The organism is Candidatus Omnitrophota bacterium (assembly GCA_041648975.1).
Taxonomy (GTDB): Bacteria; Omnitrophota; Gorgyraeia; order 2-01-FULL-45-10; family 2-01-FULL-45-10; genus JAQUSE01.
The window spans coordinates 1-57,671 of record JBAZNZ010000018.1 but is presented as its reverse complement, the minus strand read 5'-3'; the positions used below and the strand labels follow the sequence as shown (position 1 = coordinate 57,671).

45 protein-coding genes and 1 tRNA gene are annotated in these 57,671 nt (G+C 49.5%); 45 read left to right on the top strand and 1 reads right to left on the bottom strand.

Annotated features, from left to right (window positions below; translation table 11 throughout):
- The first annotated feature begins 62 nt into the window (after window positions 1-62).
- The 30 genes from WC592_06635 to WC592_06490 all read left to right on the top strand — a co-directional run bounded on the left by WC592_06635 (window position 63) and on the right by WC592_06490 (window position 40,018).
- Window positions 63-140, top strand: a tRNA-Glu gene (locus WC592_06635).
- A gap of 436 nt (window positions 141-576) precedes the next feature.
- On the top strand, window positions 577-840 hold the full coding sequence (locus tag WC592_06630) for an AbrB/MazE/SpoVT family DNA-binding domain-containing protein (GenBank protein ID MFA4982126.1): 264 nt from the start codon (window positions 577-579) through the stop codon (window positions 838-840).
- A complete protein-coding gene (locus WC592_06625) occupies window positions 837-1,121 on the top strand; it encodes a hypothetical protein (GenBank protein ID MFA4982125.1) in 285 nt (94 codons plus the stop codon). The genes WC592_06630 and WC592_06625 overlap by 4 nt, the downstream gene beginning before the upstream one ends.
- Window positions 1,122-1,462: 341 nt before the next feature.
- Entirely contained in the window at window positions 1,463-12,583 is an 11,121-nt protein-coding gene (locus tag WC592_06620; protein MFA4982124.1) for a HEAT repeat domain-containing protein, read from the top strand.
- Between the two features lie 125 nt (window positions 12,584-12,708).
- Window positions 12,709-12,978 carry a hypothetical protein gene (locus WC592_06615; protein MFA4982123.1) on the top strand — a complete coding sequence of 90 codons (270 nt, stop codon included), beginning with the start codon at window positions 12,709-12,711 and terminating at the stop codon, window positions 12,976-12,978.
- Window positions 12,971-13,387 (top strand): hypothetical protein, encoded by a 417-nt coding sequence (locus WC592_06610; protein MFA4982122.1) that lies wholly within the window; start codon window positions 12,971-12,973, stop codon window positions 13,385-13,387. The genes WC592_06615 and WC592_06610 overlap by 8 nt, the downstream gene beginning before the upstream one ends.
- A 195-nt stretch (window positions 13,388-13,582) precedes the next feature.
- A complete protein-coding gene (gene nagA, locus WC592_06605) occupies window positions 13,583-14,752 on the top strand; it encodes an N-acetylglucosamine-6-phosphate deacetylase (protein MFA4982121.1) in 1,170 nt (389 codons plus the stop codon).
- Window positions 14,740-16,599 (top strand): glutamine--fructose-6-phosphate transaminase (isomerizing), encoded by a 1,860-nt coding sequence (gene glmS, locus WC592_06600; GenBank protein ID MFA4982120.1) that lies wholly within the window; start codon window positions 14,740-14,742, stop codon window positions 16,597-16,599. The genes nagA and glmS overlap by 13 nt, the downstream gene beginning before the upstream one ends.
- A gap of 179 nt (window positions 16,600-16,778) precedes the next feature.
- Window positions 16,779-17,441 carry a 16S rRNA (cytidine(1402)-2'-O)-methyltransferase gene (rsmI, locus tag WC592_06595; GenBank protein ID MFA4982119.1) on the top strand — a complete coding sequence of 221 codons (663 nt, stop codon included), beginning with the start codon at window positions 16,779-16,781 and terminating at the stop codon, window positions 17,439-17,441.
- A 15-nt stretch (window positions 17,442-17,456) separates the two neighbouring features.
- Entirely contained in the window at window positions 17,457-18,491 is a 1,035-nt protein-coding gene (gene gmd, locus WC592_06590) for a GDP-mannose 4,6-dehydratase (GenBank protein MFA4982118.1), read from the top strand.
- The gene (locus WC592_06585) at window positions 18,491-19,393 is read left to right on the top strand and encodes an MraY family glycosyltransferase (GenBank protein MFA4982117.1); all 903 of its coding nucleotides are present in this window, start codon (window positions 18,491-18,493) and stop codon (window positions 19,391-19,393) included. The genes gmd and WC592_06585 overlap by 1 nt, the downstream gene beginning before the upstream one ends.
- A gap of 29 nt (window positions 19,394-19,422) precedes the next feature.
- Window positions 19,423-20,709 (top strand): hypothetical protein, encoded by a 1,287-nt coding sequence (locus WC592_06580; protein ID MFA4982116.1) that lies wholly within the window; start codon window positions 19,423-19,425, stop codon window positions 20,707-20,709.
- A gap of 4 nt (window positions 20,710-20,713) precedes the next feature.
- Window positions 20,714-21,478 carry a glucose-1-phosphate cytidylyltransferase gene (rfbF, locus tag WC592_06575; GenBank protein MFA4982115.1) on the top strand — a complete coding sequence of 255 codons (765 nt, stop codon included), beginning with the start codon at window positions 20,714-20,716 and terminating at the stop codon, window positions 21,476-21,478.
- Window position 21,479: 1 nt separating this feature from the next.
- Window positions 21,480-22,550, top strand: coding sequence for a CDP-glucose 4,6-dehydratase (gene rfbG / locus WC592_06570; GenBank protein ID MFA4982114.1), 1,071 nt, complete (start codon window positions 21,480-21,482; stop codon window positions 22,548-22,550).
- The gene (locus WC592_06565) at window positions 22,547-23,005 is read left to right on the top strand and encodes a dTDP-4-dehydrorhamnose 3,5-epimerase family protein (GenBank protein MFA4982113.1); all 459 of its coding nucleotides are present in this window, start codon (window positions 22,547-22,549) and stop codon (window positions 23,003-23,005) included. The genes rfbG and WC592_06565 overlap by 4 nt, the downstream gene beginning before the upstream one ends.
- Window positions 23,002-23,982: an NAD(P)-dependent oxidoreductase gene (locus WC592_06560; protein ID MFA4982112.1), complete on the top strand. Its 981-nt coding sequence runs from the start codon at window positions 23,002-23,004 to the stop codon at window positions 23,980-23,982. The genes WC592_06565 and WC592_06560 overlap by 4 nt, the downstream gene beginning before the upstream one ends.
- Window positions 23,979-24,932, top strand: a complete 954-nt coding sequence (locus WC592_06555; protein MFA4982111.1) for a glycosyltransferase — start codon at window positions 23,979-23,981, stop codon at window positions 24,930-24,932. Before WC592_06560 ends, WC592_06555 begins: the two co-directional genes overlap by 4 nt.
- Window positions 24,923-26,281 (top strand): hypothetical protein, encoded by a 1,359-nt coding sequence (locus tag WC592_06550; GenBank protein MFA4982110.1) that lies wholly within the window; start codon window positions 24,923-24,925, stop codon window positions 26,279-26,281. Before WC592_06555 ends, WC592_06550 begins: the two co-directional genes overlap by 10 nt.
- Window positions 26,271-27,455: a phosphotransferase gene (locus WC592_06545; protein MFA4982109.1), complete on the top strand. Its 1,185-nt coding sequence runs from the start codon at window positions 26,271-26,273 to the stop codon at window positions 27,453-27,455. The genes WC592_06550 and WC592_06545 overlap by 11 nt, the downstream gene beginning before the upstream one ends.
- Window positions 27,439-28,659, top strand: coding sequence for a glycosyltransferase family 4 protein (locus tag WC592_06540; protein MFA4982108.1), 1,221 nt, complete (start codon window positions 27,439-27,441; stop codon window positions 28,657-28,659). Before WC592_06545 ends, WC592_06540 begins: the two co-directional genes overlap by 17 nt.
- Window positions 28,652-29,443 (top strand): class I SAM-dependent methyltransferase, encoded by a 792-nt coding sequence (locus tag WC592_06535; GenBank protein ID MFA4982107.1) that lies wholly within the window; start codon window positions 28,652-28,654, stop codon window positions 29,441-29,443. Before WC592_06540 ends, WC592_06535 begins: the two co-directional genes overlap by 8 nt.
- The gene (locus WC592_06530) at window positions 29,440-30,828 is read left to right on the top strand and encodes an O-antigen ligase family protein (protein ID MFA4982106.1); all 1,389 of its coding nucleotides are present in this window, start codon (window positions 29,440-29,442) and stop codon (window positions 30,826-30,828) included. The genes WC592_06535 and WC592_06530 overlap by 4 nt, the downstream gene beginning before the upstream one ends.
- On the top strand, window positions 30,770-31,546 hold the full coding sequence (locus WC592_06525) for a polysaccharide deacetylase family protein (GenBank protein ID MFA4982105.1): 777 nt from the start codon (window positions 30,770-30,772) through the stop codon (window positions 31,544-31,546). Before WC592_06530 ends, WC592_06525 begins: the two co-directional genes overlap by 59 nt.
- Window positions 31,524-32,399: a methyltransferase domain-containing protein gene (locus WC592_06520; GenBank protein ID MFA4982104.1), complete on the top strand. Its 876-nt coding sequence runs from the start codon at window positions 31,524-31,526 to the stop codon at window positions 32,397-32,399. The genes WC592_06525 and WC592_06520 overlap by 23 nt, the downstream gene beginning before the upstream one ends.
- Window positions 32,396-33,595, top strand: a complete 1,200-nt coding sequence (locus WC592_06515; GenBank protein MFA4982103.1) for a glycosyltransferase family 4 protein — start codon at window positions 32,396-32,398, stop codon at window positions 33,593-33,595. The genes WC592_06520 and WC592_06515 overlap by 4 nt, the downstream gene beginning before the upstream one ends.
- A complete protein-coding gene (locus WC592_06510) occupies window positions 33,588-34,331 on the top strand; it encodes a WecB/TagA/CpsF family glycosyltransferase (GenBank protein ID MFA4982102.1) in 744 nt (247 codons plus the stop codon). Before WC592_06515 ends, WC592_06510 begins: the two co-directional genes overlap by 8 nt.
- Before the next feature lie 143 nt (window positions 34,332-34,474).
- Window positions 34,475-35,662 (top strand): outer membrane beta-barrel protein, encoded by a 1,188-nt coding sequence (locus tag WC592_06505; protein MFA4982101.1) that lies wholly within the window; start codon window positions 34,475-34,477, stop codon window positions 35,660-35,662.
- A 1-nt stretch (window position 35,663) separates the two neighbouring features.
- Window positions 35,664-36,269: a polysaccharide biosynthesis/export family protein gene (locus tag WC592_06500; protein ID MFA4982100.1), complete on the top strand. Its 606-nt coding sequence runs from the start codon at window positions 35,664-35,666 to the stop codon at window positions 36,267-36,269.
- 1 nt (window position 36,270) lies between these two features.
- Window positions 36,271-38,091, top strand: coding sequence for a polysaccharide biosynthesis tyrosine autokinase (locus WC592_06495; GenBank protein MFA4982099.1), 1,821 nt, complete (start codon window positions 36,271-36,273; stop codon window positions 38,089-38,091).
- Window positions 38,081-40,018 carry an O-antigen ligase family protein gene (locus WC592_06490; protein ID MFA4982098.1) on the top strand — a complete coding sequence of 646 codons (1,938 nt, stop codon included), beginning with the start codon at window positions 38,081-38,083 and terminating at the stop codon, window positions 40,016-40,018. Before WC592_06495 ends, WC592_06490 begins: the two co-directional genes overlap by 11 nt.
- Here WC592_06490 and WC592_06485 read toward each other — a convergent pair whose 3' ends face one another.
- A complete protein-coding gene (locus tag WC592_06485) occupies window positions 40,019-40,612 on the bottom strand; it encodes a hypothetical protein (protein MFA4982097.1) in 594 nt (197 codons plus the stop codon).
- A 202-nt stretch (window positions 40,613-40,814) separates the two neighbouring features.
- Between WC592_06485 and WC592_06480 the strand changes: the two genes are divergently transcribed.
- From WC592_06480 to WC592_06410, 15 genes are all read left to right on the top strand, one after another.
- Window positions 40,815-40,937, top strand: coding sequence for a hypothetical protein (locus tag WC592_06480; GenBank protein ID MFA4982096.1), 123 nt, complete (start codon window positions 40,815-40,817; stop codon window positions 40,935-40,937).
- Window positions 40,938-41,059: 122 nt separating this feature from the next.
- Entirely contained in the window at window positions 41,060-43,531 is a 2,472-nt protein-coding gene (locus tag WC592_06475; protein MFA4982095.1) for a glycogen/starch/alpha-glucan phosphorylase, read from the top strand.
- Entirely contained in the window at window positions 43,467-44,615 is a 1,149-nt protein-coding gene (locus tag WC592_06470; protein MFA4982094.1) for an ATP-dependent 6-phosphofructokinase, read from the top strand. The genes WC592_06475 and WC592_06470 overlap by 65 nt, the downstream gene beginning before the upstream one ends.
- The gene (gene glgX, locus WC592_06465; GenBank protein MFA4982093.1) at window positions 44,608-46,734 is read left to right on the top strand and encodes a glycogen debranching protein GlgX; all 2,127 of its coding nucleotides are present in this window, start codon (window positions 44,608-44,610) and stop codon (window positions 46,732-46,734) included. Before WC592_06470 ends, glgX begins: the two co-directional genes overlap by 8 nt.
- A 69-nt stretch (window positions 46,735-46,803) precedes the next feature.
- The gene (locus WC592_06460) at window positions 46,804-47,169 is read left to right on the top strand and encodes a hypothetical protein (GenBank protein ID MFA4982092.1); all 366 of its coding nucleotides are present in this window, start codon (window positions 46,804-46,806) and stop codon (window positions 47,167-47,169) included.
- On the top strand, window positions 47,166-47,468 hold the full coding sequence (locus WC592_06455) for a hypothetical protein (protein ID MFA4982091.1): 303 nt from the start codon (window positions 47,166-47,168) through the stop codon (window positions 47,466-47,468). Before WC592_06460 ends, WC592_06455 begins: the two co-directional genes overlap by 4 nt.
- Before the next feature lie 14 nt (window positions 47,469-47,482).
- Entirely contained in the window at window positions 47,483-47,902 is a 420-nt protein-coding gene (locus WC592_06450; protein MFA4982090.1) for a CBS domain-containing protein, read from the top strand.
- A 69-nt stretch (window positions 47,903-47,971) separates the two neighbouring features.
- Window positions 47,972-48,289, top strand: coding sequence for a hypothetical protein (locus tag WC592_06445; GenBank protein ID MFA4982089.1), 318 nt, complete (start codon window positions 47,972-47,974; stop codon window positions 48,287-48,289).
- A 196-nt stretch (window positions 48,290-48,485) separates the two neighbouring features.
- Window positions 48,486-49,358 (top strand): AAA family ATPase, encoded by an 873-nt coding sequence (locus tag WC592_06440; protein ID MFA4982088.1) that lies wholly within the window; start codon window positions 48,486-48,488, stop codon window positions 49,356-49,358.
- Window positions 49,319-49,966, top strand: coding sequence for a hypothetical protein (locus WC592_06435; protein ID MFA4982087.1), 648 nt, complete (start codon window positions 49,319-49,321; stop codon window positions 49,964-49,966). The genes WC592_06440 and WC592_06435 overlap by 40 nt, the downstream gene beginning before the upstream one ends.
- Window positions 49,967-49,998: 32 nt before the next feature.
- Window positions 49,999-51,525 (top strand): secretin N-terminal domain-containing protein, encoded by a 1,527-nt coding sequence (locus WC592_06430; GenBank protein ID MFA4982086.1) that lies wholly within the window; start codon window positions 49,999-50,001, stop codon window positions 51,523-51,525.
- Between the two features lie 18 nt (window positions 51,526-51,543).
- Window positions 51,544-52,428, top strand: a complete 885-nt coding sequence (locus tag WC592_06425; protein MFA4982085.1) for a hypothetical protein — start codon at window positions 51,544-51,546, stop codon at window positions 52,426-52,428.
- Window positions 52,429-52,439: 11 nt separating this feature from the next.
- Window positions 52,440-53,978, top strand: coding sequence for an SUMF1/EgtB/PvdO family nonheme iron enzyme (locus WC592_06420; protein MFA4982084.1), 1,539 nt, complete (start codon window positions 52,440-52,442; stop codon window positions 53,976-53,978).
- Between the two features lie 22 nt (window positions 53,979-54,000).
- Complete coding sequence (locus WC592_06415; GenBank protein ID MFA4982083.1) at window positions 54,001-55,632, top strand: SUMF1/EgtB/PvdO family nonheme iron enzyme; 1,632 nt, start codon at window positions 54,001-54,003, stop codon at window positions 55,630-55,632.
- 42 nt (window positions 55,633-55,674) lie between these two features.
- Window positions 55,675-57,671: hypothetical protein (locus WC592_06410; GenBank protein MFA4982082.1), on the top strand; the 1,997-nt coding region annotated here is incomplete at its 3' end.

The window sequence follows — 57,671 nt, the reverse complement described above, 5'->3', positions numbered from 1 at the left end:
AAAGACTGCCTTAGGATTCTGGTTCATGGCAGATTTATATTAAACAAAAAGTTAATGGTGTCGTCCCCATCGTCTAGTCTGGTCTAGGACATCAGATTTTCATTCTGACGACTCCGGTTCAAATCCGGATGGGGACGCCATTTTCAGTCTGTATCGTCACGCCGGATTTGAAAGGGTCGGTTCCCCCGCCGGGAGAAAGACCCGGGGCGGGGTCCCGCCCAGAGCAGGACAAATGGCGGGAAAATCCGGATGGGGACGCCACTCTGTTTCGCTACGGACTTAGACTGCAATGAAACTTCATAGCAATCGGCTGGGTAATCAGTATCCGCAGACGCTGCAAACACGCATATAGTTTACATCCTAAAAAATTATAAAGATTCTACGCAGGAATAGCAGATAACCTGGGAAGGCGCTTAAAGGAACGCGATTACTTTAACGGCTCTACAGGCTATGAGATTGCCTGCCCGTCTGAGTCAACTGCAGAATGACACTTTATATGTTAGGCAAATAAAAGTTAGAAATTCTAACTTGACATACTTTCCTACTTATGGTATACTTCTTATGGAGGTGAGAAAGATGACTATCACAAAGTTAAAGGCCAAAAATCAGCTGACTATTCCGAGCGCGGTAGTGAAACGGCTGCATTTAAAGATGGATGAGTTGTTCGCCGTGGATATCGAAGATAATTATATAAGACTCACTCCCGTGAAGGTCGAGCCGCGTTATGCCGCAGAAGAGCTTAAGGCTGTCGATCATATCGTAGAAAATGAGAAGGGTAAGGCGAAGGTCGTAAAGCCGGGGAAGGAGTTCTCTCGCTATATTAAAAAGGTAACCAAGTGAAGAGAATTTTAATCCTTTCATCTTTTGAACGCTCAGTTAAAAAACTAACCCGTCAAGATAAAGATAATCTTGCCGAAAGCTTAGAAGGCTTTAATTCATTTCTGCTCTCAGGAGAAGCTCCTGCCGGACTCGGTTTTAAGAAAATCAACCACTATAAATATGAGTTTCGCATTGATATAAGGTTACGTGTGGTCGTCAAGGTAGAAGGCGGGGATTATTATTTGGTGTTAGCCGGAAACCATGATGAAGTAAAGAGGTATTTGCGTCATTACAGAGTATAGTGACGCAAAGGTAAGCATTTTAAGTTTTGAATGGAATATCGAGGGACTGCCGCTAAAAAGACGCCAACCCGGGCAAAAATTTCAAGCGGGGCGAAGGACCTATATCAGCTCACCTCGTGGCCTCCTGCCACCCCAAACCATAAAAAATATTGTTTTTATATATTATCGCCATCCTGTTAGTAATTCAAAAAGTAGCTTTCTTTTTCTTGACTTAACGGAATATTATGATATAGTTAATTATTCATATTAGATTAAGATTATAGATAGTAAGGTATAGTGTATTATCTTCGGGCAAGATCAAGAATCTAAATTTGCGGCCGAGGCAATAAGAAGAAAACCCCATGATAGCATGTAAAACTACACGTAAATTCCGGATTAAGATAACAGCCATAGCCGTAGTGTGCGTATTTTTCGTTAATACCCTATCCTTAGCCGCCGACAGCCCCGATACATTAGCGGTTACCGCGGGTGATGCCGAACTATACAACGAGATATCTGAATTTATGCAGCGAAGATACGATCTGCATAATGACGCGTCAATAGACCCGCTTATCAAATCTCACATCGATAGCATATACTCACTTACGGGAAGGATCGATCCTATCCACGAATTCGCGGCTGAACGAGAAACTATTAGAAGGGCCCTGGAAGAGGCCCTGGTAAATAGCGGCGCAGAAGGCCTGTTACACAGGTTAGAAAATGAGACAAGCGTATTCAATAAAGCTACAGGCAAGATAGAAATAGGGGCCCAGATACAGCTACTAATCCTGAAAAACAACGAGAAATTCTCCGTATTCGAAGGGAAAGAAGTCCGGGGTCACGCCTCGAATAAATATCTTACGATATTTGTCAGGGAAAACGAGTTATCCGACATTAATGCAATAGTCGGTAAGATATTCCATGAGATAAGGGCGAGATCCCACAGGCCCGACCAGGAACTGAAAGAATTCGAGAAAGTTAACCGAAGAATAGAGCTGGAAGTAAAAAAGAACGGACGGATTTTAGATCCCGCGCTTAGAAACGAGTTTGTCCGCCTTGCCTTTCCCGTAGACCTGGATATAATGCACAGAGATTATACGACAACGGATGAGCGGAGTTTTGATGGTTCGTTGAAAGGGAAAAAGAAGACCGGTGTAAGTAAGTGGGATTTATTGGAACGATTTAGAGATGGGCTCACCACTTTGTCCGAACCGGCTATTGCCAGGCTAAGAGAAGAGAGATCGTTGGGCGCGCGAAGAAGTATACTTGTAGCATCGGGGTTAGGAGTTGCCGCCGCCATCGACGGCAAATTTTTAGCGTCGGAACTGGACAGATTTTTACAGCTAAGACAGCCCGCTCCTGCCGTTCCGGCCGCGCCAAGCCGCCCTTTCTTATATACTCTAAAACCCGGCAGGCATCTTATCGCGCATATGGCAGATGACTTTGATTTTATAGTAAAGATGCCAAAATCCGGGAAAACGCTGGATTTCGTGTCGCGCAACTGGTTGGGCAGGGGGTATAAACTGGCCGGGGAGAGGCTGGGCGGCCCCGCCGTCCCGACCATGGTTATCGACGCTATGGACGGCTCAAAGAAGCCATTCAGCTATCTTGTGGAAAAGAGCGGCGCCCGGAAAACCGACCTGGCCATTATCCAGAAAAAAGTGGTCCCTGTTTTTGAGCGCTTGAAATATCTTGCCAAAGAGAAAAGGGTATCGGAAGCCGAAGATCTTATCGACAAATATAAAGAGTTCGTTGTCGCGATGTTTAGGAGAGGTGTGATGGATTTCGACTTCACTTATCCGTACGGAAACTGCGGCGTAGATCCGGAAACCGGCAATATATATCTTTTTGATTTCGGGGAGTTGGACGGAAATTCCGGGAACGTCGAAATGTTCCTGGAACAGCTCGGCGTAACCAACAAATATTTCTATGATGACCTGAAGCAGTATACAAACGATGAGATAGCGGCCTATTATGGTATTTCCCCTCTACAGATGAAGGACTTCTTTACGGAATCCGGAGAATCCCTTTTCGGCGTTGATCTTAAGCCGGGAGAGGAGGGCAGAATTAGGATGTCTTTTTCTTACAGCGAGGAGCAGATAAGGCGTATTTTTATGAGCCACACATTGAACGAAACACCGGATGATGATGTAATATCCGGGCGCGGGGATTTGGCTAAAACCGCGCCGGCCAAAAAACCCGCGCGAAGGCCCGGCGATCCGTACTATTTCGCGCACCCGGACAGCGCGCCTGAACCGGATCCCGATCGCGAGATCATTCCGTCGCCCAATAATCAGCCCCTGCGCGCTCCGCGGCCGGAACCCCCGCGGCAGTCAGGGGAAGAAGCGCAGGAAAAGGTCCGGGTGGCAAGAGAAGAAGCGGCCGGCCAGGACACCGAGGCGGCACAAAATGAATCGGCCGTGGAAGCGCAAAATCCAAATGCCATACCAATAGAAGCCGCCGATATTGAATGCGGGGAAAGATTGACTCAGGAAATGGTGGATAGCTTTGCGCCCGCAGCGCAATATTCTGCCGAATTAGATAATATTACCGGAAGTGGATTCTATCATGTTATATACGCTGCTCTACTTGGAATCCGTAACAGTTTTAATGCCGGAGCGAGAATGTCTACCCTTGATAGGGCATCCAAGATGTTATCAGATACAAGGACATTTCTGGGTATAATAAATAATTTTCTTAAAGTTACGCAAAATGAAAATGAGCTTCTGGCATGGCTCCACGACTGTCTGGGAAAAGGAGTAACAACAGAATATTTCCATGGTCTGGCTGTAGAATTTGTTAGTGGTAGCCATTTACAAAACCAGCAGCTTCAACATCTATTTCAAGGTTTTCATGCTACATTTGAAAAGAATGGAAAAGAACTTCTTCCGATCATTGATCGCCTCATTCAGAGAAATAAGTCTCAAGCTACATCTCCAGCCAGTCAGCCGCAGGCGGTACGAACTGGTGCTGTGACGGAAAAGGAACAAGAAGATTTCTTGTATGGCGAAGGTCATGATAAAGTTCCTGTAGATTTGGAATATCTTAAAAAATTATTACCTTTATTACAAAGCCCATACCTTAGAATGAGGATGGGGGGCGCATTAATGCTCGCCAATATAGCTTATTACGCCCACGAACATAATGATAATAGACCGGAACTACAGGGGCTTTTCAATCAGGCTCTGCCCCTTCTAATCTCAAATCTTGACCACGAAGATGCTACTGTACGTGGCAATAATGCCAATGCGCTCGGTCAATTAGGCCCTATCGCCGGTCCGGCTATCCCTAAGCTAAAAGCGCTTTTAAGAGATCCTGAACCAATAGTCCATAATTCCGCTTATGATGCACTCCATTATCTTGGGTTTGGTATAGATGAATTGGATAGAATAGCTCCATTTGCACCGGCTGCAGAAAGCGAAATCAGAGTCGGAGCGGCTTATCGTGCGGATAAGGTTATTGAGTCTTCGAATGGTACGGTAAGTGAGAATGCGTCATCGAAAAGGCAATCACTGCTTAAAGGCAAAGCACCTTCGAGACGCAAACCAAAGAATTCACCCGGCGGTATAGACGGCTTCTCAAAAAGATTTGCTACAGGATATGGAAGCGATGAGAATACATCCAGAGGCGATGTGGTACAAAAAAATATGGCATCTAAATGGAAGACCGAACTATGGAATCTTGAGACCTGCAAAAATATGCTGGCTAAAATATATGACGATAATTACCGAGGACATGGGGCCAATACGTGGCGGTTAGCTGCGAGCGCTGCTGCACTATCGGAAGACGAACAAAAAGAACTGCTTGCATGGGAAAAGTCATTATTAGCTGCTTCTCACCGCATAGGGTTTGCTGCAAACCTTATAAAGGAGGGCAAGCGAAATCTTTATAGACCAATTTATGATTTATGTGATTATCTGTACGAAGAGTTTTACGAGAGGTTGCGATATAGGCCACTTGATATTATGTATATGCCAGAACACGATGAAGAGAAGTTTGAGACGATGCTCAATATATCCGCCCGGCATCGCGTATTGGCAAATGGAACGGGTAATACGCGAAATGCATCTACCCGATATGAAAATATGGATGTGAGGTTGTCGGAAGAGAGGTCGTTATTAAATATTATATTAGAGAAAGAAGTTAAAAGTTTTTCAGGTATCGGGATGTTAATACCGAACTATTTATGGGCAGATCCATTTACAAGCACGGTTTATGGTCCATATTATGTAATATTTAAAAGATCCGTTCCTATCAATGATGGGCATTCGGGCATGCATACGGTTATTGTGCCGGAGGAAGACCATGCAATTTATCTTGTGCCTCGCCCAATAGACGCGGAGCTTATTCGCGGTGGAATCGCGAAGGCCGTTGAACTAAGAATCATTAGCGAAGATTATGCAAAGAAGGCCATTTCGAAACTAATGACTTGGGACGAATTTATTGCTGATGAGGAATATATAGATGAAATTGTGGACGGCCGGCTCATACCAGCCGCTGCGGCGGAAAGCGAATTAAGTAGTGTGTCCCCAGAATCGGCGGAATTTGCAAATAACCCTAATACTGTTGCCTCAGACACAACATGGCAGACAATCGTTAATACGGCAAAGAAAGACGGTATTGTTTTTGTAACGGCATTACCCAAAAGCGGCAAGACCCACTATGTTTACCAGCATCTTAAAAATAGAGGCGGCCGATTTTTATATGCCAATTTGAGTACAACGAATAACTCCGAAGACAGGCTTATCGCTGATTTGTGCTCATTCTTTCACCTGCCGAGAGAGCGCATTTCGAATCTCGATGATTTTACAAACGCCTTAAAAGAGAATCTCGGAGACGGTGTTATTGTTTTGGACGAAGTTGGCGAAAAACTTCTTTCTTCTCAAGGCTCATTTTTTGATTTCATCAAAAAGTTGGCCTTTGAATATAAAATCCCGATCATATTGTTAAATCCCGCGAAATTTCCTTATTTACCCCGGCAAGTTAAAAACCTTGAAGAAAATGCAGGAAAACAAATTAGGCACGTTAGTTTGTCTTTGCCGACCCCGGATGAATATCAATCCGTTTTTCAATCCATTATTCGTGAGGAACTAAGACATCACAGCGCACCATACGACACTAATATACAAGATAAGTTGATGTTTCAAATGCAGAAAATGGCGAATTATTTCTACGACCTCACCGGCGGACATGCCGGCATGACTAAAAATGTTCTCAGCTTGGATTTTTTAGGCCCGGACGGCTTTTTCTATGAAGGAATCAGCAGGAAAACCACCACTATCGATGAGCTCGTGCGTCAATTAGATGTAATTCAATCCTCGGTTCAACTAATCGAGTGGTTGGAAAAGCAGCATCGTTCTCGCAATATTTATGGCGCGAATTTCGTAACTATGGTTCTCGGCGAGCCATTTGATTTAACGCGAAAAGACGATCCTCTTATCTTGGTATTAAATCGTTTTATCGAAAGGAAAGCGATAGCAGTCGCAGACCTTCAGTCCTGGCAGCCGAATGAACGAGACAGCGCTCAACTGCTTATTGACTATGGAATCTTAAGAGTTCAGGAAAGTCAAGTTAGATTTGTATCGAACTATCTTCCTGTTGCCGGCCCATCGCAAGACGTTGACAGCCGTATCGATTACCGCGGCCCGCGGGGAGATTCAGGCGGCTATCTCAATAAGCTAATCTATGAGGCGGCGCAAGCATTTAACGAAGGCAGGTATGAAGAAGCAAGAGATAAGGCAGGGGAAGCGGTGGATTGGTTTGACAAGCTTGATGCTGCGCAAGACGATGACGATCCCTATTGGGCCCGCCAGGTAACTTTGGAAGACCTTGATAACCGCGGCGCAGGCGCAAGCGATTGTAGCGAGACTGAAAGACGCAAGGCGGAAGAGATATTGGCAAAAGCGGAGGCGGCAATACCACAACCCCATCACTATCTTATCGATAGCATTAATAAAGATAATCCCGACCGGTCAATCATATGTGACGCATGTATTTATATAGAGCCAGTCCTAACGCCGTATGCCGAAGAATTGCAGCGTTATATGAAAACATTAACGAGGGAAAACCTCGACCCCCTAAAGATCAAACAATTGGAAGAAGGATGGGAGAAATGTCGAGATCGTTTACGTCAAATCAAAGACGCTGCGGCACGCACGATCATTAGCGACGCTTTCTGCCAATCAATGATCGCGCTTGATTTGGAAAATTTATTAGAAATATATAATGAAGACAGGCAAGTTAATGAAGCGGTGAGAGGTCGATTGGTTAATCATAGCGGTGTTTGGCTTGCAAACCTGGAATATTTGAAACAATATGCGCAAATCGCGAAGCTGGAAACCGCGCCACAGCAGCCGAAGCCGGGGAAAAGTGCGGGAACGCGGCAGAGAGAAGGCGCCCGGCCGCCGCGGGAAGATGTTCCAGCCTCGAATGACGTATATCCGTTATCCTTGTCGGAAGCTATGGCCAGGATGCCGTATATTCCCGAATGGCTCGATCAGCCGGCGCTTACCGGCGGCCGGACGCCAAGACAGATGATTGTCGAAGACGAGGAATTAAACGTGTTTATTGAAACACTCGCCCCACAGCTTGACCGGATGGAGAAAGAGTCTCTCGTTCTTAACCACGGTGTATTTACGAATTCATATGAGGACGCCGATCGGATACTTCAAGGAGGCTTCCTGCCGGAAAGACTTAGCGATGTCGGATGGGGTAAAAGCCTTTGGGCGCGCGAAGGCCCTTACGGAGGCCCAAAGGTTAGCCGTATGCCGTATTTTAATATGGAATTTAGAGGGTATGCATTGGAAGAAACCGGCCCAAATTCAGCAGGCGCCAAAATTCTTGCATATGTCGACGCGCGTTATATGCGGCGTTTTCCTGGACTAAGGACTTTGGACTTCTCGAATAGCGCGTTATCAGGCTACATTTATGATTTAATCTTAAAGGCGTGGGGTATCGATGCAGTGTGGTACAGGCAAGAGGAGAGGCGTATCTTTGAAATCAAGGAATTCAGAGTAGGCAGAGCCGTCAAAAACTTGCAATTGATGACAGGGCAGGAAGAGAAGACTATGTCAGGGGTCGCGCCTGCCAATTCTTCTAAGGATCTTCTATTGAGATTAAAGGATCCCGACCGTGAAATTAGAGCCGCTGCAGTTGAAGAATTCCGCAGCCGTTCTCCCAACGAAAAGCAGGATATAAGCTCACGTTTATTGGCTACGATAGACCAGAACGGCCCGGCATATTTATATACTTTAGAATCGGTTAGCGCTATAGCCAGTTTGGTACCGGACAAAAAACTCATTGTTAATACCTTCGTAAAGGCACTGAGAACCGACGAAAGACATGATGTTAAACGGACGGCTGTACTGGCTTTAGCTAGATTAGGCTACGAAGCAAAGGATGCAATCCCTGCCCTCGCGGAAGCTTTACAGTCAAGTACGGACTCATATTTAACCGGGGAGATTGTAAAATCCCTTGCTGAAATTGGCCCGCTTTCGAAGGCCGCAATCCCAGTGCTCTTAAGCAGGCTTAATAGCCTAAATACACAATATGGCGGAATGAGCGACACCGATCAGTGTATATATTGTGATGCTGTAAAAGTGCTAGGCAAGATCGGCTCTGAAGGATTGGTGCCTTACTTATCGGAAGTCATGTTTAGTAAAGGCGCGGACGTAAATCTTAGAGACGCAGCAATGGAGGCCTTATGGGAAATATATAGCGAGGAAAGCCTGGAGGAAGGATTGGCATCGGAATCCAAAGACGGTTGTGTTGTTATAAAAGTTAACAAATTGACACCCCTTCATCTTAAAGCAGCTCTTCTCGAAGGCTCAGGTAAAATACTAACGGTTAATGGAGAGCGATTGGATTTTAGGAAGTATTTCGACATAAAGGATAATCCGCATGTCAAAGCCAATATCAGGTACATTTCGCTGGTATTTGCAAAACTGATACTCCATCAATTGAAAAAAGTAAATATGTGGCCGGGTGAAACTTTTACACTTGAATACGAAAATCGGAAGGAAGATACAAGGTCAGATATCAATATTACGGTTTGCGATGTTTCTTCAGGGAGATTATCGTTGGAGTTCGGAGGTGAAAGACACACCATAAGAGTTAGTGATCGGCATCTGCCCTCCGACACTTGGATGGTAGAGTTAGAAAATAATAAGATGGCCATCGAATTCAATCCTAATAGCTTTGGATCTGAAGAAAAGATTGAGTCGATCCCAGCTGCATCTCCTGCCAGACAGCAACAGGCGGAGGAAGCGGAAATCAGAACACGCGCCCGCAAAGCTTTAAGACACGACCCCACCCAAGAACAATTTGCGGTGATCTGGCAGGCTCATCTGGCTGAAGCAAAAGGCGAAACAGGCAACATAGGCTATCCTGACCCGAAGGATGGTATATATCGTCACGGCACGCTTTCGCCCGGCACAAAACAAATGAAATACAATATTTTAGCGGAAAGCGGTTGCTTTAATAAGGACGAGATCAAGGCATTATTCGATTATGGCGCGTGTGGCGATGAAAGCGAAACTACATCTGATGCGGCGAAAGAATATATTTATCCCGGCGATCCGCGCTTTATAGCCAAAGAAAGAATTCGAGGTTATTGGGTAACGGTACCTTCTCTCCTGAAGCTCGGGCAATACGATAAAGACGTTCCCTATACTATAACCATTAACCTTCTTCGCAATATTTATATGTATAGATCCACGAGTGACGGGTTAGAAAGGCCTCCCTACAGGCTTTATTATACGTTGTATGCGAATGACGATCACGGTTATCACTATGAACGGAAGATAACTATTACTATAGAGCCAGACCATGCGAAAGAGGCCTATTTATTTAAGCCGACGCGTGTCGCTTTCGACGAACAAAAAGAACCGGCTCCTTTTGAACAGTGGGTCATCGAAAAGATCATGGAAAATGTTTCATTCGCAGTCACCGGCGATACGCGAAGATTGCGTAATGTAATCGGACGCGCTGAATATAGAGATCGGATTCATTATACAGATAGGCGATTTAACATATTGGTCATGAAAGACGTTCAACAGGGAAGAATGCTGCCTACGCTGACAACGGTTCAATGCTACGAAGTCAGCCGCGGCGGCAAGACGCAAAAACCATTGCTTAATGAGATGATGCAGGTCGATGTTCCGCTGTATCTTCCCGCCGATGAATTGGCAGATAAGCTGGTATATCTGATGGAGTGGGATATGAACGCGGCGTGGTTTCAAAAGATAGTGTACCATCTGGCCCGCTGGTATTTGACGATGCCGACCGTTGGTCAGATGCCCAACAGGGTACCGTATAGGTCTAGCGCAGACAAAGATGATGCAACATCCGGCAATGCGGAACCTGGACAAACAGAAACCAAAGCGCGGTCTCGTAAGGCGTTAGGCAGATATCCTACATCTCAAGAATTCGTAGCAATCTGGTGGGCTCACCTGACTCAAGCGCCAAATGAGTCAGGCACTATAGGCATGCCCGATGCCGATGACATATACCGTCATAGCACACTTTTGGATGAGACAAAACAAATGAAATATGCGGTTCTGGCAGAGAGCGGATTATTTAGTAAAGACCAGATCAAGCGGTTATTCGACTACGGCGCGTGCGGCGATGAAGAAGAACCCGCATCCGCCGCCGCAGCGGAAAGCGGATCAAGTAGTGTGTCCCCAGAATCCGAAGGTAGACTGCTAAAGCCAGAGAAACCGAAATCCGAGACAGTGGAAGACAGCAGAACGTTCCAAGACAGGATGACCGCAGAAGCTCTGATAAGTCCGGATGAATTTGAAGAACGGCTCACAAGGATCTACGAACTTGATAAAGAGCATGTTTGCAAGGGGTCTGTCCGATACCAAGGGAAAGATTATCAATATACCATGACTGCCACAGATCTTTATAGATACACCTGGCATTTTGGCCCAGCTTATTTCCGGGCAGGAGATATTTTTGTTTTAAACGCGGCGGTTTTACCCAAACCACGAGAAGCCCTCGGAGAACTCCTCGCGCTTTATCCAAAAGTAATTAAGCTTTATGAGACACGATCCGACACGGGAAATGGAGGATGGCTGCCTTATACTTATCGTGACGATGTCACGGGCAGTCCTTATTATCTGCCTCACACTATAGGATTATTGATTGCCATGCAAGGAAATCAGGACGCAATTAACGGCCATACTTTTATTGATGCTTTCTCCCGAAACGGCCTGATGGCTAACGCCGCCTACTTACTTGGGGCAAGCGATGCAGTTATCATTGAGAATGACGAACAGCAGATCTCAACAGATTTACTAAAGTTCAGAATACGATCTAAAGAACTACCGGAGCATACGGACTTGATCCGCGCCAACCTGGCGATCAATGGTAATTCAGACACATGGCGATCCAGAATTTACTACGCTACAGTGCGAGAGGTCCCTGAAAGGAATTTTAACAATGCCGTTTTAGCCTTCAGTGAATACGATTTCGGGTTTGGCTATCAGGAAAAAAGTCAAACTGAACTGGCCGAATTAAGAAGAAACGCGCCTCATTCTTATTCGAGATGGGGATGGAATCCTGATACGCCGGAAGGGAAAGCGGTGATGCTTTCGGAGAGGGAAAGTCTACTACGCGATATTTGTGAAGCTTTCACCGGACTTCGCAGGATTATAGCAAGCGGTGGAACAGAGACAAGACAATTAGAGGATTATGGCGTGACGCAGAAACTTATAACAGAAGCTGAATCCCTTGGTTTAAAACTGCACTCAAGATTTGAAATTACTCAACACACTGGTTCTTTTGATGATTTAATGATGACTACGCATCGATACGCTCTAGTCATGCCTACGTTGACGTTCAACAAACCAAACACGGCCGATTTTAACTCTACCACACGCCAATCGATTAACGAAGCGTGCGCGCTCGTCAAAGAGATATTCGCCAGGGTAACCGCGCCAATTAACTTTCCTCTCATAGCGCAGGTAATCAATGAACATAATGGCGCAGAAGTAATAGCTGGCGATAAGATCAAGGATGGAAAGATTGGATTTATTTTTTCGGAGATGGCTACGTTCGGGGATGATAAAGACGAAGCGGATGACCGGCAAGGTTTATATGCGGTACTGCTTGAGCTTGCGAATAGAGGCATCAAAGCAGCGGTTCTCTCGAGTAGAGATCCGGAGAAACGCGCAAATCAGGAAGCGTTAATAAAGGAGCTGAACCACAAGATAGATATAGACAAACCCGAGAGAAGAATACGATACGGAACAAGCGTTGAGGAGATATCCGGCCAATTCGCCGATTTAACCATAGGCAGACCCGCAAGATTCTATTACCTGAAGACCAATTCGGAAGATCCCATACCCGGCGTCATCGATTCTATCAACATCATAGTAAGAGAAATAATCGATATCCTCGGCAAGGTTTGCGGCATATTTGAGCCCGCGAAGATCGAACAGCTCCACAGGGCCGCCCGCGAATGCGCTGAAGCGATGTAGAGATCGCGCATATCCATAATACCGTAAAATCCCTGCCCTGCCGCTGCTGCTGCCTGCCGGAATTTCATTGCAAAAATGATAAAACTGTGGTATAAAATCATAGCTTATTTCAGGAGGAGATACATATGATCGCGGATTCCGATAAAAAGATAATACTGGACATATCCAGGCAATACCACGCGAAGAAGGTTCTGCTTTTTGGATCGAGCATAGATCCTAAAAAGGAAAGTCATGATATCGATATAGCCGTAGAGGGTGTTTCTGACAAGGATTTTTTTAAATATTACGGCGATCTTATATTTTCGCTGTCAAAACCTGTAGACGTGATCGATATCAAAGGGAAATCCAAGTTTATCTCGTTGATACTACGAGAGGGAACGCTTCTCTATGGCTGATTATAGAGCATATATCGAAGCCGAATATGAAGAGATAGAAAAGACGTTATCTTTTTTGCCGACAAAACCTCTTTCCAGGCTATCCAAGCTTGAATTAGCCGGTGTCGCGGCGCTTCTTCATAATTTTTATAATGGCATCGAAAACATACTTAAACAGGTATTCCGTATCAGGAACATCCAAACCCCACAGGGTGAATCCTGGCACCGTGATTTGTTGTTAAAAGCCGCCGAAGAGAACATCCTTTCCGAGCCACTATCTGATGATCTGAAGCGGTATCTCGCTTTCAGGCATTTTTTCAGCCATGGTTATGCCATAGATTTATCCCCCGATAGGATGGGGCCGCTTATCCTGGCCGTCCGAGATATATTCAAAAGCTTCAAGAAAGAAATTGACGAAGCGCTCGCCTAAGCAAGGTTTATCCTCGGCAAAATCTGCGGCATATTTGACCCTGCGAAGATCGAACAGCTCCATAAAGCCGCCCGCGAATGCGCTGAAGCGATGTAGGGATCGCGCATATCCATAATACCGCAAAATCCCTCCCATCAAAATTCTTGAGAATTGACCTGCCTTGTGCTATATTAGCCTCGATCCGGGGAGTTCCATATGCCGCGTCATATATATATCATTAATGCTAAAATTATATCAAAGGGCGCCCTTCTAAAAGGCGCGGCGGTTTTGATAAGCGGGACAAAGATCGCGTCCTTAGGTAAAAAGACCGCTCTCTGCAAGAATTCGCTATCGATCAACGCCAAGGGCTGTTTCGTTTCTCCGGGTTTTATAGATACTCATATCCACGGGGATCCTGAACGCGTATTTCTTAACGAAATAAGATCGGGCACCACATCTATAATGCCGGCGCTGTCATGCGACAGCTTCGCTAATATATTTAAAAAAATAGACAGGATAAAGACTTTTGCCGGCGAGGAACCCTTCGGGCCGAACGTGCTCGGCATCAGGATAGAAGGCCCCTATATAAATAAATCGAAGGCCGGCGCGCAGGACAAGCGCTATATAAGAAAACCCGACGCAAAAGAGCTTGCAAAGATCTTAAAAAGATGCGGCCGGTCTTTGAAGATCATGACCGTGGCGCCGGAATTGAAAGGCACCCTGCAGGCAATAAGGATATTAAAGGCTAAAAAAGTAATAGCGTCGATCGGCCACTCGGCCGCTACTTATGAAGAGGCGATAGCGGGCATAGACGCAGGCGTAAGCCACGCGACCCATACATTTAACGCCATGAGCGGCAAGGAAGCGCCGAAGACCGGCGCGGTGGGGGCCGCGCTCGCGGATGAAAGGGTAACGGCTGAAGTCATCCCGGACCTAGTCCACGTGCGCGAAACGCTGCTAAGGTTGCTGCTAAAGACGAAGATCGCTGACAGGATAATCCTGATCACGGATTCTGTGCGGGCCGAAGCCGCAGACAAAAGTTATCCACAATGTAGCGGACGTTTAAACGTCCGCTACTGCAGGGGTGGGGCCGACGGCGGTGTTTACAGATTAAAGGATGGAAGGCTCGCCGGCTCATGCCTTACCATGATAGAGGCGATAAAGAACGCGGTATCGGCGGGCGCTCTCTCTGTGCCGGACGCGGTGCGGCTTGCGACGGAAAATCCGGCCAGGCTTTTGGGCCTTCAGCGGAGAAAAGGAACGATCGCAAAAGGCATGGACGCGGATATCGTGGTATTTGATAAAAATTTCGATGTTAAGATGACGATTATTAGAGGTGAGATAGTTTACAGAAAAAAGACGCGAGGGGAAAAATGTGCGGAATAGTCGGATACATAGGTGGTAGATCGGCGCAGGACATTTTGCTTAAAGGGTTGAGCCGGCTGGAATACAGGGGTTACGATTCAGCAGGCGTTGCCACTATAAAAGGCGGCAATATAAATACTGTTAAGAGGATGGGCAAGCTAAAGGTGCTTATCGACGAACTTAAGGACAACCCGGCGGAAGGGAAGATCGGCATAGGCCATACAAGATGGGCGACCCACGGCGCTCCGAGCGACGTAAACGCCCACCCCCATCTCGATTGCGCGGGGAAGATCGCCGTAGTCCATAACGGTATAGTAGAGAACTATCTGGAGCTCAAGAAGCAGCTTGCGAGACAGGGCCATAAATTCATATCCGAGACAGATACCGAGGTGATCGCGCACCTGATAGAAAAATTCTATAAGGGCGACCTGGAGAAGGCCGTCCTTAAGACCGTCAGGCTGTTGAAGGGATCATATGCGCTCGCCGTGATACATAGAGATGAACCATCCCGGCTTGTAGGCGCGAGATGCGATTCCCCTCTCATCGTAGGCCTGGGCGACGGCGAGAATTTTTTGGCGAGCGATGTCCCCGCAGTGCTTGACTATACGGATAAGGTCATGTATCTGGAGAACCACGAGGTGATAAACCTGACAAAAGAGGGCGTTACGGTGAAGGACCTGTCCGGCCGCATTATACACAAGAGGCCTTCGACCATAAATTGGGATATCAAACAGGCGGAAAAATCCGGATACGAACATTTCATGCTGAAAGAGATATTCGAACAGGGCGAGATCGTAGAGCATATCCTGGATGAAAGGCTGAAGAAAGGCTCTGTGGTATTCGAAGAACTTAAGATAGGGCCGGCCGATTTCAAGCGGTTCAAAAAGATAGCTATAGTAGCGTGCGGCACGGCGTATCACGCCGGGCTTACCGGAAAATATATGCTTGAAGAATATGCCGGCATATCATGCTGGGTCGATACGTCGAGCGAGTTCCGTTATCGCAATCCGATGGTCGATAAAGATACGCTCGTTATTATCGTTTCGCAATCCGGAGAGACCGCTGACAGCCTTGCTGCGTTGAGAGAAGCAAAGAAGAGGGGGGCCAAGGTCCTCGGCATATGTAATGTGCTGGGAAGCTCGATAGCCAGAGAAGCGCACGGGGTAATCTATACTCACGCGGGGCCGGAAATAGCCGTCGCGTCGACGAAAGCCTACACGGCGCAGCTCACCATCTTTTACCTGATAACGCTCTACCTCGCGAAATTGAGAAAGGCCGCTAAGCCCGCGGCGCTCAACTCTTTTATCAGGGAATTCAAAAAAGTGCCGCGCCTCATGGACGAACTGCTCTCCGAATACAGGTCCGGCAATAACATGCTGGCGGCGTACGCCCAGGAGTTCCGTAGATATTATATCGAAAAACAGCATAAGTCCTACTTCCTGTATCTCGCGCGCAATATAAATTATCCCAATGCCCTTGAGGGCGCATTGAAGCTTAAAGAGATATCTTATATAAGCGCCGAAGGGTATCCCGCGGGCGAGATGAAGCACGGCCCCATAGCGTTGATAGACGAAAACCCGTGGGTCGTCTGCATAGCGGTCAAATCGAAGACATACGACAAGATGCTCTCCAATATACAGGAGATAAAAGCGAGGTCCGGGATAGTGATCGCGATAGCGACCGAAGGCGACAAAGAGATACTTCACCACAATATAAACTACCTGATCGAGGTGCCGGAAATAAACGAGCTCTTCTCTCCGCTTTTAGTGGTTATACCGTTGCAGCTTCTGGCATACTACGTAGCTAAAGAGTTCGGATACGATATAGACCAGCCGCGTAATTTGGCTAAGTCGGTGACCGTAGAGTAGAGTTAGATGCGCTTGGCGATTAAGCGATTAAGTTATTAAGTGATTAAGTGGGTAAGGTACGCTATTAAAAAGAATATGACAACACTTAATCACTTAACTCGGTTAAACTGTTGTAATCGCTAAACTCAGTTGCCATATGGTAATCGCTTAATTACTACACAGATATAACGAGGAACAGCATGCCCGGAACGCTATACATAGTCTCCACGCCTATCGGCAACCTTGAAGACATAACATTGCGCGCGATAGACACCCTGAAAAAGGTCGACCTGATCGCCGCCGAAGATACGCGCCATACGAAGATACTGCTCGACAGGTACGATATAAAGACTCCCACCACAAGTTATTTCGAATATAATAAGGTCCGGAAGACGGAGTACCTGTTGAAAGCGCTCGGCGATGGTAAGTCGGTGGCGCTCGTCTCCGACGCGGGGACGCCGGGCATATCCGACCCCGGATATAAGATAATAAGGGCCTGCATAGATAATAACGTGGCGGTCGTGCCGATACCCGGGGCGTCCGCGCTTCTTACAGCGCTCAGTATATCCGGTAAGCCCACGGACAAGTTCGCGTTCGAAGGTTTTCTGTCGAATAAATCCGCAAGAAGGAGAAGGCAGCTGCAGAAACTCCGCGATGAAGGCAGGACCGCCGTGTTGTATGAATCGCCGCACAGGATATTGAAACTTTTAGAAGACATACTCGAGATATACGGCGACGTAGACCTGGCGCTCGTAAGAGAGGCAACCAAAAAATTCGAAGAGGTAAGAAGAGAGAAGGTAACGGCGTCGATCGCGCATTTCAGCGCGAAAAAACCGCAGGGCGAATTCACTGTCATAATATAAAAAGGAGCATTCACGATGAAGAAGGCGTTGATCACAGGCATTACCGGCCAGGACGGGTCGTATATGGCCGAATTTCTCCTCTCTAAAGGATACCAGGTCCACGGATTGATAAGACGGGTCAGTACCCCCAACCTGGGCAGGATAGAACATATCAGCGACGGCTCGAAGTCGCGGCTTAAGCTGCATTACGGGGACCTATCCGACCTGGAGCAGGTTTCCAATATAATCTATAACATCAAGCCCGACGAGATATACAATCTGGGCGCGCAGAGCCATGTCCGCCTGAGTTTCGACATGCCCGAGTATACCGGCGACGTAACGGGGCTCGGCACGACGCGTATACTTGAGGTCATCCGCCGGAGCGGCAGGAAGATAAAATTTTATCAGGCTTCATCGAGCGAGATGTTCGGCACTTCCCCGGCCCCGCAGAACGAGAACACGCCTTTCAGGGCCAGGAGCCCTTATTCATGCGCAAAGGTCTATGCGCATGAGATGACAAAGAATTATCGCGACGGTTACGGGATATTCGCCGTTAACGGGATAGCCTTTAATCACGAAAGCCCCCGCCGCGGAGAGGCCTTTGTCACGCGCAAGATAACGCGCGCTGTGGCCTCGATAGTCGCAAAAAAGCAGAATGTCTTATATCTCGGGTATCTCGACGTTGAAAGGGATTGGGGCTATGCCCCCGAATACGTCGAGGCCATGTGGAAGATGCTGCAAATGAACAAACCGGACGATCTTGTCCTGGGGACGGGCAAATTGGGCTCTGTGAAAAATTTCGTCAAAGAGGCGTTTTCATATGTGGGGCTGGATTGGCGTAAATATGTAAAGATAGACGGACGTTTTTTCCGCCCTACGGAAGTCTGCAAACTTGTGGCCGACTCTTCGAAGGCGCGCAAGTCGATCGGCTGGAAGCCTAAGGTGCGGTTCGGTGAACTTATGAAGATTATGATAGACGCGGATATGCGCGCTATCGGCATCAAACCGGTCGGCGAAGGCGATGCCTTGTTGCGGGAGAAGTTCCCGAAGCGGTGGTGGAGAATAGATTGATGAGGATAGCGGCTTTTTCGGTCTCTTTTTTGTTGACGGCTGTATTGACGCCTTTCATTATCAGGCATTCGTACAAGAGGGGCCTTCTCGATTATCCGAAAGAAAAATCTATACATACGCGGCCGATGCCGATGGCCGGAGGCCTTGTAATATTCTTTGTCTTCTTCGTTACCAGCCTCATCTTCCACTCCGGCTACAACCTGCTGCCGCTATTTACCGCTTCGATCGCGCTCCTGGCGAGCGGGCTCTATGACGACATAAAAGGGCTGAATGCCCCCCGGAAGCTTGCAGTGCAGTGTTTTGCCGCCGCTCTTCTCGTTTGGAGCGGTGTAGTTATCACCGATATCAAGATCCCGTTCGGCCCGCTCGTCGTGCTCGGGGCCTTTTCGATACCCGTAACTATATTCTGGCTCGTCTTCATTATGAATCTGATCAATCTCCTGGACGGCCTGGATGGGTTAGCCGCGGGGCTCTCGGCAATAGTCTTTATCGTCCTCGCCGCGGTAACCTTCGCCTCGAACCTCGGGATCCAGCTGATGATACTTACAGGCTCGATACTGGCATTTCTCGCATTCAATTTTCACCCGGCAAAGATATTCCTGGGGAATAACGGCAGTTCGTTCCTCGGGCTGGCCGTCGGGTACTTCTCTATAGCCACCGCCCAGAAAAGCGCGGTTATGCCTATATTAATAATACCGTGCGTTATACTGCTGATACAGATCGTGGATGTAGCGCTGGCCATAGTCAGGAGGGCCAGGAACAAGACCGGTATATTTACCGGAGACAAATATCATATCCACCACCGGATACTCGGGCTTGTTAAAAGCCAGAGATTGACGGTTCTTCTGTTTTACATGTGCTCGCTTATCCTGGCGTTAGCCGCGTTAATGGTATGGTCGTAGAAATGCCGCCTAAATGAGAGGTTTAGAATATGGGGCGCCTCCTGTCGTGGGCCCACAAAGGTTTCTTCGCCGTCCTGGATCAGGGCATATTTGCCGGCGCAAATTTTCTGGTCAATGTCCTCCTTGCCCGCTGGCTTGAGCCGGTAAAGTACGGGGCTTTCGCGATAGCCTATTCGGTCTTCCTCCTTATCGGCGCGCTGCACGCAGCGCTTATAACAGAACCCATGATGGTATTCGGCGCGGGTAAGTATTCGGGCAAACCCAGGGAATATCTGGGGATAGTCGTGAGGTGCCACCTGTATCTGGTCATACCCATTACAGCGATCCTTGCCGCGCTGGCAGTCATATTTCGGTACTTATATTCCCACGATGTGATGGCGGCCCTGCTGGCCCTGGCCTTGTCGGCGCCGGTGGTCCTTTTGATGTGGGTCTTGAGGCACGCCCTTTATGTATCGCTGCGGTCGGATATAGCTGCACTGGGGAGCCTGGTATATTTTATTATTTTCACCGGCTTAGTCGCGATGACCTATTGGATGCGCGCCCTGTCCGCCACGACGGCTTTGCTTTGTATGGGCCTAAGCGCCTTGCCGGTCTGCCTCGTCTTTATAAAATATCTTCAGCCGAAATGGGGCACAGCGGAAAACCCGGGGTTTTCATCCGTTCCGAAAGACCACTGGTCTTACGGACGGTGGGCGCTGGGCACAGCCGCTCTTATGTGGATTCCCGGTAATATATATTTTTTGGTACTTCCTGTATGGCTCGGCCTCGAAGGCGTCGCGGCCTTAAAAGCCGTTATGAACTTCATCTTGCCGATGCTTAACGTCATATCCGTGCTGTCGCTGTTACTCCTTCCCGTATTCAGCCGCAATATCAGGATGGAGCCGCGGCGCATCCCCGGCATTATAAAGCGCTGCCTTATTATTCTTTTCTCGGCATCTGCCGCTTATTTTATTATTCTCGTTATTTTCAAAGTACCGCTTGCGCACCTGCTGTACAGGACCAAGTACGACAGCTTTCTCTATTTAATACCCGTCCTTTGCCTCCTCCCGTTCGGCGCAAGCCTCACGGCTGTGATGGGCAGCGTCCTTCGCGCGACCGAAAGCCCCGACAAGGTCTTCCTCTCCTATATAGGGCCGGGCGTTTTTTCATTGACCTTCGGAGTTGCCCTGGCCGCGATCTTAGCTTTGACCGGCGCGGTGGCGGGTCTTATCATCTCATCTGTATTGACAGGCATTACGATGTCAATTTTATATAGGCGTTTTGGCAAAAAACCGCAGTTGATAGGCAATGTTAACCTTGAAGAATGGAGCGCTTAGAGATATGAAAGTCGTGATATTGGCCGGAGGAGCGGGGACGCGCCTTGCCGAGGAGACATCGTCAAGGCCGAAGCCGATGGTCGAGATAGGGGGCCAGCCTATCTTATGGCATATAATGAATATATACGAATCGTACGGGCACAAGGAATTCGTGATAGCCCTCGGCTGCAAGGCCGAGATCGTAAAAGATTATTTCCTTAATTATTACAATCTGCAGAGCGACCTGACCATCAAGCTTAAAACAGGGGAGGTCACGGCATCAAAGGCAGCTGCTAAAGATTGGGTCGTAGATCTCGTTGATACCGGTTTAAATACTATGACGGGCGGCAGGCTCAAGAGGCTGCGGAATATCCTTAAAGGCGAAAGATTCATGATGACTTACGGGGACGGCTTGGGCAACGTGGACCTGAAAAAACTTATGGCGTTCCATAAGTCGCACGGCAAAATAGCGACCGTGACCGCTGTGAGGCCGGCGGGGCGGTTCGGCGGGATGGTATTTGACGGAGACAGGGTAAAGAAGTTCAAAGAAAAAGCGCAGCTGGGAGAAGGCTGGATAAACGGCGGTTTCTTTGTCTTTGAGCAGGGTATATTCGACTATCTGGAAGGGGACGACACTATCCTGGAGCAGGACCCGCTGGAAGACCTCGCCAGGGACGGAGAATTGATGGCCTATAAACACGAAGGGTTCTGGCAATGCATGGACACCTTAAGGGATAAGCAGTTCCTGGAAGAATTGTGGAGCTCGGGAAAAGCGCCGTGGAAAAAATAACGTGAGGAATGTCGTGGGCCTTCGTAATTTTTTTAAGAATAAGACCGTCCTGGTCACAGGACATACCGGTTTCAAGGGCGCGTGGCTTAGTATATGGCTGAACGAAATGGGCGCCAACGTAATAGGATATGCCCTTGACCCGTACTATAAGAACAGCGTTTTTGAATTGTCGAAACTGGCGGGAAAGATCACCGATATAAGGGGCGACATCCGGGATATCGGCAAATTGAAAAAAGTTTTCAAGGCCCACCGGCCCCAGATAGTGGTCCATCTGGCGGCCCAATCTCTCTTAAGGCTTTCCTATGACATACCGAGGGCGACTTTCGAGACCAATGTCATGGGCACGATAAATATCATCGAGTGTTTAAAGGAATACCGCCCGAAAAGCATCGTATTGGTCACAAGCGATAAATGTTATAAGAACGTGGAGCAAAAAAAGGGCTATACAGAAACAGACCTTTTGAGCGACCGGGACCCTTACAGCTGCAGCAAGGGATGCGCTGAAATGGCGGTCCAGTCATACAGGAATTCATTTGGTCTGAAGATGGCGACCGCCCGGGCGGGCAATGTCATCGGAGGAGGGGATTGGGCGCCCGATAGGCTGGTCCCCGATATCATCAGGAGTTTAAAAAAAGGCGCGAGGATAAAGATACGGAACCCGCGCGCGGTAAGGCCATGGCAATTTGTCCTGGAGCCCCTGTCAGGGTATTTAATATTGGCCAAAGAGCAATATGAGGGTAAAGACCTGAGCGGAGGATGGAATTTCGGCCCCGACAGGACGTCGATAGTTTCTGTAAAATCTCTTGCAGAGATGATAGTTGACGAATGGGGAGGCGGAGAGATGCTGGTGCAAAAGGACTCTTCGAATAAGCATGAAGCGCAGCTCCTTTATCTGGATTGTTCAAGATCAAAAAGCAAATTAAAATGGAAGCCTCTTATGAACATGAAAAAGACCGTAAAGTATATTGTGGAGTGGTATAAAAATTACGGCGCTGGAGACACGTACAAGCTTTGCGCGGAGCAGATAAAAAGATATGAGGGGCTTATGCGAAAGGCGGGGAGGCATACGTGATAGACGGGGTTATAATAACACCGTTGAAGCAGATCGTTGACGAAAGGGGCGCAATAATGCATATGCTCAGAGCCGACGCGCCGCATTTCGTCAAATTCGGAGAGATCTATTTCTCCCTCGTGCGTCCGGGCGCAGTGAAGGCATGGCACATACATAAGCGCATGACGTTGAACTACGCTGTGCCGAGCGGAAAGATAAGACTTGTTATCTATGACGGCAGGGAAGAGAGCCCTACAAAGGGCGAGGTCCAGGAGATACTTATGGGGCCGGACAATTATTGCCTGGTCACCGTTCCGCCGATGCTCTGGAACGGTTTTCAGGGCCTTGGCCCCGCGGACTCGATAGTCGCAAATTGCGCATCGATCTCCCACGACGAGTCGGAGATAGAGAGAAGAGACCCACATGACCCGTCGATACCGTATAAGTGGGGCAGGGCGCGGGAGCCGGCCGGTTGAAACTCAATAATAGAGGCAGGATGAGAATAGTCATCACCGGGGTCAGCAGTTTTGTCGGATCCCATCTCGCCGCGTTTTTTTCCGGACGCGGCCATCAGGTTACAGGGACTATCAGTAAAAATATAAAGGAGTACGATCCGCTGCATCGCAGCCGGCTGGCCGCGGCGCAGGCCGCAGGAACGGTCTTGAAGAGATTGGATATAACGGATCCGGAAGGCGCGAAAAGGATCGTGGCTGCCCAGAGGCCGGAGATATGGATACACCACGCGGGATATGCGACAGACTACGGCAAAGCGGATTATAATATTGCGGAAGGGGAGCGCGTAAATGTCCTGCCGCTCGACGCATTGTACGCAAATATTTCCGCCAATGAGTGCAGAGGCGTTATCATTACCGGCTCATCGGCCGAGTACAGCGCCTCAACATCGCCCTGCCGCGAAGGCGATCCGTGTTTTCCGGACACACCTTATGGATTGTCCAAGTTAACCGAAACTCTTTGCGCCAGGCAGCTGTCGCTAAAATTCGGCATACCTACGCGCGTAGCGAGGCTATTCATTCCTTATGGCGCCATGGACAGCGCCAATAAGGTGATACCGAGCGTAGTCGCATCGCTCAAAAGAGGAAGGCCGATAGACCTGTCGGCGTGTGGTCAAAAGCGGGACTTTACTTATATAGAAGATGTCGTAAAGGGTTATTCGGCGCTGATGCGGGATCTCGCAAGAAAGAGCCTATTTGATATATTCAATATCTGCAGCGGCCAGGCAGTTACCCTGAAAAAGCTTTTACTATATTTGGCAAAGCAGATAAAGGCCGAGCCCTCCCTCCTTCGGTTCGGCGCAATAAATATGCGTTCCAACGAGCCGCGCGTCTCTTATGGCTCCATCGCAAAGGCGCAAGCGGTATTGAACTGGACCCCTCGCAGCCTCGATGAAGGGTTGCGTGCATATCTTGACGATACATTAAAAGGCTTATCATGACAAATTCCCCCGCCGTATCCGTCCTGATGTCGGTCCGCAACGGCATGCCTTATATTAAGGAAGCGGTGGAAAGTATTCTCGCCCAGACCTACCGTGAATGGGAGTTTGTGATAGTCGATAACGCGAGCGGTGACGGGACGAAAGAATACCTCGAAGATATGAGACGGAAGGATCCCCGTATCAGGTTGATACGGAATGACGTTTATAAAGAACAGGGAGAAGGATTGAATATGGGGCTTGAGCAATGCCGCGGCGTCTGGGTGATGCGGATGGACGCCGATGACATATCCCTGCCGGATCGCCTGGAGAGACAACTGGATTTTATTAAAGTCAACCCGGACATATCGGTGGCGGCGACGCTCGTATATTATATTGACGAAAATGGCAGGGTCATAGGAAAAAATACTTCTAAATGGACGGACAGGATATCCGTCGATAAGACCGTAGAAAACAATGAACTGGTCGGATTGCCGCATCCAAGCGTCATCATGAGAAGAGACGTTATAAAAGGAACGGGCGGGTACCGGCCACAATTCAGGCCAGCGGAAGACATAGACCTGTGGAACAGGGTCCTGGAAAAAGGGCACCGTATAATCGTGCAGGGCGAATATCTTTTAAAATACAGGATACATTCGTCGGGATCCTCGTTCTCTTTTAAGAAGGCCAAGTCCGCGAGGCTGAAGGTCGCATGGCTCAAAGATTGCCTGGCCAGGCGGCGCGGCGGAGGGGGTGAACAGTCATGGGAAGAGTTCCTGGCGTCGCGCGCGCGCATGCCGTTACTTAAGAAGTTGAACGCGGAGCGAAAAGACTATGCGAAAGCCCTGTATAAATATTCGGTTTTAAATTTTTCAAAACGCTCTTACCACAGGATGCTCCCGGCTATTATGGCGGCGCTTATTATGCAGCCGGGGTTTGTTATAAAACAGGTGACATCAAAACGATGGCGATAGACAGCGCGGAATTTTTAGGCATGGTCTTCAAAGGCCTGGACGAGCGGGGTATCCCCTACTGTGTGGCCAGGAATTATGCCCAGCTGCCTTATGTGAGGCCGGGCTCGGATGTGGATATCCTGGTCAATGTAAAAGACAGCGCGAAAACAGAGCGGATGCTTATCGATATCGCCGGAGCTCTCGATCTAAAGGTCCTGCAGATAATAAATAGGAACCATGTGATCATGTACAGATTTTATAGATTTTCCTCCGTAAACGACTATTTTTTTATCCAGGTCGATATACTTTTCTACGCGGGATACAGGGGGGCGATCTTTTTCAAGACGAGCGACGTGCTGGCTAAGCGGATCCCTTTCAAGTCTATTTATGCGCCGCGCCCTGTCCACGAAGCGGTGATGCTGCTACTGGGCGAATTATTGTATAAGGCAAAGATAAAAGAAAGATACAAGGACTTTATCAGGAAGACGGCGGCTGAAAATAAAAAAGAGTTTATCGATGTTCTTTCGGACGCAACGGGTGGAAAGCTTGCGCTGGACATTACTGAATCGGCCATTGGCGGCATGTGGCCCGAGCTTCTGGGCTTATCGCGAAGGGCCAGGCATAGCGTCTGCCGCAGGTCATGGTTTAGGCATCCGGTAAGGACAGCCGGAATATTCCTGGCCATATGCCGTGAAGTGACCAGATACAGGATATTCCCGCCCGGAATAGTGATATGCATCCTTGGCCCTGACGGCGCCGGCAAAAGTTCGGTAGCGCAGGGCGCTTTCAATATATTGAAGAACGCATTCTTATCGGATGCAAGCACAATACTGCATTACAGGCCGGGATGGCTGCCGTCTTTAGGGGCGCTTAGAGGGAAGAGAACAGAGCCCTTCGATCGTCCGTGGGAAAAAAGAACCACGCCGCTTCTCTCCCTTACGCGGTTTTTCTATTATCTTATCGACATAACAGCCGGGTATTATATAAGGGTGCACGATGCCGAAAGAAAGAACGCGATAGTGATATTCGAAAGATACGCCTATGATTTTTTATACGATCCCAGGCGGTACGGCTTCGATCTTCCCAAATGGTTTATCAGGGCCTTTGTGGGGCTGGTGCCGGCTCCAGACCTGGCTATATATCTGGACGCCTCGGCGAAGGCCGTTCATGAGCGCAAAAAAGAGCTAAGCCTTGAAGAGGTAGAGGTCCAGGCCGAGCGGTTCAAAAAGATAGCGCCCGGAATAAAGAATTTACAATCTGTCAATGCCGATGGGCCGATGGAGGACGTCCTGAGCGCCGTGGTCGGGTGCGTCCTGGAAAGAAGGACCGCGATGACCGCGAAGGAGCGGGGATCTCGATATGAGCGCTGACGCGATGAGCATAATAGGGAAAATAAACGGGCGCCTTATGGACGCCGGAGACGGAGACCCTTATCTTGCCCTTCCTTCAAAAGAAGAAATCCGCTGGCTGCTGCCTCTGGGCGCGCCCTATAGCCGTGCCGGGGTATTCGATTTTTACCATCCGTATAGTTTGAAGAATAAATTTCTCAAATTTGCGGTAATGGCATTGATAAGGATGAGGCTGGCCGGCACGGTGCTGGCAGGAAATATATTGTTCAAGGATGACAGCGAAGGGACAGGACTGAAAAAAACTCTTGAAAGGTCGTTGGGCGTAAAGATAGACATATCATTGTCGGTCAATCCGCTCATGGATAAGGCGACCGGAATAATCGTAAACCCAGATGGGTGCGTCATAGCCTATTCTAAAATGGGTTTTTCGGATCATTCCGCCGCGCTAATAAATAATGAATATGAATCATTGCAAAAGGTAAGGGCGCTAGGCCTGGTTTCATGCGACATCCCGGAAATAACCTCTTTTTTTATTGAGAACGGCGCTACCTGCGTCGTTGAAACGCCCTCCGCGAAGCCATGTTCGATAAGCCGGTTACGCTTGACCAAAAAACACACAGTGTTTTTATCGGAACTATTCGGGCGCACTCAAAAAAAAGGCCTTTTGGAAGAAAGCGCCGCATATATTAGATTACACGCAAAAATATTAACAGGCATACGCAGCTTTCCCGAAGAGTGGAGGGAACGTTTTGTTAAGTGTATGGAGAGGCTTTCGCAACACCGCCTCATCCAGATGCCGGGCTGTCTTTCGCATGGCGACTTCGCGCCCTGGAACATATTATTTGCGGGGCCCCGGAAGAATATCTTTCTGACCGACTGGGAATATTGCCAGGAAGGCCTGCCTTTCTGGGACGCCTTTCATTTTATAAGCCATACGAATATACTGCTGAATAGATGCGCCCAGAGCGCCTTGACGGATATGGTGTTTGAGGAAAGCGTCAGGAAGGAAGTTTATAGTGAAGTATGTCCTGAGGCGGCGGAGGACCCGGAGAAATTGAAGGCTTCCTTTATACTTTACTCGGTTAATATGAGTTTAAGATATCTGGAAATGTATTCAATAGCGGGGCGGCTGGACATGCAAACAAAGAAGATATTGAGCGTATTCGGGAAAGTTTTAGATGACTATAACCGGTAGCCGCAAGAAAGATGATCCGGCGAAGCGCGTCCTTGTCCTGGCCTATGCCTGCGAACCGGGCCTGGGGTCGGAAAACGCTGTCGGCTGGGAGTGGGTGAAGAGCATATCCCGGCATAACGAGACATGGGTGATCACGCGGGGATCGAACAGGGCTGCTATAGAAAAAGAACTGTCGGGGCATCCGGCGGGCAATATCCATTTTATCTTCTTCGACTATCCGAAATGGTCCAGGTTCTGGAAGAAGGGAAGAAGGGGCATTCATTTATATTACCTGCTTTGGCAAGCGGCCGTTTTTTTTATCGCGAAGAGGCTGCATAAAGAATTAAAATTCGATCTTGCGCACCACCTGACATTTGTAAGCGATTGGATGCCGAGCTGCCTGGCATTTTTACCGGTCCCGTTCATCTGGGGGCCCGTAGGATCGCATAACGTGCCCCTGAGGCCGTTCTACGGCGATCCGGCGGCGCTTATTTACGAATTGGCGAGAAAAATATTATACAAGACGGCGTACTACAACCCTCTTGTTGTCTTTACCCGGCGGAAGGCGAAGAAGATAATAGCCATCAATAAATATGTCGCGCATAAATTTTCCGGATATAGCGGCAAGGTGATAACGGTCCCGGCAATAGCCGTAACTATCCCCGGCTTTGAACCGCATAGCCGCGGACCGAAGACCAAAATATTGTTTGCCGGAGGCCTGGTGCACTGGAAAGGCGCGCTATTCGCCGTTGAGGCGTATAAAAGATTTGCGGCGGTCAATGAAAATTCGGAATTCCTGATAGCGGGCGAAGGCCCATGCAGGGGACGTATCGCGGATATTATAAGGCAGAACCGTCTTCAGGATAAGATAAAGCTGTTGGGTTTATTACCTCAGCAGGAGCTTTTTAAACTGATGGACGAGATCGATATCTTTCTGTATCCCAGCTTCGAAGGCGCCGGGATGGTGGTTCTGGAGGCGATGGCTCACGGCGATCCCGTCGTTTGTCTCGACTGGGGCGGGCCCGGTGAATTCGTCGATGAGAGATGCGGCATAAAGGTCAAGGCGCTCGCGCGCCGGGATATCATAGAAGGCCTTTCGGCGGCGCTCGAACGGCTGGCGTCCTGTCCGGACCTGGCCGGGTCTATGGGGCGCTCCGCCAGGGAAAAAGCGGCCCGGTATTCCTGGGAAGAGAAAGAAAAGGCCATAAATGCTGTCTATGGATAAATGCCCCTTATGCGGGTCGGAAAGAACGCGGCTGGAGCATAAATCCGCCGGCACAAGCATCCGCTCATGCGCGGCGTGCGAGCTTTTATACAGGTTCCCGCAGCCTTCCGACGGAGAGCTTGAAGAGCTGTATAACAGCCACTATACAAAAGAAAAAATGACGAATAACAGGCCGGGCGGGGCCTCTCCGGAGAACGTCCTTAGACAGCATCTGGACCTTATCGATAGATTTTTGTTGCCGCTGAAAGGCAAGCGCATACTTGACTATGGATGCGGCGCAGGCGCTCTCGGAAAGATCGCCAAAGCGCGGGGCATGGATGTTGCGGGCGTCGAGTCTAATGCGCACGCGAGAGAACATTTAATAAAAACAGGCCTCTTCCCGGTATATAAAGACGCGCATGAGTTGTCGGCCTCGGGCAAGAGATTCGATCTTATTGTATTGATACAAGTGCTGGAGCACCTGCGGGAACCGTGGAACGACATAGGTAAGCTTGCCGGCCTGCTTTCCCCGGGAGGATGTATTTATATAACGACCATAAACAGCAAAGGGCTGAACATTATCGTGAACGGCTTTCACCGGCGCGAACTTTTAAAGATGGAGCACTTATACTGGTTCACGTATAAGTGCCTGGACGCGCTTTGTAAGAATGCCGGCCTTGGCAGAACGATCAGGCTGCGCAATGCCGTAGCCGATACGAACCAGGGGCCGGCGCTGCGCGTGTCGCAGACGATCCTCGGCCGTTTTGATCTGGCCGGCTCCATCAAGATCGGCGTGAAAAGATGATCATACTTATATGTATCCTGATAGGCATAGCGCTTGTCATATTATATTACACAAGAGGCCTGCCCTTGCCTGTCCAAGCCCTCTTTTTTTTACTTAGCTGGTACGCTATCCTTGGGAGAGGTTTTGCCTACATAGGCATAGGGAATCTTTTCATAGGAGAAATAGTATTTATATTTATCGCGCCCTATTTTCTATTTTCGAAATGGAGATATCCGGAATCAATAAATTTTGTAAAGGACAGCCCCGGCAAAGCGATGATATTAATAATGCTCCTATTCGCCGCATATTTCTTAAGGGGCATCATCGGTTATGGCCAATCAAGCTTGAGAGATTGTGTCATCCTCTGGTATCCTGTATTCGCGTTCTTCGGCTACCACATCGGTACGGACGCAAAGCTGCTCGGCAAATATATTAAATTATTGAATTTTGTATTCATAGTGGTTTTCATATACGGCCTTACCTATGTTTTCGGAGAGATCGTGCGGAATGTGTCGCCGGTCGTCGATCCCGAAGACGGAGCTTTTCTTGTGGGCCACTATACCATGAACTATGTCTTCGTCATAGGCGGGATATTCTATTTCCTCCTTCTTGGAAAACGCGGCCTTAAAAATATCCTGTTGATAGTCCTGGGGATCAGCTGTCTCATAACTATTTCGTCGCGCGCCGGCTACCTGGCCTTTATCGTGCTGACCTTAGGGACGGGCATGATACGTAAAATGTTCAAATACCAGGTCAGGGCCGTTAAATATCTTATGATAATTTTATGCGTCGTAGCTTTTTTGGGGATAGTCACGCACATCAATACGCTTACTCAAGTGCACCTGAAGATGTCGCTTGAAAATATCGTTCAAAGGATAGTCAATATCTTCCCCGGTAATTACATGATAACGCAGGACAAGGATATGCAGGACTTTTCCGAGATATCTCAAGGAACAAGATTGGATCGTTTGAAATGGACCAGAGAAGCCCTGGCAATCTTTAAGAACAATCCGAAAATATGGCTGTTCGGGGAAGGGTTCGGTTATAATTTGGGCGCGGTCATAGGGTTCAGTTACCGCGTGCGCTATGTGCACAATAGCTATGTGACTTTGATCGTCCTGACCGGATTGGCGGGATGCGGAGCGCTTCTTTACCTGCATTCAGTTTTTGTAATAAGGGCCAGGCGCTTCTTAAAACAGGTCGAACCCGGCATGGAAGACCACAAAAGGAACATAATAACATTTTGCCTCGTCTATTATTGGGCTTTTATGATCATAGCGTTTTTCGGGCCGCTTTTGGAATGCCCGTTCCTGGCGGCAAATCTTTATTTTATTATGGGGGTAGGCATTGGAGCTATCAAGCTTTTCCGGCAAAAACAGAATACTGTTTACAAGCTCCTGGGATGACGGCAGCCGCTTTGACCTGAAATTGGCTGATCTGCTGGCGCGGTACGGAGTCAAGGCGACGTTCTACATCTCAATAGCGAACAAAGAGTCGAAAGACATCCTTTCTCCCGAAGAGATAAGGCATCTTGATAATACGTTCGAAATAGGGGCTCACACGTATTCTCACAATGTGCTTACGCGCATTCCTTTAGATAAAGCCAGGCAGGATATAGAAAAAGGCAAAAGATTGCTTGAGGATCTCCTGGGAAAGCGAGTGGGTTCTTTCTGTTTTCCAAGAGGTAAGTTTAATGAAGCTTTATTGAAGGCGGTCCTGGAGAGCGGTTTTGATTTTGCCAGGACAACCGGATACATGCGGACCAAGGAGATCGCAGACCTGGATAAAGGGCTGCTGTATACGACCCTTCAGGTTTACGACCGGCCTTTGCGCACATGCCTTTTGACCAGCGTTGAAAGGATGGACGGCGAAAGCCTCGCTAATATCACGAAGAATGCCGGAGGTATGACCGATTTTACAAGATGCGCCTCCGGCCTGCTGAGAGATTTAAAAAATAACGGCGGATCTTTCCATCTTTGGGGCCACTCATGGGAAATAGAAAAATTCGGTCTATGGAGCAAGCTGGAAGATTTTCTGAAATTTGTCAAATCGACGGATAATATTGTTTATTGCACCAATTCCGAATTATGGGAATCCATAAATGACCGGACGATCCAAGGTTAGTTTAACGGAGTTCATCGATCTTTTGGCCTGCCCCGATTGCGGCCGAGGCGTGTCAAGGGACGATAATGTGCGCTGTCCGGGATGTAAAAGAACATTTGAGATATTGGACGGCATCTGCGTTGATCTAATGCCCGCCAAAAAATTCGCGCGGCGCCGCGGCGGCGTCGTTGAGAATAGAAGCATCGATTGTTATAATCGCCTGTTCGATGAGCCCTTCAGGCGGGTAGAAGATCCTTCTCCGTGGGGCCTGTCGGTCCCGGAAAACTACAGGAAGAAGCTGAAAAAACATATATACATGTTGAACAAACTTATCCCGGAGCATATCGGCAGTTTTTGCGATATAAGCGCGGGGAGCGGCAGGTTTTCCTGGGAGATCGCCGTCAAGTCGAAGACGGCAGTTTTGTGCGATATCTCGGTCGACTCAGTTTGCTATCTCACTAAGAAATCCATAGAGAAAAAAAGGACAAACATATTTATTGCGAGATGCGATTATCTTAAGCCACCTTTCAAAAAGGATATCTTCGACGTTGTTTTATGTAACGATACGCTGATCTCCGGCCGGGATCACGAAAAAAAGCTTTTGGCGGCTATCTATGATGTATTGAGGCCGGGAGGATCGGCGATCCTGGACTTTGCATACCTGTATCACAGGGGTTTCTGGCACTTGCCGCATAGCGTAGCCTATTCCAGGAGAGAGATGATCGATATGCTGGAAGAGACGGGATTCCGCGTCGACAAATATCTTCCTCTATACCACGAACTATCCAATGACCCGGAAGAAAAACGCGTTACGTCGAAATTGTTGAAATGTATATTGCCTCCGACCAGATATATATTCAGGGTATTTAAATGAAGATACTGCTTGTCCATAATTTTTACAAGACCTCCGCCCCTTCAGGAGAGAATATAGTATTCCAGAATGAGCTGGCCCTGCTGAATAAAAAGGGCGTGAAGGTGGTTACCTATTGCCGGCACAACGATGAGATAGGCGGCTACAAGAAAAGGCTCCATACAGCCGCAAGTGTTATATGGTCGCGCAGGACTTATAGAGAGCTGAGGCTTTTAATAGAGCGGGAAAAGCCGGATGTGGCCCATTTTCATAATATATGGTACCTGGTATCTCCGTCGGCGTATTACGCTTGCAAAGACGCGGGTGTCCCGGTCGTCCAGACCGTACATAACTTCAGATTTTTTTGCGCTAACGGCATCTTTGTAAGAAAAGAAAAGGTATGCACGCTGTGCCTTGGCAAGCTTCCCTGGAGGGGCGCGCTATGCGGATGCTGCGAATCTCCCTGGATACGCACCTTGCCGGCGGTCTTTTCGGCCGTATTCCACAGGTTGCGAAAGATCACCGATAAAGGCATAGACGCGTACATAGCGCTTGGGAACAATGCCAGAGAGAGATTGATAAATTGCGGCATATCTCCGGATAAGATATCGGTAAAAAGCAATTTTGTACATGGAATTCCCGCATCGGACGAAGACAGTGATCCCTACCTGTTGTTTGCCGGAAGACTCAATAAACGTAAAGGGACGGATACTTTAATGGAGGCTTTGCGTATCCTTAAGGTCGAAAGAGGGATAGACGCGCCCGTCAAGATCGCCGGCAACGGCCAGGCAAAAGATTCTATTGAAAAGGCGATAAAGAATAACGGCCTTTCAGCGGTGGAGTTATTGAATAATGTGAACCACGATGAGATGCTTAGGATAATGCAGAAAGCGAAATGCGTCATAGTGCCGTCAAGGTGGTTCGAGATGCACCCGACGGTGATAATCGAAGCGTTCAGCATGGGGAAGCCCGTAGTGGGATCGCGCATCGACAACATCGGCGAAATGGTGAGCGACGGCAAGACCGGCCTGTTATTTGATATGAATGACCCGCATGATCTTGCCTCAAAGCTTGAAAAGATCATCACAGATGATAAGGCATGCATGGAGATGGGGCGCTCCGCACGCAGAGAATACGAAGAGAGATTTTCTCCGGATGTAAATTATAAGATCCTTGTAGACATATATAGTAAAGTAATAAACAGGGGTAAGGATGGATAAGGAAAAGATACTGGATATTTTAGTCGATACCCGGGCGCCGGAAGACGTTTACATGGAATTGACTACAGCCATAAGGCGAAAAGATAAAAAAGTCGTGTCTACCATAAACCCTAACGCGGCTGTAGTGACTCTGCGGGACGGCCTGTTCAGGAAAGCCATGCTCGACTCCGAAATAGTCATTCCTGACGGGCTCGGCATCGTTATGGCCTCAAGATTCCTGGGGGGGATGATAAAAAGGAGGTTCACGGGATCGGATCTCCTTGCCGGGCTCAGCGATTTTCTAAATAAGAACGGTAAAAACAGATATTTTTTTTACGGATGCACCGACGATGTCCTGAAAAAGCTCTCGGACAAGGTAGGCAGGGAATTCCCCAACATCGAAATAGCGGGGTCTTACGCTCCTCCATTCGGAGATTTCAGCCAAGAGGAGAATGAAAAATCTATAAAGCTTATCAATAGCGCCAATCCCGATGTTCTATGGGTCGCCATGACCGCTCCTAAACAGGAGAAGTGGGTATATGAGAACAGGGATAGGCTGAACGCTAAAGTAATAGCGTCTATAGGCGCGGCCTTCGATTACTATGCCGGCACGAAGAATAGGGGCCCCGTATTTTTGCAGTGGATCGGGCTTGAGTGGCTCTTCAGGTTCTTCAGAGAACCCCGAAGGATGTGGAAAAGGAACCTGGTCTCGACGCCCGTATTTATTTACCATGTTCTGAAGGCGCGGCTTAAGTAAAAAACAGGCGGTATTTGTATTTGATTTAAACGCACATTATGATATACTCTTAACGAGACATCGCTAATCATATGACAAAATCACGGCAAACATCACGAAACAGTCTTTTTATCTTTTTAATCCTGGCGGCTGCCGGATCGATTATGTTATCGCCGGGATCCGCATATGCGGCCTCCGACAAGTCCGCGCTTGACGAAAGCGTGCGCTATCTGGAAGCGCCCAAAGACGGCGAGGCTTTCGGTCTTCTGCAGGAAAAGAGGTTCAGGTGTAGCTTTAACGCGGAAGAGAGATACGACGACAACATCTACCTCACCAAAGACGCGACGATCGACGATTTTATAACGACGCTGAGCCCCTCAGCGACTTTTTATTACGGCAATTCCGACAGCCTCTTCTATACCTCCTATAACGCGGACATTTTTCTATATGGAAAAAAGAATAAAGAGAACCGTATCAACCAGGCCGTAGAAGCGCGCATGGAGCTCGCCAGGAACGGCCGCATAAAATTCAGGTTTAGCGATACCTTCCGCCCGACCTCGGATCCGGCGACGAGCGAGACGAATGATTTTGTAAAAAGGATAGCTAACGGTTTTGACGCGACTATGCGATGGGACGCGAGCGAGAAGACCTCGCTCGAGTTAAGTTATGACCAGGTACTGCAGCATTATATCAATGAGTCATACCGGGACTACAGTTATTTCGAGCACAGGTTCTCCCCGATACTGTACTGGCATAATTCGCCCAAGTTGTCGTTTACCGGAGAGTATAATCTGGGAATCATCGATTATTACGAGGGCCTGAATTACAGCTCGATATTCCAACAGGCTCGCGCAGGCGTCCAGGGAAAGCTGACGGCGAAGTCGACCGTATACCTTAAGGCCGGCTACCAGTACCGTTATTATGAATCGACCGCCAGGAAGAACACTCAGGGCGCCGTAGCCGAAGCGGTCTACGATTACCTCCTTTCGCAAAAGACCACAGTGCAGATCCTGGCGTCGTATGACATAAATGAATCGGTATACGAAGACGTCGGATATTTCAAAAGCGCCAATGCCTACCTTTCGGTAAATCACGATATCTCCAATAATCTTGTCGCCCGCGGAAGCGTGTTTTATGTCAGAAGCGACTACCCGCAGGAGACCGTTACGTCAACCGGAGAGATCAAGAAGAGGACCGACAACCTGCTTGGGTTTAACGTGAGGGCGACCTACGACATAAAGAGTTGGCTTGCCGCTTATGTAGAATATCAATATAAATTCAAGGTCTCGAATTTCAGGGACATCGAATACGGAAACAGCAGGGTATCGGGCGGCGCTAAGTTGAGCTTTTAATATGAAAAAGATCCTCGAGGTTGTTTTTTTCCTCCTTGTGGCATTATCATTAAATCAAATAGCATATCCGGACGAGAAACCTGTCTCATCTCAAAGCGGCCCGGGCGGATCCTATAAGATCTCGGCCGGGGATACCCTGAGCATACAGGTCTATGAAGAGCAGGACTTAAGCGGCGAATTTGAAGTGAAAGAGGACGGGACGATCACCTACCCGCTTTTAGGCGCGGTAAAGGTGGCCAGGCTCAATAAGTCGGACGTAGAGAACGAGATCACAAGACTCCTCGCGCAGGACTATATCGTAAATCCATACGTCCACGTCAGCGTGAAGACGTATCACCAGAGGAACGTGCTGGTGCTGGGGTGCGTACAAAAGCCGGGGTCGTATCCCTTTCCCCAGGACAAGGACGTCACCCTTCTGGAGGCTATATCCCTGGCCGGAGGCTTTACCGGTTACGCGTCCATAGGGGGTACGAGGATAGTCAGGGCAGGCGCTGACGGCAAGAAGATATCGATGGATCCGAAGATAGATAATATAATAAACGGTAGGCAGAAAGACGTGACTCTCAAACCGGACGACCTGGTTTATATTCCTGAAAGGCTCTTCTGATATGCGAAGCGCGGGATTTGGGGTGATGACGCAGGAACAGGAATTCGATCTAAAAAAATACCTGTATATAATATACGTCAAGAGATGGATCCTTATCTCCGTCATGGCGATCGTTATGTTCCTGGACGTCGTCTTTACATTCAAGCAGATCCCCATATACCGCGCCACATCGCTGGTACTTATAGAGAAACCCCAGATGTCGCTTTCCGCCGGCAATACGAGAGAAGCCATAATGCCGGCGATAGGATGGCAGGATTATTACTTTACCCAATATGAAATATTGAAGAGCAAGGCATTATTGAAAAAGGTAGTCAAGGCGCTCGATCTCGGGTCGCTTAAAGATTTCAAGGAGGGGTTTCCCGAAAACGCGCTCGGAGATATCGTGATAATCGAACCGATAAAGAACGCGCGGCTCGTCAAGATAAACGTGGACTACAAGGATCCGCAAATGGCCGCCAGGATAGCCAATACCCTGGTAGGCCTTTATATAGAACAGAATATCGAGAGCATGCTCTTTATGTCGAAGGAGATATTGAGGGCCTTCCCGAAAGACGCCCGGGAGATAGAGAGCCATACTATATACGGGCAGTTGAAAGAGCTTTCAAAAGAAGAATCCATGGACAGCCTCCCTTCGATAGTGCAAAACCAGACCCTGCAAAAATTAAGAAGCGATAGGATAGGGATAGAGTCTGAGCTGGCTAATCTGAGCAAGCGTTATAAGGATAAGCACCCGAAGATAACGGCCCTGAATACCAAACTTAAATTCATCAACGATGAGATGAAGGCCGAGACGGCCAGGATAATGTCCAGCCTTCGAGCCGACCTGGCCGGCAGGCTCCAGGCGAACAATATAAGGGTCATCGATTACGCCGAGATCCCGGGAAAGCCGGTGAGGCCGGAGAAGACGAAGAACATCTTAATAGGGTTTTTACTGTCGGTCTTTATGGGCCTGGGGCTGATATTCCTGACCGAGTATCTTGACGATTCCGTGAAGAGCCAGGAAGACGTTGAAGAAAAACTGAAACTGCCGTATCTGGGAGATTTCCCCGTGCTCAAGAATACCCCTCCGGCATCCAAATTGAACGAGGATTTTAACGAAATAGACAAAGACCCGGGCGCATCCGATTCGATAAGGGGCATAAAGACGAATATAATATTTTCGGCTCCGAAGGACGAACTGAAGACGGTGCTTTTTACAAGCACCCTCCCGAAGGAAGGCAAATCCCTCACCGCAGGCTATACGGCTTTCCTTCTTGCCAAGAGCGGTTACAAGACCCTGCTCCTGGACGCCGACGTAAGGAAGCCGCGCGCGCATACCCTCCTTAATATGAATAAGACGCCCGGCCTGGTGAACATCCTTGTAGAAGGCGCTTCGATAGAGGAAGCGATAAGGAAGACCCGTTATGACAATATGTTCCTCATGCCAAGCGGCTCCAAAACACCAAACCCGTTGGAACTTTTAAGTTCCGACAGGATGCAGACGCTTCTCAATGAGCTATCCCTGAAGTTCGACAAGATAATCATCGATACGCCGCCTTGTTTTAACATATCCGACGCTGTCGTCCTGTCAAAGATCGTCAACGCTACCGTGCTGGTGACTAAATACGGAACGGTAAGCGTAAAGGTCCTGGAAAAGGTAAGGGACAAGTTTCTCGCCATAGGGTCGAGGGTCGCCGGGATGATAATAAACTTTTCGCAGATGGAGAAGAGCTCTTACTACAAGTACAAATATTACCACAAATATTACAAGGATTACTACTCGTCGGGGAGCGACGACGCGCCCCCAAAAAATCAAAAAGCAGCGTGGCCGATTGCTCAATAGATCGATATCATTAACCCTTACCTTTATAATATTCTTCGCGCCGCTCGCCTTCGGTTCCGTCCACGTTTGGTCCGGCACGCTGCTAGAACTGTCCATAGCGCTCCTCTTTTTCCTCACCGTATTAAGATCCATCAAAGAAGGCGCCGTTTATTACCGGAAGAGCGTCCTTAATATCTTCTTCCTGGCATTCGCCGCATGCCTCTTTTACCAGCTATATTTCAAGACCACTCTATATCCTTATCAGACGTATCTTGCCCTCAAACTGCTGCTGGTCTATTTCGCGTTATTCGCGTCGGTTGCCGTCAATATAAGGAACAGGGATGACGCCGACCGTATCATATACAAGATAATAACGGCCGGATCCGCGGTCTCCGTCCTCGGCATACTCCAACTTGTGACCGGCGCGGATAAGATATACTGGTTGAAAGAATTCCCGGGGAGGGATATTTTCGGAAGCTTTGCCTATGGAAATTATTTCGCGTGTTACGTATCCATGATATCGTTCATCGCCCTGGGCAGGCTCCTTGTTAGCGTCTATGAAGGCGCTCGAATTTCGTGGGACCTGTCATTAAAACAGATGCTGGCAGCCATGCTGGAAAACGTTTTTAACAAGAAAACGCTGTTACTGGCCTGCTCTTTTGCCGTCATGGTCTCGTCCCTGTTCCTGTCCAAATCGCGGGCGGGGATGGCTTTCTTTATCGTCTCCCTCTCATTTTTCATTTTATTGTCGGCCCGGCAGAAAAAATGGAAATGCCTGGTATTTATCCTGTCCCTGGGGATATTCGTCTCTTATCTTTTATTGAACTGGATAGATCTCGGACGGGCTGTAAGGGAGCTCGGCACATTATATTCGTATGACTTGTCGGCTGACAGATTAAAATTATATGTCAGCGCGTCCAGGATCCTGGGCGACTACCCGCTCACAGGGATAGGCCTGGGCGCGTTTTCGCTGGTCTTTCCTTACTATATGGCCAATCCCGGGACGGATTTTTACAGGTATCTCCATAGCGACCTGCTGCAGTTCGTGATAGAGATAGGACCTCTCTGCGCCGTTATCGCGCTCTTACCGCTCGTTATTTTCCTTATAATGCTTTCATTAAATACGAAACGCGCGCGGGATATTTATTATCATTATATCGGCGTCAGCGTCCTTACGGCATCCTTTTACCTGTTACTGCATAACTCGGTAGATTTTTGCATGCACGCCAACGCTATATCATCGCTTTTTATCGTTATCCTGGCGTTGGCGGTTTCAACGATCCGCCCCGGAGACAAAGAAGATAAGCGCCCGCTTAGAACCATAATAACTCTGATATCCGGGGGGTCGAAGGCCCTATGCGCGTCTGTAGCCGTCCTCTTGTTTTTTTACGCGGCTTTTACGGTAGCAAGGCCCTACATGGCGGAAAAGATCGTCGAGGATAAGACCGATAATAAGAGTTATGAGACAGCCCAGAGGCTCGACCCCTTGAACGACGGCCTGTATTTCAGGCAGTATTATTCGATATTCAGGGAAAGCGCCGGGCGCGATTATGTAAATAAGCAGCCTGTGTATGAAGCGGCGCTCGGGGCTATAGATAGGGCCATAAAGTTAAATCCTTACAATGGCCTCTATCTCGTTTCTAGGGGGGAGCTTGAATCCTGGGCCGGACACTACGGGGCCGCTGACAAATCGTTCAAGGAGGCCGCGTTAAGAGAGCCGCGCAATGCGCTACGGCAGATTGCATACGCGTATTTTCTCTTCAGGCTGGGGCTTAGCGATAAGGATGAAGCCGCAAGGAAAGCGGCCCTGAAGAAAGGACTTGCGTATTATTTAATCGCGAAGAGTTTGCGGCAGAGTATTTCCTTTGCGCCTCTGTCCGGCGACGAAAGCATGTATAAAAATTTTAAGAAATCCCTGGCAGGGGAAGGTATCGTTATAACAGAATAGCTAGCCGGCGCTTACCGGGACTATTATATCAGGCTGGTCCTGGGCAACCGTGGGGTTGAAATAAGGGTTATTGTGCATTGCCCCTTTGGCGTCCATATATTCATTAAGGTTCTTGTCCACATAAGGGACTTGAGCGTTCTTATCTTTCTGGTCCGACAACATCCTGTATACGCCTGCGCCCGAAGGCCTCTGTTTTGGCAACCCCAGGGCTTCAAGAACCGCATCCAGGGACGGGTTTTCGCCGGTCTTTTCCCTCACAAGCTTTATTACGCCGTTCATCCTCGCGGCCCATATGTTATCTATGTACAACCTGGAGAACGGCTCCCTGGCGACGATATCCTGTTCAAATTGGCCTATATCCTTCCAACTCACCGCCGCTTTTTGAAGAGCGATCCTGTCCGCGGCGCGCTTGCTCATGACAGCTTCTCCGGCCTTCAGGACGACTTTATTTTCGGTCTCTTTGCCGTCTTTTATGACTATAACAGACACCTCGCCGTTGAAGGTAGTAACTTTGGTTTCGGCAAAAGAATCGCCGGCAGTTATTATAAAATATGAAAGAACGAGCACAGTAACGGCGGCAATATTTATTTTCATATAGCACTCTTTTATTTTATATATAGCATAATATAACGCTATAGTATAAATCTACCACATATTCTAAAATTGTCAAGCGTACCGCCTACAGGAAAAAAACCAAATGCCGAAAAACGTTGACAAAGGCATCGTTTTCCAATATAGTTAATTAGGAGTGCAGTCCGTACTATATAAGGTGTACATGAGGAGAGCGACGTTATTTTTGGCTCTAGCATTATCAGTCGTTATCGCATGCGGCACTTATGCCGTTGACGGCAAGCCGGGACGCGATCTGGATAACTGGTTAAAAGCGGAAAAGGCTATTGAGGCGGAGTATTGCAAATAATCCACTTTTCTTCAGCGCACAGTTACGGCCTACTAGGGCAAGGTGAAGGATATTTTGACTTCGCCTTGCCCTTTTATTGTTGAAAGAGGTTTTTTACGAAGAATAATAACAAGAAGCCGGACATATCCAGGATAGGTAAGGACATTACGAAGGATGGGATAGCGTGGTCGTTCCAATCCAACCTGGCGTATGCCCTCGCGAAAGACGAATATACGGCCACGGCCTACGATGATTTTTTGGCCGTGTCTATGGCCGTGCGGGACAGGCTTGTAGAGCGCTGGATAGCGACCCAGCAGAGATATCATAAGAAAAATCTTAAGCGAGTGTACTATCTGTCGCTGGAATTCCTGATCGGGCGTCTTCTCGGGACCAATATGCTGAACCTCGGTCTTATGGAACAGACGAAGGATGCCGTCGAGGAAGTAGGGCTTGATATCGAGGAACTGCGCGAATGCGAAGCCGACGCGGGGCTTGGTAACGGCGGTCTGGGGAGGCTCGCCGCGTGTTTCCTGGATTCGATGGCGACGCTCGGTATCCCGGCCCATGGTTACGGCATACGGTATGAATACGGGATTTTCAACCAGAAGATCGTGAACGGACAGCAGGTCGAATTTCCGGATACATGGCTAAGCCATGATAATCCGTGGGAATTCGCACGGCCCGAACATGCGTCCAAAGTGAAGTTTTACGGAAATACGCGTATGTACCATGACGAAAAGGGCGATCTCAGGGTGGAATGGGCCGATACCGGCGATGTTCTCGCGATGCCGTACGACATCCCGATACCCGGCTTCAGGAACGACATCGTTAATACGCTGCGTTTGTGGTCGGCGCACAGCACGGAAGAGTTTGACCTGAGATATTTCAATGAAGGCGATTATGAGCAGGCCGTATACGATAAGGTCCTGACCGAGAACATATCAAAAGTACTCTACCCGAGCGACAATAATAATGAAGGAAAAGAACTGCGGTTGAAGCAGGAATACTTTTTTACGGCGGCTTCGATCGCCGATATCGTCCGCCGTTTTAAGTCGGAGAACACCGATCTTTCCGCTTTCCCGGACAAGGTCGCCATTCAACTTAATGATACGCATCCGGCGATCGCTATTCCCGAACTGATGCGGATACTCATCGACAAGGAAAAGCTCGGGTGGGATGAGGCGTGGCGCATTACCGTGAAGACGGTGGCCTACACGAACCATACGATCATGCCGGAGGCGCTGGAGTCGTGGCCGGTCGATATGTTCGGAATGATGCTACCGCGCCACCTGCAGATCATCTACGAGATAAACCTGCGGTTCTTGCGGGAAGTGGCGGCAAAGTTTCCCGGTGACAATGACCGCCTGAGAAGCATGTCGATCATCGACGAAGACGGCGGCAGGAGGATCCGCATGGGGAATCTCGCCGTTATCGGAAGCCATTCGGTGAACGGGGTCTCCGAGCTCCACTCGCGGCTTATCCAGACGAACCTCTTCGCCGATTTCTACCGGCTCTTCCCGAAGAAATTCAACAATAAAACCAACGGCGTTACGCAAAGGCGGTGGCTGCAGAAAGCGAACCCGGACCTGTCCGCCCTGATAACCGAGGCGATCGGCGACGCATGGATATCCGACCTGTCCCGGCTGAAGGATCTCGAGGCGTACAAGTCCGACGCGTCTTTTCTTAAGAAGTGGCAGGATATAAAGGCGCTGAACAAGAAGTGCCTTGCCCATTATATCCGCAGGACCACCGGCGTCGAGATTGATCCGGCCTCGCTCTTCGATGTCCAGGTAAAGCGGATACACGAATACAAGCGCCAGCTCTTACTGGCCCTGTACGTCCTGGCGCAGTATGTCAGAATCAAGAAAGACCCGAAGCAGGCGGTTGTTCCCAGAACGTTTATGTTCGGCGGCAAGGCGGCTCCGGGCTATTTCATGGCGAAGCTGGTGATCAAATTCATTAACAATATATGCGACGTGGTCAACAGGGACAAAGATATGCGCAACAGGCTGAAAGTGATCTTTCTCGAGAATTACCGCGTCTCCCTCGCCGAGAAGGTATTTCCTGCAAGCGACCTGTCGGAGCAGATATCGACAGCCGGCACCGAGGCCTCGGGCACCGGCTGTATGAAGTTCATGCTAAACGGCGCCCTTACCGTAGGAACATACGACGGCGCCAATATCGAGATCGCCGAGGAGGTCGGGCGCGAAAACATATTTCTCTTCGGACTTAAAGCGAACGAGATCGAGGCGATGAGGATTAGCGGCTACGACCCGCAGTTATTCATTGACCGCTCTCCGGCCCTTAAGGAGGTATTCGACCTTATAAGAAGTAATTTCTTGTCGCCGGTGGAATTCGGGCTGTTTGACTCTATCATAGGCTCATTGCGGCATCAGGATAATTTTTTCGTGTGCGCCGATTTTGACGATTATTGCGGTGTCCAGGACGATATCTCCATAGCGTACAAAGACAGCGCAGGGTGGGCAAAAAGGTCCGTTGTAAATGTGGCCCGTTCAGGAAAATTCTCAAGCGACAGGACCATATGGGAGTATGCTAAAGAAATCTGGAACGTACCTGTCGAAGGGGGGCTTTACGGCAAAACAAAAAAACAATAAGATAAAAAGAATCGGGATATTGACGGCCGGCGGAGATTGTCCGGGCCTGAACGTCGTGATACGGGCTGTTGTTAAGATAGCCGTTGACGCTTATAAGATGAAGGTAGTAGGTTTCCTGGATGGCTTTGGCGGATTGATCCATGACAAGGCGGTTATGCTGAAAAGCCGTAACGTATCCGGCATCCTGAGCGTGGGCGGTACTATACTCGGTACTTCAAATATAGCCAATCCATATAAATATTCTGTCGAAGAGCGCGGAAAGATCATATGCAAGGATGTGTCCGGCCAGGCTATAAAAAATTATAAAAAGCACAATCTCGACGCGTTGATCACGGTCGGCGGCGACGGGACATTGACCATAGCGTCGAAATTAGCCGAAAGTGGTCTTAACATAGTGGGGGTGCCGAAGACTATCGATAACGACCTGTCCGGGACCGACCTGACATTCGGCTTCGATTCGGCCATCGTTACGGCTACGGAGGCGATCGATAAATTACATTCGACGGCGCAGTCTCATCACCGGGTCATGGTCGTGGAGGTCATGGGCCGTTATGCGGGATGGATCGCTCTCTATTCGGGCGTTGCCGGCGGCGGTGATGTGATATTGATCCCCGAGATACCATATGATATCGGGAAAGTCTGTAAAAAACTGGACGAACGGGCCATGAGCGGAAAACGTTTCAGCATCGTAGTGGTTGCCGAAGGCGCAAGGCCCGTAGGTGGCGAGATGACGGTACGGAGGATTGTAGAAACATCCCCCGACAAGATCAGGCTGGGCGGGGTAGCTAACCGTCTTGCCGAACAGGTGGAGAAGGCGACGCACCTGGAAACACGCGCTACCATACTCGGGCATGTCCAGCGAGGCGGGATCCCGACGCCATTCGACCGGATCCTTGCCACACGATACGGGAGCGAGGCGGTAACGATGGTTTTGGAAAAGAAATTCGGACGGATGGTTGCTTTGAGGGGTAACCGGATGACGGATATCCCGATCAACAAAGCGATCGGGAAATTGAAGACCGTATCTCCCGACATGCCTCTTGTCCGGTATACGAAATTGATGGGCATAGGTTTCGGTGATTAAGCAAAGGATCATACATCGCACTACAAAGAAGACCGGACCCGGGAAGCATTACCCCCTCGGCGCCACGCTCGATAATGACGGCGTAAATTTCGCGCTATACTCCAAACACGCAAAGGACGTATATCTCGTACTGTTCGACCTGCCGTACGGAAAAACCACCGATGTCATTAAACTTGAGAACAGGACGCAGTATATATGGCACACGTTCGTGTACGCTCTCAAGGCGGGCCAGGCGTACGGTTTCAGGGTCAATGGAGATTACGACCCCGCCAACGGGATGAGATTCAACGTTCATAAGCTGCTGATAGATCCGTATGCGAAAGCGTTATCGTGGAGGTTTGTCAATGAAGAGAACCTCCTTCTCGCGTATAAGGCCGGCTCGAAATATCTGGACCTGTCGTTTGATAAGCGCGATAATGCGCATATAGTCCCGAAATCTATCGTTGTCGATGATGCGTTCGACTGGCAGGGCGACAAACGCCCCGATATCCCTCCCGAGAGATTGATCATATACGAGACCCACCTGAAAGGCTTCACGGCCCATTACTCCTCCCGGGTCAGCAACCCGGGCACTTATCTTGGTTTCATCGAAAAGATACCGCATCTCAAAAAGCTCGGCATAACGGCGGTAGAGTTTCTGCCGCTGCAGGAGTTTTATCATGAAGATTTTCTCCTGGAAAAGGGGCTTAAGAATTACTGGGGGTATAATACGATCGGTTTCTTCGCGCCGGCATCCGGATATTCTACCGGCGCGTCGTTGGGGTCCCAGGTGAACGAATTCAAGACGCTGGTCAGAGAGCTGCATAAATCCGGCATAGAGGTGATCATGGATGTCGTCTATAATCATACCGGTGAAGGCAGCGAGTTGGGGCTCACGGTATGCTTCAGGGGCATCGATAATCCCACCTACTATCGCCTTAAAGGCGCCGACACGTGGCCGGGGCGCTACTATGAGAATTATTCGGGGTGCGGCAATTGTCTCAACGCTTCCGATCCGTATGTCATACGTTTTATACTCGATTCCCTGCGCTATTGGGTCGGCGTCATGCATGTCGACGGTTTCCGGTTCGATCTTGCCTCCGTCTTGGGCCGAGGTAAAGAGGAATTCAGCGCCACATCCCCGTTCTTCGATGTCATAGGGCAGGACCCGGCCCTGAACAATATACGATTGATAGCCGAACCGTGGGATCTCGAAACATACCAGGTCGGCAATTTCCCCGTCGAATGGTCGGAATTGAACGACAAGTTCAGGGATACGCTGAGAAAATTCGGCAAGGGCGATCCGGGCCAGATAAGCGACCTCAGGTACCGTCTCTCCGGATCCCCGGATATCTACGGCCCCGACGGCAGAAACGCGCACAACAGCATAAATTTTATCACGAGCCATGACGGGTTTACCTTAAATGACCTGGTCTCCTATAACGGTAAACATAATGAGGCGAACCGCGAGGATAGCAGGGACGGGTTGAACGAAAATAATTCATGGAATTGCGGAATAGAAGGCGATACCGGCAATGCCGAAATAGTGCGTTTGAGAAAACGGCTCGCGAAAAATTACCTCTGCTACCTCTTTTTCTCTTCCGGCGTTCCGATGCTGCTCGGCGGCGATGAATTTATGCGTAGTCAGTCCGGCAACAATAACGCCTATTGCCAGGACAACGAGATCAGCTGGTTCGACTGGACCTTTGCGCAAAAGAACTCCGACATCCTGAGGTTTTGCCGTGAACTGATAGCGACGGTGAAAAAAAACAGCGCGCTCCGGGTGAGGCATTCTTCTTTCGGCGGCGCATTGTCTGGCGCCGATCGTTATCGTTATGAATGGATGGGGGAGAACTTTGAGTTTTCCGACTGGAGCGACGCCGGGAAAAGGATGCTGGCGCTGTATATATATGCGCAAAAAGAAAAAAGGGCGCAATTTTTTGTGATCTTTAACGCGGATTATCTATCCAAGCATGTGAAGCTTCCTGTTCCGGCGCCTGATAAGCGATGGTACCGCAAGATCGATACCAGTCTGGAGGGTGAGGACGATATCATGGCCGACGGCAAAGAAGTAGCCATAGATCCTCCCGGCTTCTATATTGTGAACGCCCGAAGTACAGTGCTTCTAATCGTACAATGAATCAGTGATATTTATGGATTTTTATCGGTATCGGTGATAAGATATCCACAAATAAAGGAGGTTCACACGATGCGCGGACTGAGAACGGTTTTTATCGCAGCGGTTGTGGCGACAGGCGCGGTCCTTTGCGCCGGCGGTCTTTGTGCTTTTGAAGAAGAGACGAAGGTCATCGACGGAGAGGTCGAGGCTGTCAACGAGCTGGATCGGAACCTGACAATAAAATACATGGTCGACGATATAAATATTGTTTACGAACAACTGACTTTCAACGATCTTCCCGCGCACCCGAGGATATTTAAAGGGGACGACATGATAGACCTTGACGACATGCAGGTCGGTGACAATGTGACCGTTAAATATTACCCCGGTATGTATGATCCCAATTCCGATAAGTATTCGCAGTCAAAGCTGGTAAGTATGACGGTCGAACAATGAGGCGCGCAATTATTTTCTGGGAGATGTTTCTGCTGGCGGCCGTCTTTCCCCTCTCCGGCAGCTGTTTTGCCGATGACGAATCCGATTCGTATACCGAACAGATGGCTGCCGAGCGCACGGCTGCCGTAGAGTCCGCGGGAGATGAGGATGCGGAGATGGATAGAGGGGGTGAGCCCCCTACGGAGGATATTGAAGCGGACAACATAGGCAGGGAACAGCGCCAGGAAGAGGCGGCGGCCGGCAGCGAGGCAGCAGCTGACGAAGATACCGAAGCCGACAGGGGAGATCAGGATTTTTAAAGAACGGATGAAACATGTTACGAGCGACCTTAAGTAACATAATGTCGGAAGACATAGTCGTAGTATCCGAAGATACGAAGGTGGGCCAGGCGGCGCACCTTTTGCTCCGGTTCCGGATAAACGGCATACTTGTAGTCAAAAAAGGCGACAAGAAAAAAGTCAAGGGCGTGCTGACGACCACGGATCTCCTTGGATTTTTGGACAAGGCGTTCTCGGGACGGATTTTTGCAGCCGAAAAACTCAAAACAGTCGCGAATCTTCCCGTGGGCGCTATAGCCGGCAAGACCGTATTGAAGGTCCAGAAGGATGCGGAGATCGGGAAAGTGATAAGCCTCATGCATAAAAAAAGGATACATACGATACCCGTATATGACGGGAAGAAACTCGTCGGTGTCGTCGGAAAACACGATATCATTAATGCGGCGTTCGCCTGATTTTATTATTGACAGGACAGAGGATCGGTGATAGGATTTGTGAAAGCTAAAAAAAGGGGGTGATGCTGTATGAAAAAATCGGTCGCAATTTTTATTGCAGTCACTTTTTTAGCCAGTTTAACGGTTATGGGACTTGATGTAAAAGCAAGCCATGCAAGAAGCATGGTGATCGCGGATGCGAAGAACACTATCTGTCCGGTTGCGGGTATCAAGATCGCCGAAAGGAAACATAGCTGCATATACGATGGAAAACGGTATTGGTTTTCTTCATTTAAGGCGGTCCAGGATTTCAAAAAATCCCCAACAAGGTATGTCGGCGGCGCATCCTCATCATGGCAGGGGGATTATGGATCAAAGAGTTCTACAAAAAAGAAGAGCTCCTGGTAAACGGTCTGTTCACTGGTTAACTAAGTCTTATTTAAGAAGGGCCCTTAATTGGCATATGGGCCCTTCTTAAATCCATTCAAAGCAAACCTGATGCCGCACTATTTAACTGTCTGCCTTGACATTGCTTGTGATATCATTATAATATAATAATAGGAATTATAGTCAAACAGCTTAATATCCGTATAATAATACTATTATGAGCTACTATAAGATAATGGGGTTCGATAAGGAGCCGTTCTCTACAAATCCCGATCCTGACTTTTTGTATCTCTCGCGCGAATACGATCTTGCCCTCACTAACATATTAATTGAGCTTCGATTAAAAAGAGGATTAAGCGCACTGCTTGGCGACATCGGTACAGGCAAGACGACCCTCTCCCGCCGGCTCGTGAAAGAGTTGTGCGAAAGAGAGGAGTTCGTTTTCCATACGATCCTGAACCCCACCTTCGAAAACGAGAAGGAATTCCTCTCTTCGCTTATCCAGAATTTTCAGATACCGTTCCCGCAGGATCTCGCCAGCCAGACGGTTCCCGGCATGCGTGATGCGTTTGAAAAATTCCTGCTGCATAAGAACCTTACCGACAGGAGGACCGTTGTTCTTTTGATCGACGAGGCCCAAAAATTGTCTTATGAAACACTCGAATCGCTGCGCATCCTTCTGAATTACGAAACGAATGAATTCAAGCTTATCCAGATCGTGCTCTTCGGTCAGCTCGAGCTTTATTCGAAACTCTTGGTCATATCGAACTTCTACGACAGGATCGACTTCAAATTCGTCCTCAACCCGCTCGGCCTGGAGGAAACCAAAGAGATGATAAGTTTCAGACTCCGGCACGCCGGCTACAAAGACGCCAGGCCGTTATTCGACAACGACGCTGTTCGTGAGATATATTATTACGCCAAGGGCTATCCTCGGGGGATCATACGGCTGTGCCATAAATGCCTAAGGATGCTTACCATGAGCAGGACCGCGACGACCGTTACCAAAGACATGGTGACGGAGGTCGTGCAAAAAGAATCGGATGTTCAATGGAACCCGGCAATAGTTCAGCAGAAAAAGAGCTCCTGAAGGCTATCGAAGGGAAGGCCGATCTCTCGAAGACGAGACCGGAGGCCGCGGGATTGAAAAAACTGCCAGCGTTGGACAGCCAGTTGGAGCAGTTCGCGCAGAGCGCCAGAGGGGTCGCGCTCCGCATGGCCAATATGGGCGCAGCGGGCGTCAATAAGGCCCTGCTGGTCACGATAATCGTGTTGGCGCTGATCTATGCGCTTGTCTTTGCGGGTGGCATGCGCCAGCTAAAACATATACCAAGATTTGACGCGAGCGCCGCGGCTGAAAAGCAGGTTTCAGGCAAGGCTGCCCTTTTCGCGCTCAAGGACTATTCGTATTACATCGATATACTGCTGGGGAGGAATATATTCAATCCGCTCGAAGAAAAGAAAGCCGATGTAAGCGTTTCCCTGTCGAAGGTGGCCGATATGGCCAAGAGCCTCAGGTTGGCAGGGATATCGTGGGCGGAGAATATGAAAGAGAGATATGTGATGATAGAAGATATAGCGGCCAAGGTGACATATTTCCTGCAGGAAGGCGACAGGATCTCGGGTTTAACCGTAAAGAACATTTACAGGGATCGCGTTACGCTCGGTGCCGCTGATGATACCATTGACTTGAGGTAGCTATGCTGTCATATTTAAAAAAACGGCCGATCATGGCGGTATGGATAACGGCGCTTTTTATCGTTTGTGTCGCGCATGATCATCGTGGAGGAGTGTCGCGGGCGGAAGACGCGTTGCCGATCGAGCTTAAAGAAAAACTGGGCCGGAAGATAGACCTAGACTTGAGGGACATGGATGTCGTAGACGTCTATAAGTTCCTGGCCGTCAAAGGCGACTTCAATATCTCGATAAGCAAGAATATTGCCGGCAGGGTTACGCTCTATCTCAAAAATGTCAATATTAAGGATTCTCTCGATATCATCTCGACAGCCAATGCCATTGGGTACAAGATCATGGGTGACAGCATAATCTATGTGATGGCGGAAGCGGAGTATATGGCGATGTACGGAAAGAAGTTCAGCGACAAAACATGCCTTAAGATCGTCTATCTTAATTACGCCAAACCATCATATGTTCTTGAGGCGCTTAAGAACATCAAGAGTGAAATAGGGAAGGTCGTTATAGACGAGGACACCGGCTCCGTCGTTCTGATCGATACGGCCGAAAAAATAAAACAGATGGAAGAAGCGATCCTGCGGCTGGACCACCCGCTTGAGACGAAAGTATTTGACCTTAGATACGCGAATGCCGAAGATGTCGCGAATAAACTGAAAGAGAAACTGGACAATAAGGCGGTCGGCTCAGTCCAGGGCGATGCCCGGTCGAACCAGCTTGTTGTGCGGGCGCTCCCGGACAGGCTTAAAGAGGTCGGGTTGATCATTGCGTCGTTGGATAAGAAAACGAAAGCGGTTCTCATAGACGTCAGGATACTCAAAGTCGTGTTTAATCCAAAGCTCGACATGGGCATAAACTGGGAAAGCGTTCTGGAGAAAGGCGGGAAGTCGCTCCTTACTTTTTCGGGCACCTTTCCGATAGCCTCTGTAGCTGGCGCAGGCAGGATCTTGGTTACGCCGGCCGGCGGAGAGGCCCTGACGGCTGACATCAAAATGCTGAAGCATGTGGTCGATACAAAGGTGCTGGCGAACCCGAGCATACTTATAACCAACAATAAGGAGGCGAGGATACACATAGGCGACAAGCTCGCCTATGTCACGACGACCACTATCGGTACCGGCGAAAGCCAGAGGGTCAATGAGGAGATCCATTACATAGATGTCGGAGTGCAGTTTAAAGTCACCCCCACCATCAACGATGACGGTTTCATCACGATGGCGATAAAGCCGGAGATATCGTCAAAATCGGGCGAGCTCGTCACGCCGCAAGGTTCGAAGGTACCCCTGGTCAACACAACGCTGGTCGAAACGAACGTTATAGTGAAAGACAGCCAGACGATAATCATAGGCGGACTCAAGAAGGATGAGTTGATAAAGACCCGCAGGGGATATCCGGGTCTGATGGACATACCGGTAGTCGGCACCGTATTTTCGAATATAGCGAAAGACAAGACCCAGACGGAGATAGTTATACTACTTACGCCGCATATCGTCGAAGGCGACGAGAATGCGGCGGACAAAAAATTCTCGCTGGAGCAGAAACTTAAGCCGGATAAGAAATATTAAATAGAGAAAGGTCATCATATGCGTAAACGCAAAACGATCCGTGTGGCGGCGTCGGTATGCATGGCGCCTGTCCTGCTATCCGCCATCGTTGCCGTTACACCATTCGCCATGGCCCAGGAAGGGGTAGATGCGCCCGCCCGGCAGGAGGCCACCGCTTCGGCCGGGCGGGCGGATCCCGCCAAGGCCCAGGTGATCGTGGCGCAGGAATCGTCCATGGAAAAATCGTTCAAAGAGACCTTGTCGGAGAACGAAAAATTAATGTCGGAAAACGCGGACCTGAAGAAAGCGGTCAATAAAGGCATCGCGAAAGAGTCATTGTACGCCGCGCGGGTAAAGGAGCTTACAGACAGGTTGGCCGACCTGAAAAAAGAGCTGGAAGGTACGAAAGCAGCGCTTGGGAATGAAAGGGCCGAGCTGCTCGCAGAGACGGAAAAGCTCAAAAAGGAGAACGAGCGGCTGGGAAAAGAGATCGCGCTATTCGAAAAGGAGCGGGAGAAGAACTACTATTTTAAAAAAATGAAAGCGGCGGAGACGGAAAATAGCGCAATCAAAAATAAGATGCGGAGTGCCATACCGGCAATGGAAGCCCTGAAGAGAGAGAACGGCAAATTGCATTATAATCTCGGCAACTTCTATCTTGGCAAAGGAGAGTATAAAAAAGCCGCTTACGAATACGGCCGTGCCGCCAGGTGTCTGCCGGGCGATGCGGACCTCACCTATAACCAGGCCGTGCTCTACGACTATTACCTGATTGACCCAAGGAAGGCCGTTCTGAGCTACACGGTATATCTTAAGAAAAAACCGAAAGCGAAGAACATCGATCTGGTTAAGGAGAGGATAGAAGTCAACAGGATCAAAATAAAGTCATCGGAATGGTCTACCGAAAAAGATCTGGAAAGATAAAACGCGGGAGCTTGCTTTACGGTTGCGTCCTGGCTGCCGTAGTCTGTCTTTTTTTAACCGCCACGGAATGTTTCGCCAACAATCTCAGCGTTTCAGATACCTCTCTCACCGGTCCTTCAGCCTCCGCAAAGACCATCAAGATACAGTTCGATATATCCTGGAGCAACTCCTGGCGTAATTCCGTCAACTACGACGCCGTGTGGGTCTTCGCCAAATACAAGATTGTCGGCGATTCCAACTGGTATCACGTGAATTTAAAGACGACCGGAACGACGCAGACGAACCCGTCGGGGTATTCGCGGGGCTCCGGGACCGCGATCGATATAGTGGCGCCGGTCAACGCGGACGACAGCATGTGTTACGGCTGTTTTATCCAGCGCTCCGGCCCCGGCATCGGCTCCGTAAGCACTACGAGCATCCAGCTCGTCTGGGACTGGGGGCCTACGGGCAATGACCTTGACGCGGCCGATACGATCGACGAGATAAAAGTGTACGGCATCGAGATGGTCTATATACCGTCAGCCGTGTTCTCCGCCGGGGATAACGCTACGGGAACAGCCGCGTTTAAGCAGGGAAGCGCCGACAACGACCCATGGTCCGTGACGAGCGAGGATGCCATCTCGGTAACCGCCGGGGCCAGCGACGGGTATTACTATGTGAGCGGCGGCAACTCCGGCGAGGATGCCAGCGGCTCGGTGTTTACGATACCGGCCGCCTTCCCGAAGGGCTACAGCGCTTTCTATGTGATGAAACACGAGATATCACAAGGGCAGTATACGGATTTTTTGAATATGCTGACATCCCTGCAGGCCGCGAACAGGTTTCCCAATCAGAACGGCAATAACCGCCACACCATTACCGGTTCCCATCCAAACCATTCAACGACACGTTCCGACAGGGCGTGCAATTACCTGTCGTGGATGGATGTTGCGGCCTACGCCGACTGGGCGGGCCTTCGCCCGATGACGGAACTTGAATATGAAAAGATCTGCCGCGGCACAAACGCCGCGGTGAGCGGCGAATACGCATGGGGTTCGACGAGCGTTACCGCCGCGGTGACTATTTCGGGGACCGAGAACGGGGCAGAGACGATAACGACGTCGGGCGCCAACTGCTGTTACAATAACCAGACGTTTACGGATGGAGACGGCGGTACCGGGCCGCTCCGGTGCGGCATATTCGCTACATCGATTTCGATCCGCGCTACATCCGGCGGGGCATACTATGGGCCGATGGAGTTTTCCGGCAATTGTGAAGAACGCGTGGTTACTGTAGGTAGCGCCACCGGCCGTGTGTATACGGGGACTCACGGCGACGGGACTTTAACGCTTACGGCAAGCTACGAAGGGAACGCCACCAATTCCGACTGGCCGGGTATAGACGCTACACCCGCGAATGGCGTGAGCGGGGCTGCCGGCTCCGGAGGCCGCGGCGGCGAATGGAACGGCGCGAATACGCTTTTGCGGGTATCGGATCGTACGAACGGCGCCGCGGCGCAGTCGACGCGCACCTCTACGGGCGGAGGGCGTCTCGCGAGGGCTGCGTCATAAAAGGGTAACTATGAGGAATGACATGTCTTTAACATTGAAAAAGATCTCACTGGTGTGGTTTTTTGTCTTATCTTCAGTGGCATGCGCCTATGCGAACGGTATAACGATCACTAACGGCCAGATAATCGGTCAGGACACCACAGCAAATACAGTCACGATCCAGTTCGACATATCCTGGTATAACTCCTGGAGAGATTCAACTAATTACGATGCGGCATGGATATTTATCAAATATTCGTCAGACGTCGGAGTTACCTGGTCTCATGCGACGCTGAAAACATCGGGGACCAATCCGTCCGGCTTTTCGGTGGGGTCGGGCACCGTTATAGATATCGTGGTGCCCGCGGATAAGAAGGGGTGTTTTATACGGCACGCGGCATCGACAGGGGCTGCGGTTACCCTGTCGACTACCTCCATACAGATAGTCTGGGACTACGGCACAGACGGTGTAAGCGATGCTAACGCTTGGGGCGTGGATACCCGGATAAATATATCCGGCATAGAGATGGTCTACGTCGAAACAGGGAGCTTTATTGCGGGTGACGGGAATCAACCCTCTGGCGTTAGCCCAAGCGACTACGGGTTCAGGCAAGGATCCAGCCCATCCGGCAAAAGTCCGTGGGCCATACTGGATGAGGGCGCTATCAGTGTCCTCTCTACAGCAGTAGGGCCGTATTACTATGAATCGGCCGGCAATTCCGGTGAGGACGTAAGTAATAGCGCGTTTATAATCCCGGCGGGATTTCCAAAAGGGTATAGCGCGTTTTATGTGATGAAGCACGAGTTGTCGCAAGGCATGTACAGGGATTTTCTGAATACGCTGACCAGGACGCAACAGGCCGCGCGGGTGGTCGCGGATATCTCGGGAGATTCTATTCCCAACTATTATGTCATGTCGAACGGCACTACCGTCGCGGCCAGGAATGGTATACGCGCCCCGGCAAGCGGTAATGGTACTACGCCGCCCGTTGTCTTTGGCTGTGATTTTAACAATAACGGCACTTTTAACGAATCGGGCGACGGCGAATGGATACCGATGAACTATATCGCCTGGCAGGATGCCGCGGCGTTCGCCGATTGGGCGGCCTTACGTTCGATGACGGAACTCGAGTTCGAAAAGGCGGCGCGCGGGAAAGATATCATTCCAACCAACCTGGAATATGCGTGGGGAGACGTAACCCCCACACAGTCGGTAGGCGCCATTACAAATCCCGGGCAGAATTCGGAAGTCAATTCCACCGCGAGCGCCAATATGGTTTACGCAGCCCATGCTAATGTCCCCGGGCCGCTTCGTTGCGGCCAATTTGCCGCTGTTGGCACTTCAACGCGCTTGGCTACAGGCGGAGGTTATTATGGCGCCTTGGATATGTCTGGAAACGTGAGAGAGCTGGTGGTTACGGTTGGGAACGCTACGGGCAGGGCGTATTCGGGCACGCACGGCAACGGGGCGTTGAGCTCCGCCGGCAACGCGGACATAGCGGATTGGCCGGGCTATTCGTCCGGCGAGAACACAGCGGCAACCGGAAGCGGCCAAAGGGGCGGAGATTGGTACGCCGCCGATACGTTGTCCCGAATTTCGGAGAGGACCAACGCCGCGAACGCGTCTACGCGCAGCAGTTATATAGGCGCTAGGTTAGCCAGGACCGCGCCGTGACATAGATTCTTTCGATAAAGCGTTTATTAACAAAGAGAATTCATGAAGAGCCTTTGCAAAAGACTCATTGTTTCTGTTTTTACCGTTCTCGTTGTTGTTGCGGCATTTGTGCCGTCCTCTTACGCGGCTTACTATGTGGGCGGTAACGGTAGCGGCAGTACGGTCCTGACTATATTAGGCTCCGCGGATATATATAAGGGCGGATCTTATGACGGCTATTCTGCCGCCTCATACACGACCGACACGCCGCTTGCGTACGGTACGGCGACGGCGCTCAATTTTTACGTCTCTCCGGCTACAACATACACGAACACGGCCTTCTCCTGCCAGGTGGAGGTGGTGGACGCCTACGACAACAGGGTTACTACCGCGACAGATTCCATTACCATCTCGATCCTGAGTAACCCCGCCGGAGGGACGCTAAGCGGGACCGTTACTCGTGCCGCCTCGAGCGGGCTGGCGGAATTCACAAGTCTATCCATCGACATGCCGGGCGATCTCTATTCTTTTCAGGCCGCCACGGATGGTCTCACAAGCGCTACGAGCTCGGCATTCAATATCGTTTCTACGGGGTATCATATTTATTCGTCCCCCACATTTGAGAGCAACGCTTTCCTGATAAACAGCTGGCTTGAAGTAGGCGGGTATGCCGTTACGACTCCGACAAGCGTGACAGTGTGTATTTACAACGCGGCCGGTACGCCGCAGACTACGCTTAGCTCCTCAAGTCCTGACGGGCGCGGCGTATTCAGGTTGGGCTTGGGCGGCTGGTCTCCGGACAGCTCGATAGTCTACGTGGCCGATATAACGCTTGTCCATAGCGGGCATAGCTACACCAGCAATACCACCTATACCTTCGAAGCCAAAACGCTTGCCGATATCTCGGCTGCCACCTCGACGATCAGTTCGGGAGTAACGGATATCAAGGCGGTAACCGACACGATGAACTGGACAGACGTCGAAGCAATAAAAACGGCGGTGGGCGCATCGCAGACCGAGAGCCTTTATACGCGGGCCGGGAAGATGCTGACGGCGCTCGGGAATTACCAGACCACCGCGGATACCAACACGCTTTTTGGAAAGGTGCAGGATCTTAAGGATACCGTCTGGACTGCCAATCTCTCGAAAGTGAACTGGACGGACATGGGCAGGTTGAGCCAGGAAGGGATTAACTGGTCGGACCTGGCGGAGATGGCCGGAACCGGCATCAACTGGGCGGATATCTTCACCCTTACCACGAAAGGCATAAACTGGTCCGACATGCAGGTGATGACGAAGGCCGGTATCAACTGGGACGATATCCAGAGATTGAGCGACGAGGGGATCAACTGGTTCGATATAGAGTATATGACGAAGGCCGGCATCAACTGGAGTGACATAGCCGAGCTTAGTGACGCCGGTGTAAACTGGGTTGATCTCAACAAGATGTCAGAGGCCGGTATCAACTGGGACGATATGGCAAAGATGACCGGTGCGCATGTCAATTGGGCGCAGACGATTGATTGGGATAACCTGGCGGAGCTCAGCAACGCAGGGGTAAACTGGGCGGATATTCAGATCATGAGCGATGCCAATATCAATTGGGATGGCATGGTGGCGCTCAGTGAGGCCGGTGTAAATTGGGCTGACTTCCAGTACCTGACCACCCAGGGCATTAACTGGTCCGACCTAAATACCATGACTCTTGCCGGTGTAAACTGGTCCAACCTGACCACCATGACAGAAGCCGGTATCAACTGGGCTGATCTACAGCCCCTTACTACGGCAGGGGTAAACTGGTCCGACCTGGCTACTCTGTCGGAAGCCGGTATCAACTGGTCAGACCTAAACACCATAACTCTTGCCGGTGTTAACTGGCTCGACCTCCAGTATATGTCCACCCAGGGCGTAAACTGGGCGGACCTGGCTACCCTGTCGGAGGCCGGCATAAACTGGTCCGACTTAAACACCCTTACTCTTGCCGGCGTCAACTGGGCGGACTTCCAGTACCTGACCACCCAGGGTATTAACTGGCAGGACCTGAACACCATGACCCTTGC

Bases quoted from the DNA above. Each gene is read 5' to 3' on its own strand.
- WC592_06630 (MFA4982126.1), top strand. From the start codon at position 577: ATGACTATCACAAAGTTAAAGGCCAAAAATCAGCTGACTATTCCGAGC.
- WC592_06620 (MFA4982124.1), top strand. From the start codon at position 1,463: ATGATAGCATGTAAAACTACACGTAAATTCCGGATTAAGATAACAGCC.
- WC592_06615 (MFA4982123.1), top strand. From the start codon at position 12,709: ATGATCGCGGATTCCGATAAAAAGATAATACTGGACATATCCAGGCAA.
- WC592_06610 (MFA4982122.1), top strand. From the start codon at position 12,971: ATGGCTGATTATAGAGCATATATCGAAGCCGAATATGAAGAGATAGAA.
- nagA (MFA4982121.1), top strand. From the start codon at position 13,583: ATGCCGCGTCATATATATATCATTAATGCTAAAATTATATCAAAGGGC.
- glmS (MFA4982120.1), top strand. From the start codon at position 14,740: ATGTGCGGAATAGTCGGATACATAGGTGGTAGATCGGCGCAGGACATT.
- rsmI (MFA4982119.1), top strand. From the start codon at position 16,779: ATGCCCGGAACGCTATACATAGTCTCCACGCCTATCGGCAACCTTGAA.
- gmd (MFA4982118.1), top strand. From the start codon at position 17,457: ATGAAGAAGGCGTTGATCACAGGCATTACCGGCCAGGACGGGTCGTAT.
- WC592_06585 (MFA4982117.1), top strand. From the start codon at position 18,491: ATGAGGATAGCGGCTTTTTCGGTCTCTTTTTTGTTGACGGCTGTATTG.
- WC592_06580 (MFA4982116.1), top strand. From the start codon at position 19,423: ATGGGGCGCCTCCTGTCGTGGGCCCACAAAGGTTTCTTCGCCGTCCTG.
- rfbF (MFA4982115.1), top strand. From the start codon at position 20,714: ATGAAAGTCGTGATATTGGCCGGAGGAGCGGGGACGCGCCTTGCCGAG.
- WC592_06555 (MFA4982111.1), top strand. From the start codon at position 23,979: ATGACAAATTCCCCCGCCGTATCCGTCCTGATGTCGGTCCGCAACGGC.
- WC592_06550 (MFA4982110.1), top strand. From the start codon at position 24,923: ATGGCGATAGACAGCGCGGAATTTTTAGGCATGGTCTTCAAAGGCCTG.
- WC592_06545 (MFA4982109.1), top strand. From the start codon at position 26,271: ATGAGCGCTGACGCGATGAGCATAATAGGGAAAATAAACGGGCGCCTT.
- WC592_06540 (MFA4982108.1), top strand. From the start codon at position 27,439: ATGACTATAACCGGTAGCCGCAAGAAAGATGATCCGGCGAAGCGCGTC.
- WC592_06535 (MFA4982107.1), top strand. From the start codon at position 28,652: ATGGATAAATGCCCCTTATGCGGGTCGGAAAGAACGCGGCTGGAGCAT.
- WC592_06530 (MFA4982106.1), top strand. From the start codon at position 29,440: ATGATCATACTTATATGTATCCTGATAGGCATAGCGCTTGTCATATTA.
- WC592_06520 (MFA4982104.1), top strand. From the start codon at position 31,524: ATGACCGGACGATCCAAGGTTAGTTTAACGGAGTTCATCGATCTTTTG.
- WC592_06515 (MFA4982103.1), top strand. From the start codon at position 32,396: ATGAAGATACTGCTTGTCCATAATTTTTACAAGACCTCCGCCCCTTCA.
- WC592_06510 (MFA4982102.1), top strand. From the start codon at position 33,588: ATGGATAAGGAAAAGATACTGGATATTTTAGTCGATACCCGGGCGCCG.
- WC592_06505 (MFA4982101.1), top strand. From the start codon at position 34,475: ATGTTATCGCCGGGATCCGCATATGCGGCCTCCGACAAGTCCGCGCTT.
- WC592_06500 (MFA4982100.1), top strand. From the start codon at position 35,664: ATGAAAAAGATCCTCGAGGTTGTTTTTTTCCTCCTTGTGGCATTATCA.
- WC592_06495 (MFA4982099.1), top strand. From the start codon at position 36,271: ATGCGAAGCGCGGGATTTGGGGTGATGACGCAGGAACAGGAATTCGAT.
- WC592_06485 (MFA4982097.1), bottom strand. From the start codon at position 40,612: ATGAAAATAAATATTGCCGCCGTTACTGTGCTCGTTCTTTCATATTTT.
- WC592_06470 (MFA4982094.1), top strand. From the start codon at position 43,467: ATGCTAAAGAAATCTGGAACGTACCTGTCGAAGGGGGGCTTTACGGCA.
- WC592_06460 (MFA4982092.1), top strand. From the start codon at position 46,804: ATGCGCGGACTGAGAACGGTTTTTATCGCAGCGGTTGTGGCGACAGGC.
- WC592_06455 (MFA4982091.1), top strand. From the start codon at position 47,166: ATGAGGCGCGCAATTATTTTCTGGGAGATGTTTCTGCTGGCGGCCGTC.
- WC592_06450 (MFA4982090.1), top strand. From the start codon at position 47,483: ATGTTACGAGCGACCTTAAGTAACATAATGTCGGAAGACATAGTCGTA.
- WC592_06445 (MFA4982089.1), top strand. From the start codon at position 47,972: ATGAAAAAATCGGTCGCAATTTTTATTGCAGTCACTTTTTTAGCCAGT.
- WC592_06440 (MFA4982088.1), top strand. From the start codon at position 48,486: ATGAGCTACTATAAGATAATGGGGTTCGATAAGGAGCCGTTCTCTACA.
- WC592_06435 (MFA4982087.1), top strand. From the start codon at position 49,319: ATGGAACCCGGCAATAGTTCAGCAGAAAAAGAGCTCCTGAAGGCTATC.
- WC592_06430 (MFA4982086.1), top strand. From the start codon at position 49,999: ATGGCGGTATGGATAACGGCGCTTTTTATCGTTTGTGTCGCGCATGAT.
- WC592_06425 (MFA4982085.1), top strand. From the start codon at position 51,544: ATGCGTAAACGCAAAACGATCCGTGTGGCGGCGTCGGTATGCATGGCG.
- WC592_06415 (MFA4982083.1), top strand. From the start codon at position 54,001: ATGTCTTTAACATTGAAAAAGATCTCACTGGTGTGGTTTTTTGTCTTA.